General features: G+C 63.1%; 51 protein-coding genes and 1 pseudogene (2 of these 52 only partly in view). 27 read left to right on the forward strand and 25 right to left on the reverse strand.

From position 1 onward, the window contains the following. Positions 1-1,129 carry the 3' portion of a tRNA lysidine(34) synthetase TilS gene (gene tilS, locus INR99_RS04930; protein WP_194115215.1) on the forward strand. The gene continues 254 nt to the left of window position 1, outside the view, so 1,129 of the gene's 1,383 nt are visible here — the last part of the coding sequence; the start codon falls outside the window, past its left edge; the stop codon is at positions 1,127-1,129. Between the two features lie 29 nt (positions 1,130-1,158). Here tilS and INR99_RS04935 read toward each other — a convergent pair whose 3' ends face one another. From INR99_RS04935 to INR99_RS04945, 3 genes are read right to left on the reverse strand one after another with little or no spacing between them, the layout of a single operon-like run. Next, positions 1,159-1,443: a metal-sensitive transcriptional regulator gene (locus tag INR99_RS04935; protein WP_194115216.1), complete on the reverse strand. Its 285-nt coding sequence runs from the start codon at positions 1,441-1,443 to the stop codon at positions 1,159-1,161. Continuing rightward, positions 1,427-1,636: a heavy-metal-associated domain-containing protein gene (locus INR99_RS04940; protein ID WP_194115217.1), complete on the reverse strand. Its 210-nt coding sequence runs from the start codon at positions 1,634-1,636 to the stop codon at positions 1,427-1,429. Before INR99_RS04940 ends, INR99_RS04935 begins: the two co-directional genes overlap by 17 nt. Positions 1,637-1,638: 2 nt before the next feature. Beyond that, on the reverse strand, positions 1,639-3,972 hold the full coding sequence (locus INR99_RS04945) for a heavy metal translocating P-type ATPase (protein ID WP_505661156.1): 2,334 nt from the start codon (positions 3,970-3,972) through the stop codon (positions 1,639-1,641). Between the two features lie 217 nt (positions 3,973-4,189). Between INR99_RS04945 and INR99_RS04950 the strand changes: the two genes are divergently transcribed. From INR99_RS04950 to astE, 7 genes are all read left to right on the forward strand, one after another. Next, on the forward strand, positions 4,190-4,666 hold the full coding sequence (locus tag INR99_RS04950) for a dihydrofolate reductase (protein WP_194115219.1): 477 nt from the start codon (positions 4,190-4,192) through the stop codon (positions 4,664-4,666). A gap of 114 nt (positions 4,667-4,780) precedes the next feature. After that, positions 4,781-6,271 carry an amino acid permease gene (locus INR99_RS04955; RefSeq protein ID WP_194115220.1) on the forward strand — a complete coding sequence of 497 codons (1,491 nt, stop codon included), beginning with the start codon at positions 4,781-4,783 and terminating at the stop codon, positions 6,269-6,271. 383 nt (positions 6,272-6,654) lie between these two features. Next, positions 6,655-7,728: a porin gene (locus tag INR99_RS04960; RefSeq protein WP_194115221.1), complete on the forward strand. Its 1,074-nt coding sequence runs from the start codon at positions 6,655-6,657 to the stop codon at positions 7,726-7,728. A 140-nt stretch (positions 7,729-7,868) separates the two neighbouring features. Beyond that, positions 7,869-8,930 carry an arginine N-succinyltransferase gene (gene astA / locus INR99_RS04965; RefSeq protein WP_194115222.1) on the forward strand — a complete coding sequence of 354 codons (1,062 nt, stop codon included), beginning with the start codon at positions 7,869-7,871 and terminating at the stop codon, positions 8,928-8,930. 2 nt (positions 8,931-8,932) lie between these two features. Then, entirely contained in the window at positions 8,933-10,390 is a 1,458-nt protein-coding gene (gene astD / locus INR99_RS04970; RefSeq protein WP_308431443.1) for a succinylglutamate-semialdehyde dehydrogenase, read from the forward strand. A gap of 10 nt (positions 10,391-10,400) precedes the next feature. Continuing rightward, entirely contained in the window at positions 10,401-11,747 is a 1,347-nt protein-coding gene (gene astB, locus INR99_RS04975; RefSeq protein WP_194115224.1) for an N-succinylarginine dihydrolase, read from the forward strand. A 30-nt stretch (positions 11,748-11,777) separates the two neighbouring features. After that, a complete protein-coding gene (gene astE, locus INR99_RS04980; protein ID WP_194115225.1) occupies positions 11,778-12,800 on the forward strand; it encodes a succinylglutamate desuccinylase in 1,023 nt (340 codons plus the stop codon). A gap of 123 nt (positions 12,801-12,923) precedes the next feature. Here the strand turns inward: astE and INR99_RS04985 are convergent, their stop codons facing one another. Genes INR99_RS04985 through INR99_RS05000 form a run of 4 tightly spaced genes read right to left on the reverse strand, consistent with a single transcriptional unit; the run spans position 12,924 to position 16,545 of the window. Beyond that, entirely contained in the window at positions 12,924-13,649 is a 726-nt protein-coding gene (locus tag INR99_RS04985; RefSeq protein WP_194115226.1) for an ABC transporter ATP-binding protein, read from the reverse strand. An 11-nt stretch (positions 13,650-13,660) separates the two neighbouring features. After that, positions 13,661-14,431, reverse strand: a complete 771-nt coding sequence (locus tag INR99_RS04990) for an ABC transporter ATP-binding protein (protein WP_194115227.1) — start codon at positions 14,429-14,431, stop codon at positions 13,661-13,663. After that, entirely contained in the window at positions 14,424-15,596 is a 1,173-nt protein-coding gene (locus INR99_RS04995; RefSeq protein WP_194115400.1) for an ABC transporter permease subunit, read from the reverse strand. The genes INR99_RS04990 and INR99_RS04995 overlap by 8 nt, the downstream gene beginning before the upstream one ends. A 19-nt stretch (positions 15,597-15,615) precedes the next feature. Beyond that, positions 15,616-16,545, reverse strand: a complete 930-nt coding sequence (locus INR99_RS05000; protein WP_194115228.1) for a branched-chain amino acid ABC transporter permease — start codon at positions 16,543-16,545, stop codon at positions 15,616-15,618. 351 nt (positions 16,546-16,896) lie between these two features. On the opposite strand from INR99_RS05000, the gene INR99_RS05005 reads away from it, so the two are divergent. The 3 genes from INR99_RS05005 to INR99_RS05015 are packed head-to-tail and all read left to right on the forward strand — an operon-like array spanning position 16,897 to position 19,278. Continuing rightward, positions 16,897-18,378 carry a cobyric acid synthase gene (locus INR99_RS05005; RefSeq protein WP_194115229.1) on the forward strand — a complete coding sequence of 494 codons (1,482 nt, stop codon included), beginning with the start codon at positions 16,897-16,899 and terminating at the stop codon, positions 18,376-18,378. A 49-nt stretch (positions 18,379-18,427) separates the two neighbouring features. Further along, positions 18,428-18,865, forward strand: a complete 438-nt coding sequence (locus tag INR99_RS05010; RefSeq protein WP_194115230.1) for a nucleoside deaminase — start codon at positions 18,428-18,430, stop codon at positions 18,863-18,865. Next, positions 18,862-19,278 carry a hypothetical protein gene (locus tag INR99_RS05015; protein WP_194115231.1) on the forward strand — a complete coding sequence of 139 codons (417 nt, stop codon included), beginning with the start codon at positions 18,862-18,864 and terminating at the stop codon, positions 19,276-19,278. Before INR99_RS05010 ends, INR99_RS05015 begins: the two co-directional genes overlap by 4 nt. A gap of 376 nt (positions 19,279-19,654) precedes the next feature. Here the strand turns inward: INR99_RS05015 and fba are convergent. The 4 genes and pseudogenes from fba to INR99_RS05035 form a co-directional block, all read right to left on the reverse strand. Next, positions 19,655-20,701: pseudogene (gene fba, locus INR99_RS05020) on the reverse strand (class II fructose-bisphosphate aldolase); the annotation flags it as partial. A gap of 15 nt (positions 20,702-20,716) precedes the next feature. Further along, positions 20,717-21,694, reverse strand: coding sequence for a class 1 fructose-bisphosphatase (locus INR99_RS05025; protein ID WP_194115233.1), 978 nt, complete (start codon positions 21,692-21,694; stop codon positions 20,717-20,719). Positions 21,695-21,756: 62 nt separating this feature from the next. Then, positions 21,757-22,584: a triose-phosphate isomerase gene (gene tpiA, locus INR99_RS05030; protein ID WP_194115234.1), complete on the reverse strand. Its 828-nt coding sequence runs from the start codon at positions 22,582-22,584 to the stop codon at positions 21,757-21,759. 183 nt (positions 22,585-22,767) lie between these two features. Next, complete coding sequence (locus INR99_RS05035) at positions 22,768-23,553, reverse strand: DeoR/GlpR family DNA-binding transcription regulator (protein WP_194115235.1); 786 nt, start codon at positions 23,551-23,553, stop codon at positions 22,768-22,770. A gap of 168 nt (positions 23,554-23,721) precedes the next feature. Between INR99_RS05035 and mutS the strand changes: the two genes are divergently transcribed. The 8 genes from mutS (at position 23,722) to INR99_RS05075 (ending at position 33,423) form a co-directional block, all read left to right on the forward strand. Beyond that, positions 23,722-26,301 carry a DNA mismatch repair protein MutS gene (mutS, locus tag INR99_RS05040; RefSeq protein WP_228098087.1) on the forward strand — a complete coding sequence of 860 codons (2,580 nt, stop codon included), beginning with the start codon at positions 23,722-23,724 and terminating at the stop codon, positions 26,299-26,301. Between the two features lie 135 nt (positions 26,302-26,436). Further along, positions 26,437-26,895, forward strand: coding sequence for a hypothetical protein (locus tag INR99_RS05045; RefSeq protein WP_194115236.1), 459 nt, complete (start codon positions 26,437-26,439; stop codon positions 26,893-26,895). Positions 26,896-27,033: 138 nt separating this feature from the next. Continuing rightward, complete coding sequence (rluB, locus tag INR99_RS05050) at positions 27,034-28,158, forward strand: 23S rRNA pseudouridine(2605) synthase RluB (RefSeq protein WP_194115237.1); 1,125 nt, start codon at positions 27,034-27,036, stop codon at positions 28,156-28,158. Between the two features lie 37 nt (positions 28,159-28,195). Next, positions 28,196-28,777 (forward strand): transcription elongation factor GreB, encoded by a 582-nt coding sequence (gene greB, locus INR99_RS05055; protein ID WP_194115238.1) that lies wholly within the window; start codon positions 28,196-28,198, stop codon positions 28,775-28,777. Between the two features lie 11 nt (positions 28,778-28,788). Then, positions 28,789-30,879, forward strand: a complete 2,091-nt coding sequence (locus tag INR99_RS05060; RefSeq protein ID WP_194115239.1) for a sensor histidine kinase — start codon at positions 28,789-28,791, stop codon at positions 30,877-30,879. 137 nt (positions 30,880-31,016) lie between these two features. Then, positions 31,017-31,838: a thymidylate synthase gene (locus INR99_RS05065; RefSeq protein WP_194115240.1), complete on the forward strand. Its 822-nt coding sequence runs from the start codon at positions 31,017-31,019 to the stop codon at positions 31,836-31,838. Between the two features lie 2 nt (positions 31,839-31,840). After that, positions 31,841-32,923, forward strand: coding sequence for an ABC transporter ATP-binding protein (locus INR99_RS05070; RefSeq protein WP_194115241.1), 1,083 nt, complete (start codon positions 31,841-31,843; stop codon positions 32,921-32,923). Continuing rightward, the gene (locus INR99_RS05075; RefSeq protein WP_194115242.1) at positions 32,923-33,423 is read left to right on the forward strand and encodes a M48 metallopeptidase family protein; all 501 of its coding nucleotides are present in this window, start codon (positions 32,923-32,925) and stop codon (positions 33,421-33,423) included. Before INR99_RS05070 ends, INR99_RS05075 begins: the two co-directional genes overlap by 1 nt. Positions 33,424-33,448: 25 nt before the next feature. Here the strand turns inward: INR99_RS05075 and INR99_RS05080 are convergent, their stop codons facing one another. Further along, positions 33,449-33,793 carry a hypothetical protein gene (locus tag INR99_RS05080; RefSeq protein WP_194115243.1) on the reverse strand — a complete coding sequence of 115 codons (345 nt, stop codon included), beginning with the start codon at positions 33,791-33,793 and terminating at the stop codon, positions 33,449-33,451. A gap of 282 nt (positions 33,794-34,075) precedes the next feature. Between INR99_RS05080 and INR99_RS05085 the strand changes: the two genes are divergently transcribed. Beyond that, the gene (locus INR99_RS05085) at positions 34,076-34,696 is read left to right on the forward strand and encodes an Ivy family c-type lysozyme inhibitor (RefSeq protein ID WP_194115244.1); all 621 of its coding nucleotides are present in this window, start codon (positions 34,076-34,078) and stop codon (positions 34,694-34,696) included. A gap of 64 nt (positions 34,697-34,760) precedes the next feature. On the opposite strand, the gene INR99_RS05090 is transcribed toward INR99_RS05085, so the two are convergent. The 3 genes from INR99_RS05090 to recD all read right to left on the reverse strand — a co-directional run bounded on the left by INR99_RS05090 (position 34,761) and on the right by recD (position 38,115). After that, entirely contained in the window at positions 34,761-35,354 is a 594-nt protein-coding gene (locus tag INR99_RS05090) for an acetate uptake transporter (protein WP_194115245.1), read from the reverse strand. Between the two features lie 128 nt (positions 35,355-35,482). Beyond that, a complete protein-coding gene (locus INR99_RS05095) occupies positions 35,483-36,124 on the reverse strand; it encodes a hypothetical protein (RefSeq protein ID WP_194115246.1) in 642 nt (213 codons plus the stop codon). After that, positions 36,121-38,115 carry an exodeoxyribonuclease V subunit alpha gene (gene recD, locus INR99_RS05100; protein WP_194115247.1) on the reverse strand — a complete coding sequence of 665 codons (1,995 nt, stop codon included), beginning with the start codon at positions 38,113-38,115 and terminating at the stop codon, positions 36,121-36,123. The genes INR99_RS05095 and recD overlap by 4 nt, the downstream gene beginning before the upstream one ends. 164 nt (positions 38,116-38,279) lie before the next feature. Here recD and INR99_RS05105 point away from each other — a divergent pair, with 164 nt between their 5' ends. After that, positions 38,280-39,485 carry a hypothetical protein gene (locus INR99_RS05105; protein ID WP_194115248.1) on the forward strand — a complete coding sequence of 402 codons (1,206 nt, stop codon included), beginning with the start codon at positions 38,280-38,282 and terminating at the stop codon, positions 39,483-39,485. A gap of 36 nt (positions 39,486-39,521) precedes the next feature. On the opposite strand, the gene INR99_RS05110 is transcribed toward INR99_RS05105, so the two are convergent. The 5 genes from INR99_RS05110 to INR99_RS05130 all read right to left on the reverse strand — a co-directional run bounded on the left by INR99_RS05110 (position 39,522) and on the right by INR99_RS05130 (position 45,940). Continuing rightward, positions 39,522-40,163, reverse strand: coding sequence for a hypothetical protein (locus INR99_RS05110; RefSeq protein ID WP_194115249.1), 642 nt, complete (start codon positions 40,161-40,163; stop codon positions 39,522-39,524). Next, positions 40,157-40,531 (reverse strand): DUF6714 family protein, encoded by a 375-nt coding sequence (locus tag INR99_RS05115; protein ID WP_194115250.1) that lies wholly within the window; start codon positions 40,529-40,531, stop codon positions 40,157-40,159. The genes INR99_RS05110 and INR99_RS05115 overlap by 7 nt, the downstream gene beginning before the upstream one ends. Then, positions 40,524-44,282 carry a UvrD-helicase domain-containing protein gene (locus INR99_RS05120; protein ID WP_228098088.1) on the reverse strand — a complete coding sequence of 1,253 codons (3,759 nt, stop codon included), beginning with the start codon at positions 44,280-44,282 and terminating at the stop codon, positions 40,524-40,526. The genes INR99_RS05115 and INR99_RS05120 overlap by 8 nt, the downstream gene beginning before the upstream one ends. Positions 44,283-44,369: 87 nt before the next feature. Further along, positions 44,370-44,831 (reverse strand): hypothetical protein, encoded by a 462-nt coding sequence (locus INR99_RS05125; protein ID WP_194115252.1) that lies wholly within the window; start codon positions 44,829-44,831, stop codon positions 44,370-44,372. Between the two features lie 167 nt (positions 44,832-44,998). After that, positions 44,999-45,940 carry a LysR family transcriptional regulator gene (locus INR99_RS05130; RefSeq protein WP_194115253.1) on the reverse strand — a complete coding sequence of 314 codons (942 nt, stop codon included), beginning with the start codon at positions 45,938-45,940 and terminating at the stop codon, positions 44,999-45,001. Between the two features lie 98 nt (positions 45,941-46,038). Here INR99_RS05130 and INR99_RS05135 point away from each other — a divergent pair, with 98 nt between their 5' ends. After that, positions 46,039-46,971 (forward strand): DMT family transporter, encoded by a 933-nt coding sequence (locus INR99_RS05135; RefSeq protein WP_194115254.1) that lies wholly within the window; start codon positions 46,039-46,041, stop codon positions 46,969-46,971. Between the two features lie 29 nt (positions 46,972-47,000). Here INR99_RS05135 and INR99_RS05140 read toward each other — a convergent pair whose 3' ends face one another. From INR99_RS05140 to INR99_RS05160, 5 genes are all read right to left on the reverse strand, one after another. Further along, on the reverse strand, positions 47,001-47,318 hold the full coding sequence (locus tag INR99_RS05140; RefSeq protein ID WP_194115255.1) for a hypothetical protein: 318 nt from the start codon (positions 47,316-47,318) through the stop codon (positions 47,001-47,003). A gap of 62 nt (positions 47,319-47,380) precedes the next feature. Further along, on the reverse strand, positions 47,381-50,857 hold the full coding sequence (gene recC / locus INR99_RS05145) for an exodeoxyribonuclease V subunit gamma (protein ID WP_194115256.1): 3,477 nt from the start codon (positions 50,855-50,857) through the stop codon (positions 47,381-47,383). A gap of 137 nt (positions 50,858-50,994) precedes the next feature. Next, positions 50,995-51,768 (reverse strand): alpha/beta fold hydrolase, encoded by a 774-nt coding sequence (locus INR99_RS05150; RefSeq protein WP_194115257.1) that lies wholly within the window; start codon positions 51,766-51,768, stop codon positions 50,995-50,997. A 108-nt stretch (positions 51,769-51,876) separates the two neighbouring features. Continuing rightward, positions 51,877-52,371 (reverse strand): DUF3617 domain-containing protein, encoded by a 495-nt coding sequence (locus INR99_RS05155; RefSeq protein WP_194115258.1) that lies wholly within the window; start codon positions 52,369-52,371, stop codon positions 51,877-51,879. 116 nt (positions 52,372-52,487) lie between these two features. Next, positions 52,488-52,976 (reverse strand): DUF3617 domain-containing protein, encoded by a 489-nt coding sequence (locus tag INR99_RS05160; RefSeq protein ID WP_194115259.1) that lies wholly within the window; start codon positions 52,974-52,976, stop codon positions 52,488-52,490. A gap of 148 nt (positions 52,977-53,124) precedes the next feature. Between INR99_RS05160 and INR99_RS05165 the strand changes: the two genes are divergently transcribed. From INR99_RS05165 to INR99_RS05185, 5 genes are all read left to right on the forward strand, one after another. Continuing rightward, on the forward strand, positions 53,125-53,754 hold the full coding sequence (locus tag INR99_RS05165; RefSeq protein ID WP_194115260.1) for a YceH family protein: 630 nt from the start codon (positions 53,125-53,127) through the stop codon (positions 53,752-53,754). A 146-nt stretch (positions 53,755-53,900) separates the two neighbouring features. Continuing rightward, complete coding sequence (gene moaA / locus INR99_RS05170) at positions 53,901-54,920, forward strand: GTP 3',8-cyclase MoaA (protein ID WP_194115261.1); 1,020 nt, start codon at positions 53,901-53,903, stop codon at positions 54,918-54,920. 8 nt (positions 54,921-54,928) lie between these two features. Then, the gene (gene mobB / locus INR99_RS05175) at positions 54,929-55,492 is read left to right on the forward strand and encodes a molybdopterin-guanine dinucleotide biosynthesis protein B (protein WP_194115262.1); all 564 of its coding nucleotides are present in this window, start codon (positions 54,929-54,931) and stop codon (positions 55,490-55,492) included. A 2-nt stretch (positions 55,493-55,494) separates the two neighbouring features. Continuing rightward, complete coding sequence (locus INR99_RS05180) at positions 55,495-56,685, forward strand: molybdopterin molybdotransferase MoeA (RefSeq protein ID WP_194115263.1); 1,191 nt, start codon at positions 55,495-55,497, stop codon at positions 56,683-56,685. 9 nt (positions 56,686-56,694) lie between these two features. Continuing rightward, positions 56,695-56,724 carry the beginning of a MoaD/ThiS family protein gene (locus tag INR99_RS05185; protein ID WP_228098089.1) on the forward strand. Its footprint extends 228 nt past the window's final position, so 30 of the gene's 258 nt are visible here — the first part of the coding sequence; it begins with the start codon at positions 56,695-56,697; its stop codon lies off the right edge, out of view.

Here is a 56,724-nt window from a genome sequence, read left to right on the forward strand (position 1 = left end):
TGTCCGTGAGGTCTGTGCCGCACGGTCGATTGCGTTGCAGATCGAATACGCAAGGATTGGCGAGGCACCTTCCGGCATCGAAGCCGCGGCGCGGGCTGCGCGTTACGAGGCTTTTTGCCGCCAGCCTGCCGATGTGATCCTGCTGGCTCATCACCGGAACGATCAGGCGGAGACGGTGTTGCACCACGCGCTGCGCGGCAATGGGCTGGCAGGTCTGGCCGCCATGCCGGCCGAGCGTGCGTTGCAACCGGGCTTGCAGTTGTGGCGACCCTTGCTCGACGAATCGCGCAGCACCTTGCTGGCCTGGGCGCAGCAGCGCCGGCTGGCCTGGGTGGAAGACCCCAGCAATACCGATCAGCGTTATACCCGCAACCTCCTGCGTCAGCGTATTTTGCCTGAACTCGAGCATCATTTTCCTGCCACAGGGCGGGCGCTGGCCAGGCTGGCGCAGCATGCTGCCGAAGCCAATGGCTTGCTTGCCGAGCTGGCGCGAGACGATCTGCGGCTGGCAGTCACTGAAGGCTGGTTGGCGCCGCAGGCCCTGATGCACGTGTCGTCAGCCCGCCAGCGCAATGCGCTGCGTTACTGGTTGCGCGAGGAGGGCTGGCAGGCCGACGCCGCGGTGTTTGAAAGCCTGTGGGTATCGGTTCAGAGCCTCGATTACGAAAGTGATCTGGCGGTATCGGTTGCCGGGTATTGCGTGCGGGCGTATCGCGGCCGGCTTTGCGTGACGCCGGCGGAGCTCCGGTCGGGCGCACCTGCGCTGCTCGACATGCCGCAGGCTGATGTGTGCCAGTTTGCCCCCGGCTGGTCACTGGGCGTGCGCTGGGACTGGCGCCCCGGTGGGATAGCCCCCTGCTGGCTGGCGCCTGGCACGAGCTTGCGCGTGCGCCGGCCCGGTGATCAACTTCGGGTGCGGGGAATGCGGCGCGAGTTCAAGCAACTGTGCCAGCAAGCCGGCATTCCGTCCTGGTTGCGGGATTGTCTGCCGGTACTGGAATGTGACGGACAGTTGCTGGCAATTGCCGGGGTGGCCGTTGATGATGCCGTCTCTGCCCGCGAGCTGGCGGGCTGGTGGCCGGAGATCGTGCCTGTGTGGCTCTCAGGCAAAGAAAAACCGCCGGTGTGACGGCGGTTTTTCCCGATCGCGCTGCGGCATTATTTCACCAGCTGGCGAACCACTTTCAGTACTTCCTCGACAGCGGCATCGCCCTTCTTGCTGCCGATGGCGGCGTCGACGCTGACGCGGGCGTGTTCTTCCAGCAGTTGCAGCGACAAGGCATCCAGCGCATTACGGGCAGCAGTGACCTGGTGCAGAATGTCGATCGAATAGCGCTCTTCGTCGATCATGCGGCCGACAGCCGAGACTTGGCCGTTGATGCGGTTGACGCGCTTGATCAGAGCGTCCTTGTTGGGGCGGATGGTTTTAGCGGATGACGTCATAGCCAGCTTCCTCGATGGTGGTGATGATGGTTTCGGCCGCAATCGCGGCCGGGTCGTACGAAATGCTTGCGCCACCTGGCTGCAGTGTCACTTCGACACTGCTGACCCCGGCAAGCGCACTGACTGCGCGACTGACCGATGCGGTGCAGCCGCCACAACTCATTCCCTCGATCGTGAGGTTCAGGATTTCCATCGCTACTCTCCTTTGATGGATGGGGAGGGGCGCCAGCGCCGCAGCAGCAGCGCATTGCTGACGACCGAAACCGAGCTCAGTGCCATTGCGGCCCCCGCCAGTACGGGGCTGAGATAGCCCAGCGCCGCCAGCGGAATGCCCAGCACATTGTAGAAAAAGGCGAAAAACAGGTTCTGCCGGATTTTGCGCAATGTGGCGCGTGAGAGTGCCAGTGCCTGCGGCAGATGCGCGGGATCGCTGTGCATCAGGGTGACATCGGCGGTTTCGAGTGCGGCGTCGGCGCCGCTGCGCATGGCAAAGCTCACGTCGGCGCTCGCCAGCGCCGGGGCGTCGTTGACCCCGTCACCGACCATGCCGACGATCCGGCCTGCGCGTTGCAATTCCTGTACTACGGCGGCTTTGCCTGCGGGCAGGACTCCCGCGCGGACTTCGGCGATGCCGAGCTCGCCGGCAATCGCCAGTGCGGTGGCGGGCAGGTCGCCGGTCAGCATCACTACGTGGATATGGCGTGAATCCAGTTCGGCCACTGCAGCCTTGCTGCTGGCGCGCGGAGTGTCGCGCAGCGCAAACAGCGCGGCGAGCTCGCCATTGCACTGCATGCCGATCACGGTGCAGCCGCGGCTCGCCGCAGCGGCAGTCCAGTCGCTCGCCGCTTGCGGCCAGCTGCCCAGCCATTCCGGTTTGCCGATGCGCAACTCCTGGCCGGCGACACGTGCCAAGATGCCTTGTCCGGGTGTGGCCTGCAGCGCCTCGGTGGGCAGGAGCGGCAGGCCGCGAGCTTGCGCTTCTCCCAGCAGGGCATGTGCAAGCGGATGTTCCGAGCCGGCCTCGGCGCTGGCGGCTAGCTGCAGCAGGCTGTCTGCACTGGCCGTTGTCAGCGGCTGGATGGCTTCGACGGCCGGCTTGCCGGTGGTCAGTGTGCCGGTCTTGTCCATCACCAGCGTGGTGAGGCGGGCCGCGTGCTCGAGAGCCGTTGCGTTGCGGAACAGCAGGCCGTGCCGGGCACCTATCCCCATGCCGACCATTACGGCGGTGGGCGTGGCCAGCCCCAGTGCACAGGGGCAGGCGATGACCAGCACTGCAACGGCATGCAAAGTCGCGGTCAGCCAGTCGCGGGTGATGAGTCCGGTCAGCAGGAATGTAAGCAGGGCGATGCCCAGTACGGCGGGCACAAAAATCGCGGCAATCCGGTCGGCCAGCGCCTGGATCGGCGCTTTGGAATTCTGCGCGCTGCGCACCAGTTGCAGCATTTCCGCCAGTTGTGTCTGGCCTGCAATCCCCTCGGCGCGGATGCGCAACATGCCTTCAATATTGCGGGTGCCGGCAAACACGCGATTGCCGGCGGTTTTGCTCACCGGCAGAGGTTCGCCAGTCAGCAGGGCTTCATCGATTGCGGCACTGCCATCGAGCACCGTGCCGTCGACAGCGACCTGTTCGCCATGGCGGACGATGACGACATCGCCGTGGCGCAGCTGGCTGATCGGTAGTTCGACGAGCTGGCCATCGCGCTCGGTACGTGCGGTGCGGGGTTGCAGCGCCAGCAGCTCGCCCATGGCATCGGCGGTGCGGCGCTTGGCGCGCGCCTCCAGCAGCTTGCCCAGCAGTACCAGCGTGATGATGGTGGCGCTGGCTTCGAAATACATCGGCATGTCATGCCGTCCGGCCAGCGTGATTGCGGCGCTCAGCCCCCAGGCGACGCTGGTGCCCAGCGCTACCAGCACATCCATATTGGCGCCGCCGCTGCGCAGCGCATGCCAGGCGCCGCGGTAAAAGCGCCATCCGGCGATAAATTGCACTACGCTGGCCAGCACCAGCTGCCATTCTCGGGTCAGCAGGTGGCCGTGCCCTGCAAACATCGCGGCCATTTCCAGCATGAAGGGCAGGGTGCAGCCCAGCGCCAGTGCGAATAGTGGCAGCTCGCGATTGTTTGTCGGGGTATGGCCCGTTAGGCCAGCATTTTCAATGGCTTTGGCGGTATACCCGGTTTTCTCGATTACCCGGATGACGTCTGCGGTACTCAGTGTCCCCGCAGGGATGCTCAGGGTGGCGGTGTTGCTGGCCAGATTCACATTGGCGCTGGCACCAGGCAGTCGCGACAGCGCGGCTTCGATGCGGCTGGCGCAGGCCGCGCAGGTCATGCCCTGGATGTCCAGTTCCAGCGTGCTTTGGGGAACGGAAAAACCGGCCTTGCCGATTGCCGCCAGCGCATCGCCAAGGCTGGCGGTGCCCGTGAGGGTCAGCTCGGCGGACTCGCTGGCAAAGCTGACGCTCGCGTCGATGCCGGCTTGCCGCTTGAGTACTTTTTCCAGCCGTGCCGCGCATGCGGCGCAGGTCATCCCGCTGATGGGCAGCGTGTGATGCCGGCTGGTGTCGGAAGGTGATGGTGATATACCCATGCCAAGTATGGTATGACGCGCAGAGCCTCTATACAAGCCAAGTTTGGGCTTATCCCCATGATTTTCGGTATTTTCCGCCGAACGTGATGACTGGCGGACTTTCCCCCTGGGCATGCCCTGCGGGTACACTGTGGCTTTTGCTGTTCGGAGTTGTTTGATGAAGCTGGCCATGATTGCCGCCGTCGCCCGTAACGGGGTCATCGGAGTGGAAAACCGCCTGCCGTTCCGCCTGCCTGCGGATCTGAAGCGCTTCAAGGCGCTGACCATGGGTGCGCCCATGATCATGGGGCGCAAGACCTTTGAATCGCTGCCCGGCCTGCTGCCGGGGCGCCGTCATCTGGTCATCAGCCGCAATACCGGTTGGCAGGTCGAAGGGGCGGAAGTGTTTGCTTCGCTGGATGAGGCGCTCGCAGCCTGTGGCGCAGCAGAGACAGCGTTCATTATTGGTGGCGGTGAAATCTACCGGCTGGCGCTGCCACGCGCCGATCTGCTTTTTATTACCGAGGTAGACGCCGCGCCGGAGGGCGATACGACATTCCCCGAGATCGGTGCCGAGTGGCAGTTGCTTGGTCGCAGCGAAGCGCAAACGGCGCCTGATGGCACAGTCTTTCATTTTTGCGATTACCGGCGCTGATCGCGCCGCCCTTGCGGAAATCCCGCAAGGCGCTGCAGCGGGTCTTCGGGCACTATCTGGGTTTTGCTTTGATAGTATGCGGGCAATGCGTCCATTGCCCGGGGACAGGTGACCATGACGACAACCACCGACGCGGCCGGTCAGCCGCACCTGCGGCGCAGCCTGAAGGCGCGCCACCTCACCATGATCGCGATCGGTGGCTCGATCGGCACCGGGCTCTTTGTGGCGTCCGGCGCGACGGTGGCCAATGCCGGCCCCGGCGGCGCCATCCTCGGCTACATGCTCATCGGCCTGATGGTGTATTTCCTGATGACGAGTTTGGGCGAACTGGCCGCCTACATGCCGGTTTCCGGTTCGTTTGCGACCTATGGCGCCCGCTTTGTCGATCCGGCCTTCGGTTTCGCACTGGGCTGGAACTACTGGTACAACTGGGCGGTGACGATTGCTGTCGAACTGGTGGCCGCGCAGCTGATCATGGCCTACTGGTTTCCCGACGTGCCCGGCATGTACTGGAGTGCGGCGTTCCTCGCGATCATGTTCAGCCTGAACTACATCTCGGTCAAAGGCTTTGGCGAGGCTGAGTACTGGTGTTCGCTGATCAAGGTTGTCACCGTGCTGGTGTTCATTGGTACCGGGCTGGCGATGATCTTCGGCATCCTCAAGGGAGGGGAGCAGGCTGGCTGGCACAATCTGACCATGGGTGAAGCACCTTTTGTCGGTGGCCTGCAGGCCATGATCGGCGTGATGATGGTGGCGGGCTTTTCCTTCCAGGGTACCGAGCTGATCGGGGTTGCGGCCGGTGAGTCGGAAAATCCGCACAAAACCATTCCGCGAGCGATCAAGCAGGTGTTCTGGCGAATCCTGCTGTTCTATGTGATCGCGATCTTCCTGATCGGCCTCCTGATTCCCTATACCGACCCCAAGCTGCTGAAGAACGGCATCGAGGATATTGGCCTGAGCCCGTTCACGCTGGTCTTCGAGCACGCCGGTCTGGCCTTTGCCGCCGCGCTGATGAACGCAGTCATCCTCACTGCCATTCTGTCCGCTGGCAACTCGGGGATGTATGCGTCCACGCGCATGCTCTACACCATGGCAACCGAGGGCCGTGCGCCGAAGATCTTTGCGAAGCTCTCGGCCAACGGCGTGCCGCGCAACGCACTGTATGCGACCACGGTGGTCGGCATGCTGTGTTTCCTGACCGCGCTGGGCAAGGACCAGAGCATCTATCTCTGGTTGCTGAACCTGTCGGGGATGACCGGTTTCATTGCCTGGCTGGGGATTGCGATCAGTCATTACCGCTTCCGCAAGGGCTTTATTGCGCAGGGGCACAGTCTGGACGAGCTGCCGTACCGCTCGCCCTTTTTCCCCTGGGGGCCGCTGTTTGCCTTTGCCCTGTGTGTGCTGGTGATGACGGGGCAAAACTATCAGGCCTTCATGGCTGACCGGATCGACTGGCTGGGGATTGTGGCGACCTATGTCGGCATTCCGCTGTTCGTGCTGATCTGGTGGGGCTATCGCCTGAAGCATCGCACCCGCTTCGTGCGCTACGAGGAGATGAGCTTCGCGGATGCCGACGAGGCACTGCTGCATAGCGAAAAACGTTGATCAGCCTGTAAAACGCCAACGGGTATCTACCTTAAACCGTTATTTGATGATGGTTATAGGTGGATACCCGTTTGTTTTTGCCCGCCTAGTGAAAATTACGCAGAAACTGGCGTAAATTTGCACGTTGCCACAATCGCTGAACTGTGTATGTTGTGTTTGTTTCTAGCGCATTGATTTTCAATGGTTATTTATGGTTTTTCGCTTTCTTTCATGCGGTGAAGGGGATTGCAGCAGACATGGGCTGATGACTGCGGCATTTTTCTGGGCTGGGTGATGCTTTTAGGCCACATTGGGCTGCTATCGTGAGGCGGTAATTTTCCGGCGAAGCCATTCCCAGCCTCGTGGTGCAATGCACTCGCTTTTTGACACGAGGAGTGCATTACATGTTCAAACGTATTCTGCTGGCGAGCGCAATTGCTTCCGCCTTTGCGGTTCCGGCCATGGCCGAAGTGTCCATCAGCGGCTCGGCCGAAATGGACTTTTTCTACCGCACTAACAACACCGTGGATGGTGATGGCAAGTTCCTGCAGGAAATCGCCATCGTGATCAACGTGGATGGCAAGGACAAGCTGGACAACGGCAATACGCTGTCCTGGCGCCTGGCACAAAAGGTCGCTACCCCGGATCGTTTTGATGCCTGGGGTATCCGCGAGGCATGGATCGGTTACAGCGGTGACTGGGGTTCGCTGAAGTTCGGTAACCAGTTCTCCAATACCTATCTGATCCAGGACTGGCCGTATGGCTCCAAGGGCTTCTCCGGCACCATGGGTGAAGTTGCCAACGTCGGCTTTGGCCAGGGCATTTCCTATACCTCGCCGACGTTTGCCGGCATGAACGTATCGGCGGCCTATGACTTCGGCGATAACGTTGGTCAGGATGTCTACGCTTGGGAAACTACCCTGCAAGGCGCCTGGGGCAACTTCAATCTGGATGCCGGTTACTACCGCTCCGAAAACGGCAAGCCGGTTCCGGCGGGGCGTGACTGGTCCGGCGCCACGGCGTCCTCCACTCGTCCGAACGGCCTGACCGAAGCCAACGGCGACAGCTATGCCAACTGGATCGTTGGTGGTCGTGCCCAGTTCGGTGACTTCGGTCTGCGTGCCGCGGTGCGTGGCATGGAAGACACCACAGCCGGTGTTGATACGACGGCCATCGGTTATCTGGTCGGCGGCACCTACAGCATGGGCAAGCATGCGCTGAGCCTGGGCTATATGTATCAGGAAGCCGAAAAGGATGGCATCAGCCACGCCAACAACGATTTCCAGACCATTGGTTTCCAGTGGGATTACGCGCTGTCCAAGAACACCGGCGCCTTCCTGCAGGTTCGTCACAATATGGTTGGTGAGGGCTGGAACACCAATACCGCGGGCACTTCCATCTGGCAGAATGCTGATGGCATGGCAGGCGGCCAGGATAACGCCACCCGTATCCTGATCGGTACCTGGACTGGTTTCTAAGCCACTCCTACCCAGCAAAAAACCCGCGCTTGCGCGGGTTTTTTGCTGTCGCTGCCGCTGGTGATCTGCTCGGGTTTATCCGGATAGGTGCAGTCACAGTGCTTTGCTACAGTGAATCACGACTTTTCGTGTGAGAACCCATGCTGATCCGCACCATTCGTGCCGATGATCTTGGCGAATTGCTGGCGCTGGCTGCCGTGGCCGGCGTTGGTGTGACCACCCTGCAGCCCGATCCCGAGCGGCTGGCCAGCCGGATTGCCGCGAGCGAGCGATCCCTTGCGGGCGAGCCCGAGCGGGGCGAGGCCAGTTATCTGTTTGTCCTTGAGGACGAAACGCATGCCCGCCTGGCGGGCATCTGTGCGATCGAGGCGGCAATCGGGTTACAGGATACCTGGTACAACTACCGCGTGGGCCTGGCGGTGCATGCCTCGCGCGAGCTGGGCATCTACAAGCAATTGCAGACCCTGTTCCTGACTTCCGATCTGACCGGTTCCTCCGAATTGTGCACGCTGTTTCTGCACCCGGATTACCGGCGGGACAGCAATGGGGCGCTGCTGTCAAAAAGCCGTTTTCTCTTCATGGCTGAGTACCCGCAGCGCTTTGCCGAGCGAGTGATTGCCGAAATGCGCGGCGTGTCGGACGACAATGGCCGCTCGCCGTTCTGGGAAAGCCTGGGTCGGCATTTTTTCAAGATGGATTTCGCCCGCGCGGATTTTCTGTCCTATGTCGGCAGCAAATCCTTTATCGCCGAGCTGATGCCCAAATATGCCATCTACACCTGCTTGCTGTCCGAAGAAGCGCGGGCATCGATCGGTGAAGTGCATCCGGCGACACGACCCGCTCGCAGCATGCTGGAGAGCGAAGGTTTCCGCTATCAGGGTTATGTTGACATCTTTGATGCCGGTCCTTCGCTGGAATGCTCGCTGAAAGACATCCGGGCGGTACGCAAGAGTGCCTGTTATCACGCGCTGGCAGTGGCTGCCGAGCCGCGGCAGGGCACACTCTGGCTGGTGAGCAATCGCAAGCTGGGTGCTTTCCGCGCCACGCTGGCGCTGACCCGTCCGCTGGAAGACGCCTTGCCCTTGACCGCCGAGGTGCTGGCGCGTCTCGATATTGCAGATGGCGACGAAGTGCGTGCTGTGCCGCTTTCCGCTCGCCCGCCGGCATCACCTGCCGAATTACCCGTAATCCACAAGGAATGAACATGCTGCTGATCGATGGGAACTGGCTGCCCGGAAGTGGCTCGCTGTTTGCCGCTCGCAACCCGGTAACGCAGGAGGTAGTCTGGGAAGGAGCCGCAGCCAGTGCTACCGAAGTCAACGCCGCAGTTGCGGCAGCACGGCACGCTTTTGCAGCCTGGCGCGATCTGGATTACGCCGCCCGGCTGGCGCTGGTGCGCAATTTTGCCGAGCTGCTGAAAAGCGCGCAAAGCGAACTCGCCGAACTGATCGGTCGTGAAACGGGCAAGCCACGCTGGGAGGCGCTGACCGAAGTCACCACCATGATCAACAAGGTCGACATATCGGCGAAGGCCTTCGAAGAACGGACCGGGAGCAAGGACAGCGCGATGGGCGACGCGCAAGCCGTGCTGCGCCATCGTCCGCATGGGGTGGTGGCCGTATTCGGTCCGTACAACTTCCCGGGCCATCTGCCCAATGGCCATATTGTCCCGGCACTGCTGGCCGGCAATACCGTGGTTTTCAAGCCGTCCGAGCTGGCTCCGGCGACGGCGCAGAAAACCGCCGAGTTGTGGCAGGCCGCCGGTCTGCCGCGCGGCGTCCTCAATCTGGTGCAGGGCGCCCGCGATACTGGCGTGGCGCTGGCCGGGCATGCCGATCTGGATGGCTTGTATTTCACCGGGAGCGCCGCGACCGGTTATGCGTTGCATCGCCAGTTTGCCGGAGCCCCGCAGAAAATCCTGGCGCTGGAAATGGGCGGCAACAACCCGCTGGTGGTCGAGCCGCTGGCCGATGTGCCGGCTGCGCTGCACCATGTGATCCAGTCCGCCTTCATCTCGGCCGGGCAGCGCTGCACCTGTGCGCGCCGCTTGCTGGTGCCGTATGGTGCATGGGGTGACGATTTTCTGGCCAAGCTGGTCCACGCCAGCCAGGCGCTGCGCGTCGCGACCTGGGATGCCGAGCCGCCGCCTTTCATGGGGGCGGTGGTGTCACTGGCCGCCGCGGACATGCTGCTCGCGGCCCAGCAGCGCTTGCTGGGTATGGGCGCACAGACCCTGTTGCCGATGCAGCGGCTGGAAGAGGGCACGGCCTTGCTGTCGCCCGGCATACTTGATGTGACCGGCGTGCGCAATCTGCCGGACGAGGAATACTTTGGCCCGCTGCTGCAGGTGCAGCGTTATCGCAGCTTCGGTGAGGCACTGCAGCTCGCCAATGCCACCCGTTTCGGGCTGGCGGCCGGGCTGCTTTCGGATTCGGCAGAAAGTTACGGGCAGTTCTGGAAAGCGGCGCGCGCCGGCATCGTGAACTGGAACAAGCCGCTGACTGGCGCCTCCAGCGCCGCGCCTTTCGGTGGCATCGGTGCATCCGGCAATCACCGCCCCAGTGCTTACTATGCCGCCGATTACTGTGCGTATCCGGTTGCCTCGCTGGAAGCCCCCACCCCGACCCTGCCGGCGCAGCTGCCGCCCGGGCTGACCCTGTGAGTACCGCCGCATGACACTCGCCTTTGAAGCCAATTTTGACGGGCTGGTCGGCCCGACCCATCACTACGGCGGGCATTCCTTCGGCAATGTCGCCTCCACCAGCAACGCTGCCCATGTTGCCAACCCGCGCGCGGCGGCCTTGCAGGGGCTGGCGAAGATGAAGGCTCTGGCCGATCTCGGTTACCGGCAGGGCGTGTTGCCGCCGCAGGAACGCCCGGCGCTTTGGGTGTTGCGCGATATGGGGTATGCCGGTACGGATAAGGAAGTCATTGATCTGTCGGTTAGTACGGGTGGCGGGTATTTCGCCAGCCTGTGCTCGGCATCCAGCATGTGGACCGCCAATGCTGCGACGGTCAGTCCGTCGGCCGATACGGCTGATGGGCGCGTGCACTTCAGCGTGGCGAATCTGACCAACAAGTTCCACCGCAGTATCGAAGCCCCACAGACACGGCGTACGCTGCAGGCGATCTTTGCCAATCCGGCCTTCTTCGAGGTGCATGCCGCGCTGCCACAGCATGCCGCGCTGGGCGACGAGGGCGCAGCCAACCACACCCGCTTTTGCCGCAGCTATGCCGAGCTGGGCACCGAGTTCTTTGTCTATGGCGCGCAATACTGGGGCGGCAGCCGCCTGCCGCAGCGCTATCCGGCCCGCCAGACGCTGGAGGCCAGCCAGGCGATTGCCCGCCGGCATGGCCTTGATCCGGCACATACGGTGTTCGCCCAGCAGCATCCGGCCGTGATCGATGCTGGCGTGTTTCATAACGATGTGATTGCCGTGGGCAATCTGGACCTGCTGTTCTGCCACCAGCAGGCCTTTCTGGATGCTGATGCGGTATATGCCGCTCTGCGGGCTAGCCAGCCCGGCTTGCAGATCATCGAAGTGCCTGGCAGTGAAGTCTCGGTCGAAGAGGCCGTGCGCTCTTACCTGTTCAACAGCCAGTTGCTCGACAAGGGGCTGGGTCGGCAGCGGCTGGTCGTGCCCGAAGAATGCCGGGCCACGCCGGCAGTCTGGGCCTATCTGCAGGAGTTGCAGGCCAGTGGCGGGCCGATTGATGAAGTGCTGGTGTTCGATCTGAAGCAAAGCATGCAGAACGGCGGCGGGCCGGCCTGCCTGCGCTTGCGCGTGGCGCTGACCGAGGCCGAAGCGGCCGCCGTACGCCCGGCGGTCTGGATGAACGATGCGCTCTACGAGCGGCTGTGCAACTGGGTGTCCCGGCATTACCGCGACCGGCTGTCGGTTGCGGATCTGGCGGACCCGGCTCTGCTTGATGAGGTGCGCACCGCACTGGATGAGCTGACGCAGCTGCTGGAACTCGGTAGCATCTACCCTTTTCAGCGTCATGGCAGTGATGCCTGAGCGCGCCCAGTATTCACGGAGACCATTCTTATGACCGCCCAGACTGCACGCAGCTTTCTTGCCGAGACGCTGGCCGGCAATACGGCCATTTCGCTGCCATTTCCGCTGCCGGGCGGCGCCAGCGGGCAGGTGATGGATGAGGGCATCATCCGTTTCGACCCGCAGGATGGTGCGGGGCGCGAGCTGGATCTGGTGGTCTCCTGCGGGGTGCACGGCAATGAAACCGCGCCGGTCGAACTGGTCGAGCGGCTGATTGCCCGCATCTTCAGCGGCGAGCTGAAGCTGCGCAACCGGGTCATGTTCGTGTTCGGCAATGTCGAAGCACTGCGGCGGGGTACCCGCTTTGTCGAGGAAGACATGAACCGGCTGTTCTGCCGTGCGCCGGAAAACGACGACAATACCGAGCGCCGCCGTGCCACCATGCTGGAAATGCATCTGCTGCGCTTTTTCGGGCGCGCGGTCGCCGACCAGAAGCCGCGCTACCATTACGATCTGCACACCGCGATTCATGGCTCGCTGATCGAGAAATTCGCCATCTACCCACTGCCACGCCAGGGCCGGCAGTTCTCGGTACAGGAAATGGCGCGGCTGCATCATGCCGGCGTCGAGGCCATCCTGCTGCAATCGACGACCTCCACGACGTTCTCGTTTTTCTCCAACCGCTATTGTGATGCCACCTCCTTCACGGTCGAGCTGGGCAGTGCGCGGCCTTTTGGCCAGAACGACAGCGTCGATCTCGGCAAGATGGAGGCCTACCTCACGCAGCTCATTGGCGAGGGCTTGCCGCAACATCCCCTGCATGGCGAAAGTTATGCCGCCCAGGTCGGCTGCCCGGTGTTCCGCGTGTCACGCGAAATCATCAAACACAGCCGCGAATTCCGCCTGCTGATCGACGGCAAGACCGACAACTTTACCCCGCTGCCGCAGGGCATGCTGCTGGCCGAAGATGGCGAACACCAGACCGTCGTGACCGAGGCCAGTGCCCGCATCATTTTCCCGAATCCCGATGTGGTGCCGGGTCAGCGGGCCGGGCTGATTATCGTGCCTGCTTGATGGGGTATGTGCCTGTAGACTAGGAATATAAAATTGTTCAGGTGTACAGGGTGAGGGGTATTTGATTGTCGACCAACAAAAAGGGCTGCCTTGGCAGCCCTTTTTGCCTGATTGCGCCAAAGCTTATTCGCCCAGATACGCGCTCTGGATGGCGGGGTTGGCCAGCAGGGCCTTGGCATCGTCGGCGACAGTGATCACACCCGATTCCATCACGTAGCCACGGTTGGCGGTTTCCAGTGCCAGCTTGGCATTCTGCTCGATCAGCAGCATCGTCACGCCTTCCGCCGCCACCATGCGGATGATCTCGAAGATCTTCTGCACGATGATCGGTGCCAGGCCCATTGAGGGCTCGTCGAGCAGCAGCAGCTTGGGGCGGCTCATCAGCGCGCGGCCGATGGCCACCATCTGCTGCTCGCCGCCGGACAGTGTGCCGGCCAGCTGTTTCATGCGCTCCTTCAGTCGCGGGAACAGGTCGTACACGCGGGCCATGTCGTGCGCGATGTCGGCCTTGTCGTTGCGGTAGTACGCGCCCATCTGCAGGTTTTCCTCAACGGTCAGACGCGGGAAAATCCCCCGGCCTTCCGGTACCAGCACCAGGCCGCGGCTGACAAAGTCATGCGCGGCAAGGCGGCTGGTATCCTGCCCGTCAAAGCTGATGCTGCCGGCTGCCGGCTTGACCATGCCCACCAGCGTTTTCAGCGTGGTGGTCTTGCCGGCTCCGTTGGCGCCGATCAGCGCCACCAGTTCACCCTGCTTGATTTCGAGATTGATGCCCTTGACGGCATGAATGCCGCCATATGCCACTTTCAGGTCTTTTACGGAAAGCAGCGGCGAAGTCGTAGTCGTCATGTCCTGCTTCCTTATTCGTGGGCTACGCCCAGGTAGGCTTCGATCACGCGCGGGTCGCGCTTCACGTCATTGGGCAGGCCTTCGGCAATTTTCTTGCCGTAATCCAGTACCGCGATGCGGTCGCACAGCGTCATCATCAGTTTCACGTCGTGTTCGATCAGCAGAATGGTTACCCCGTCGGCGCGGATTTTTTCCATCAGCGCCTGCAGGTCTTCGGTTTCCTTCGGGTTCATGCCCGCAGCCGGCTCGTCCAGAGCCAGCAGCGTCGGGCGGGTACCCAGTGCGCGGGCGATTTCCAGCCGGCGCTGATCGCCGTAGGACAGGTTGCGTGCCAGTTCGCCGGCACGCTGGCCGATGCCCACGTAATCGAGCAGCTCCTGTGCACGGTCGCGGATGGCCTTCTCCTCGGCGCGCGCCTTGGGGGTGCGCAGCACCGCGCCCAGCACCCCGGTATTCGAGCGCACATGCTGGCCGACCATCACGTTTTCCAGCGCCGTCATGTTGGCGAAAAGGCGAATGTTCTGGAACGTGCGTGCGATGCCGGCTTCGACCACCTTGTTCGGCTTTTCGCGGAACAGATTGCGTCCATCGAAGGTGAATTTGCCTTCGTCCGGCTGATAAAGCCCGGTGAGCACGTTGAACAGCGTGGTCTTGCCGGCGCCGTTGGGGCCGATCAGGCCGTAGATTTCGCCACGGCGGATGGTCAGGCCCACGTCGTTGAGCGCAACCAGCCCGCCAAAGCGTTTGGTAATGCCTTCAATGGCCAGCAGTACTTCACTCATGTTCGCGCTCCGCTTCGGTCAGGGTTGCGTCTTCCTGTTTGGTAATGCGCTTGGTCGCCGGATGCAGTTCATCCTTGCGGCGGCGCGACGGCCACAGGCCTTCGGGGCGCAGCAGCATGATGATGATCATCGCCAGACCGAACATCAGCATGCGCAGGTTTTCCGGATCGACCACGCGCTTGCCCAGCAGGGCATCCTGCAGCGGATTGACCACTTCGCGCAGTGCTTCCGGGGTGATCGAAACGATGATCGCGCCCAGAATCACGCCGGGGATATGCCCCATGCCGCCCAGTACCACCATGCACAGCACCAGCACCGATTCCATCAGGATAAAGGATTCCGGCGAGATGAAGCCCTGGAAGCTGGCAAACAGCGAACCGGAGACACCCCCGAAGCTCGCACCCATGGCGAAGGCCAGCAGTTTCACGTTGCGGGTGTTGATGCCCATGGCTGCGGCGGCGATTTCGTCTTCGCGAATCGCCACCCAGGCCCGGCCGATGCGCGAGCGTTGCAGGCGGATCGATACGAAGATGATCAGCACGCAGAACGCCAGGATCAGGTAGTAGTACTGGTGCACCATCGGGATCTGCACACCGAAGAATTCCAGCGGCTTGCCGAATTCGTGGCCCAGCAGCGACACACGTTCGATGTTGTTGATGCCCTGCGGGCCGTTGGTGATGTTCACCGGACGGTCGAGGTTGTTCATGAAGATGCGGATGATTTCACCGAAGCCCAGCGTGACGATGGCCAGATAATCACCGCGCAGTTTCAGCGTCGGTGCACCCAGCATCACGCCGAAGCAGCCGGCGACCACCGCTGCGATCAGCAGCATGACCAGCAGGGGAGGATTCATCATCCAGACCGGCAGGAAAGCGGCAATCTGCGGCGAATTCAGGAAGGCGTACAGGTAGGCCCCCACTGCGTAGAACGCGATATAGCCCAGATCGAGCAGGCCGGCGTAGCCGACCACGATGTTCAGACCCAGCGCCAGCATGATGTAGAGCAGCGCGAAGTCGATCGTGCGCACCCAGGAATTGCCGCTGGCGAAAGAGCCGGACAGGATGAAGGGCAGCGCCAGCATGAAGACGGACAGCAGGATCAGCTGCAACTTGGCGTGCTGGCCATCCTTGCCCGCGCCGAACCAGCCGGCGATGGTATTTGCCATGGTCATGGTCTTGTTCTCCTTAAGCACGCTCGGCTACGCGTTCGCCCAGCAGGCCGCTCGGACGGAACAGCAGCACCAGGATCAGCACGGCAAAGGCAAAGATGTCCTTGTAGCTGGAAGTCAGCACGCCGCCGGTCAAATCGGACAGGTAGCCCGCCCCCAGACTTTCGACAATGCCCAGTACCAGACCGCCGACCACCGCACCGGCCAGGTTGCCGATGCCACCCAGGACCGCAGCGGTAAAGGCCTTCAGGCCGATCAGGAAGCCCATGTAGGCATGTGCCTGGTCGTAGTTCGCGGCGACCATCACGCCGGCAACGGCACCCAGTGCCGAGCCGATCACGAAGGTCAGCGAGATGATGGTATTGGTGTTCACCCCCATCAGGCGTGCCACGTCGATATTCTGTGCGGTGGCACGCATTGCGCGGCCCAGCTTGGAACGCTCGATCAGGAAGAACAACGCCGCCATGATCAGGATGGCCAGCACGATGATCGCAATTTGCAGGTTGGTGATGACCGCGCCGCCGATTTCGAAGGTCTTGATGTCCAGAATGGCGGGGAAGGGGCGGTAATTGCGGCCCCAGATCAGCGTAGCGAGCTGCTGCAGCACGATGGACAGGCCGATTGCGGTAATCAGCGGTGCCAGCCGCGGCGCATTGCGCAGCGGCCGGTAGGCCACCCGCTCGATGCCGTAGCCCAGCGCCATCGACACCGGAATGGCCATGGCCAGACCGATGGTCAGCAACAGGATGCCCGGCAGAGCCACATTGGCCCCCAGCAGCAGGTTGATACAGGTGATGGTCACCATTGCGCCGATCATCACGATTTCGCCGTGGGCGAAATTGATCAGCTGCATGATGCCGTACACCATCGTGTAGCCCAGCGCGATCAGTGCATACACACTGCCGATCACCAGGCCATTGATCAGGTGTTGGAGGAGGTGGTCCACGTTAAAACCTCAAAGGAGGGAATCAGATTGCCGCAAATTATGCCGTAACAGTTGTCCGGCATCGCAACCTTAGCGGGTTCTGCTGTGCATAACACTTGTGAAAATCCCTAATTTTTACCTTGCCACGGTGTTTGTGCCGTGTTGCGGGGCTGCAATCCGGGCAGGCTAACTGCCTGCTTTGCCGTATTAAATGCCGCCGGGGCGTGGCCCGGGCACCGGCTGCGGCCGGCTGGCGGGCCGACGGCGGCTCCGGGCGGGCCAGGGCAGCAGGCTGTTGCCTTCGTGCAACCGCCGGCCGCGCCCCACGTGCGGGGAGTGCGATAATCGCGCTTTTGCACCAGCGGAAAGCCCATGCCTACCTTGATGATCCAGGGGTGTACCTCGGATGCCGGCAAATCCACACTCACCGCCGCGCTGTGTCGCCTATTGGTCCGCCGCGGCGTCCGTGTGGCGCCGTTCAAGCCGCAGAACATGGCGCTCAATTCGGCGGTAACTGAAGATGGCGGCGAAATCGGCCGTGCGCAGGCCGTGCAGGCTGTCGCCTGCGGCCTTCCCGCGCATTCGGACATGAACCCGGTACTGCTCAAGCCCTCCAGCGATTGCCGGGCGCAGGTCATCATCCAGGGGCGCAGCATCGGCAACCTGGATGCGGTGGATTATCACCACTACAAGCGCACTGCGCGCAGCGCCGTGTTCGACTCGTGGCAGCGGCTGGCCCGGCAATATGACTGGGTACTGGTCGAAGGCGCGGGCAGTCCGGCCGAAGTGAATCTGCGCGAGGGCGATATTGCGAACATGGGATTTGCCGAAGAGGCCGACTGCCCGGTCTGGCTGGTCGCCGACATCGACCGCGGCGGCGTGTTCGCCCACATCGTCGGCACCTTGGCCTGTCTGTCCGCCAGCGAACAGGCCCGCGTGCGCGGCTTCCTCATCAACCGCTTCCGGGGTGATCTTGCGCTGCTGCAACCGGGGCTGGACTGGCTGGAGCAGCAAACCGGCAAGCCGGTGCTGGCGGTGGTGCCCTATCTGCACGGGCTGGAGATCGCGGCCGAGGATGCGCTGCCACAAGCGCAGGCTGCGGGGGGCGCGGCGGCATTCCGCATTGTGATCGCCACGCTGCCACACATCTCCAACCACACCGATTTCGACCCGCTGCGGCGGATTGCCGGGATCGACTGCCGCTATGCCACACCGGGCAAACCGTTGCCGCCGTGCGATCTGCTGATCCTGCCGGGCAGCAAGAACACGATCGGCGATATGCTGGCGCTGCGCGAGTGGGGCTGGGATGCGGAAATTGCCCGCCACCTGCGCTATGGCGGCAAGCTCATCGGCATTTGCGGTGGCTATCAGATGCTGGGCGAGATGATTGCCGATCCGCAGGGTATCGAGTCGCAAGCCAATGAAATAAAAGGGCTTGGGCTAATACCCATGTGTACGGTGCTTGAGTCCGGAAAAATTCTGCGCCAGCGTCACGGCGTGCTGTGTGCCGGCGGCGCAGCGGTGCGCGGCTATGAAATCCATCAGGGGCGCAGTCGCGTGAACGCCGACTGGCCGTCGCTGGCCCGGCTGGCGACAGCTGACGAAGGCGGGCAGAGCTTTGAGCCCGAAGGCGTCGTTTCACCGGACGGCCAGCTCATCGGCAGCTACCTGCATGGCCTCTTCGATGAGCCGGAAGCCCTGCAGGCGCTGCTGTGCTGGGCAGGCTGGCGGGGTGATGCGACGGCGATTCGCGACACCGAGGCGCTGCTGGAAGGCGAAATCGACCGGCTGGCCGACGCGCTGGATGCCGCGCTGGACTGGGACAAGGCAGGCCGGGCCGGGCTGGTTCTGTGATCCGCTGCGGGCTACAGTGCCGGTATGGTTCTGACACGAAGGGCACACCATGGATGAATTCATGCAGGCCGCGATCGCCGAAGCGCGGCAGGGGTTGGCAGAAGGCGGCATTCCGATCGGCAGCGTGCTCGTGCATCAGGGGCGCATCATCGGCCGCGGGCATAACCGCCGCGTGCAGCAGGGCAGCGCCATTTTGCACGGCGAAATGGACGCGCTGGAAAATGCCGGCCGCCTGCCCGCGCAGGTATATCGCGAATCGGTGCTCTACACCACGCTCTCGCCGTGCGCGATGTGCAGTGGCGCCATTCTGCTCTATGGCATTCCGCACGTGGTGATCGGCGAAAACCGCAGCTTTCTGGGCGAGGAGGCCTTGCTGCAAAGCCGTGGCGTGGCGCTGCAGGTGCTGAATGATGCCGACTGCATCGCCCTGATGCAGCAGTTCATGGCCGCGCAGCCGGCCTTGTGGAACGAGGATATCGGCGAGTGAGGCAACAGGCTGATCTGCGACAAGGCAGCCGGCAAGCGCTCGAAGCCGGCTTGCTCGCGCTGTTGGGTGAAGCGATCCGTGCGTATTTTCCTGAGCCGGATGAATCCCATCCGGCGTTGTGGACTAGCCTCGTATTCCAGCACTTGCGCAGTGGCATCCGTGGTGGGGATGCCATCGCCATCGGGCTGGCCTGTCAGCTGCTGGTTGCCGATGCAATGCTGCCTTTTGGCAAGCTGATCAAAAGCAATTTGGCCCGCGCCCTGAAACAGAAAGCCCCCTTATTGTCGCCAGCGCAAGGAGCCATGCTGATCAGCGTAACGCAAAGGCTTACCGCACTGCCGTATGCGCCGCGCGAACTGGAGGATTACCGCAAGCTGGTCAAGACATTGCAGTCATGCGGTATGGCAGGGTGAAGAGCTGGCACTGGCGCTCAGGCTCGAATTCAGCGAGTGCTTGATCAAGTCAATAAAGACGCGAGTGTGCGTTGGTTGCTGGCGCGAGTGATGGCAAACAAGATGCACCGGCCGCGGCGCAGGTTCGATATCTTCCAGTACGGTGCACAGATCACTATGTGTTTTGAAATATGGGTATACGGCCGTAGTCATTTTCATAAAAGACCTACGTCTGTATACCCTGCATTGTATTCTCTGTTGTCTGCTTGTGGGCTCAGTAGCAATCCGGGAACAGCCAGCTTTCATTGCGGATGTGCAGCGCCTGCGGCTGGCCGGCGTGGCTGACGCCGCCGCGCGGGCTCAGTGGCAGGGGGGCGGGTGCGCGGGTCTGGCTGGCCAGCTCGCCACGGGCGTAGCGCGCAGCCATCTGCTCCAGCGACTGAGCGCGGATGTGGCCGGCCTGACCGACGCAGCCGAAGGCGGCAAAGCGCGCGATGCAGATGTCGCGCATGGCAATCACCGATTCCTGCAGGTATTTGCGCGGGTCGAATTCCGCCGGATGCGCAGCCATGTAGCGGCGGATGGCGCCGGTGGCGGCCAGCCGCAGATCGGTGTCGATGTTCACCTTGCGTACGCCAAACTTGATGGCGCGCACGATTTCTTCGACCGGCACGCCCCAGGTGGGGGGGATGGCGCCGCCGTGGTCGTTGATGATGGCCAGCCATTCCTGTGGCACGGACGAGCTGCCGTGCATGACCAGATGCGTGTTGGGCAGGCGCTCGTGAATCTCGCGCACGCGCTCGATGGCCAGGGTTTCGCCGGTGGGCGGGCGCTTGAATTTGTAGGCGCCGTGGCTGGTGCCGATGGCAATCGCCAGTGCGTCGACCTGGGTGGCGGCGACAAAGGCCGCCGCTTCATCCGGGTCGGTCAGTAGCCGAGTGTGATCGAGCTTGCCGGCGGCGCCGATGCCGTCTTCCTCGCCGGCTTCGCCGGTTTCCAGGCTGCCCAGACAGCCGAGTTCGCCTTCGACCGACACGCCGCAGGCATGCGCCATGTCAACGACCTGGCGGGTCACGGCGACGTTGTAGCCGTAGTCGGTGGGGGTTTTGCCGTCGCTGGCGAGCGAGCCGTCCATCATCACCGAGGTGAAGCCGAGCTGGATCGCGCGCTGGCACACGGCCGGGCTGGTGCCATGATCCTGGTGCATGACGATGGGAATGTGCGGGAATTCCTCGGCAGCGGCGAGCATCAGGTGACGCAGGAAGGGGGCGCCGGCGTAGTTGCGCGCGCCGGCCGAGGCCTGCACGATCACCGGGCTGTTGGTGTGGTCCGCCGCTTCCATGATGGCGCGCATCTGTTCCAGATTGTTCACATTGAACGCGGGCAGCGCGTACTGGTATTCGGCGGCGTGGTCGAGCAACTGGCGCATGGCAACGAGGGGCATGGTGTTTCTCCGGTGTCAGGACGTGTGGTAATCGTTCAGGCGTTCGATTTCGTGGCGTGCTCCCAGCAGCACCGGCACGCGCTGGTGCAGGCTGGCGGGGCGGATATCCAGAATGCGTGCGTGCCCGGTGCTGGCGAGCCCGCCGGCGCGCTCGATTAGCAGCGCCATCGGGCTGGCTTCGTACAGCAGGCGCAGCTTGCCGCTGGCGGCGCTGGCACGCCGGTCGGCGGGGTAGAGAAACACCCCGCCACGCGACAGGATGCGATGCACGTCGGCCACCATGGCGGCAACCCAGCGCATGTTGAAATCCTTGCTACGCGGGCCGTCCCGTCCCGCCTGGCATTCGGCGACATAGCGCACGATGGCGTCGCCCCAGTGGCGCAGGTTGGCGGCGTTGATGGCAAATTCGCCGGTTTCGGCGGGCAGCGTCAGTGCGTCCTGGGTGAGGATGAATTCGCCGTGCGTTTCATCCAGCGTAAAAGCGCTGACTGTTGCGTCGACCGTGAGCACCAGCACGGTGGCCGGCCCGTAGAGTGCGTAGCCGGCCGCCAGCTGCTGCTGGCCGGGCTGCAGAAAGTCGGCTTCGCTGACCGTGGCGGCAGCGGGGGCGGGCAGCAGGCTGAAGATGGTGCCGACCGGAGCATTGATGTCCAGGTTGCTGGAGCCATCCAGCGGGTCAAAGGCGACCAGCACGCCGCCGGGGTGAGGCGGATTCGGCGTAAGCGTGATGCTGTCGTTTTCTTCCGAGGCAAATGCACACACCGCGGGCTGACTCCGCAGACGCTCGGCCAGCAGGTCGTTGCTCAGCACATCGAGTTTTTTCTGCGCTTCCCCCTGGATATTGCCGCTGCCCGCCAGCCCGGTCTGGCCGGTGAAGGCTGCGTTGCGCACCGCCTGGCCAATCGCGCGGCAGCCGTCGGCCAGCGCGAGCATGACGGCGGTGACGGCGGGCGTGGTTGCGTGCTGATGCAGATACTGGCTCAGGGTTTGCATGGGGTATGTCGCTGCAGTTAAGTTTGGTTGGATGGTTTGCGTGTATACATTGGCATGTATTGCTAGGCGGCCAGCCGCAGCCGTGCCGGCTGTTCGCTGAGTGCGCAGGCCGTCGCGCTGATCGCCTGCATGGCCTGGATCTGCAATGAGGCGCCGCCGACCAGTACGCCGTCGATGTCCGGCATGGCCAGAATGCCGGCGGCATTGGCGGCATTCACACTGCCACCGTAGAGCAGTGGCAGTTGCTGCGCGGCCGCCGGATCGCAGGACGCCAGATAGGCGCGGATGAAGGCGTGTGTTTCCTGGGCGAGCTCCGGGGTCGCCGGGCGATTGCTGCCGATGGCCCACAGCGGCTCGTAGGCGATGATCGCATTGCGCCAGTGCGGTGTGGTCAGCAGCCAGTCGAGCTGGTTGCACAGTACCTGGCGGGTTTCGCCGCTTTCCCGTTCATGCAGGCTTTCGCCGATGCACACGATGGGGGTGATGCCGGCACTGGCGCAGGCGCGTGCCTTGCCGGCGATCAGCGCATCGTTTTCGTAATGATGCTGGCGGCGTTCGGAATGCCCGACCAGGGCGTAGCGGCAGCCCAGTTCAGCAAGCATGCCGGCCGACCATTCACCGGTGCGGGCACCGCTGGCCAGCTCCGCCACATCCTGTCCGCCGCTGGCCAGTGCCGTGCCGGCCGCCAGGCGTGCCACTTCACCGAGAAACGGGGCGGGCGGGCAGAGGATGATTTCCACCTGGGCATTGCCGGCCGTGGCGAGCGCCGGAACGGCTTCGCGGCACAGTGCCAGCGAGCCGTGCATTTTCCAGTTCCCGACGACCAGTTTGCGTCGTGCTGCCGTCTGACTGGACTGGGTGGGTAGGCTGCCGAGGGAGAAGCGATTCATGGCGCATCCTTGCTGATCAAAACGAACATGGTGTGTTCGAATAATGTTCATATGCGCATTATGTGTTCGTTTGTTTTCGAAAACAATCACAAATCGGACTTGGCGACGAACGGTTGCGGTCGGGGCAAGAAAAAAAGCCAGCGCGTGGGCGCTGGCTTGGCGGGGCAGTTTGAGCTGCGAGCTTCAGTCGCCATCGTTCGGCAGCGCGTCGCTGGCGACGTAGAGCTCGGTGTTGCAGTCGTTCAGTACCGTAGCCATGGCTTCGCCGGGATGGCGGTCGGTGAACAGGGCGGTGATCTGGCGCAGGTGCCCCATTTCAACCAGCGAGGGACGGCCGAATTTGCTGTGATCGGCGACCAGAAACACATGCCGTGCCTGCGCCATGATGGCGGTAGAGGTTTTCACTTCGCGCATTTCGAAATCGCGCAGTGTGCCGTCGGCTTCGATGCAGGCGACGCCCAGCACGGCGTAGTCGACCTTGAACTGACGGATGAATTCGATGGTGGCTTCACCGACGATGCCGTGATCCTTGGGACGCATTACCCCGCCGGCCAGAATCACCTCGCAGTCGCGGTAGTGGCACATGGTCATGGCGATGTGGGTGTTGTTGGTGATGATGCGCAAGCCGGTGTGGTGCGCCAGGGCGCGCGCCACGGCTTCGCTGGTGGTGCCCAGATTCATGAACACCGAGGCGTGGTTGGGAATGTGCTCGGCCACCAGCCGGGCAATGCCTTCCTTTTCATTGCTGCATAGCACCTGGCGGGTGCTGTAGGCGACGTTTTCCACGCTGGAATGGGCACTGGCGCCGCCATGCACGCGCTGCAGCTTGCGCTCGTCGGCCAGCTGGTTGATGTCGCGGCGGATGGTTTGGGGGGTGACGCCAAAATGCTGGGCCAGTTCGTCCACCGTGGCGTGCCCGGCGCGCTGCACCCATTCGAGCAGTTCCTGCTGGCGGGGATTAAGGATCATGCTGTTCACTTTGTTTTCGTTTGTGCTCAAGTATAGGCAATTTGCCGGCTCGCGGCTTGCCGGGCTGGCGGGAGTGTCCACCCCAAGGCGGGGCTTCTCCGGTAGAATTCCGCGCTTCATTTCATTGCTTCACCGCAGGCCGTTGCGCCTGTCATCAAGGTATACCCCATGGCCCGTAAATCTGTAGCCAGCACGGAATCGAGTGTTCCACAGCATACCCCCATGATGCAGCAGTATCTTGCACTCAAGGCCGAGCATCCGGACAAGCTGCTTTTCTACCGCATGGGTGATTTTTACGAGCTGTTTCACGAGGATGCCGTCAAGGCTGCGCGTCTGCTCGACATTACACTGACGACCCGCGGCCAGAGTGCCGGCCAGCCCATCCGCATGGCCGGTGTGCCCTATCACGCGGCCGAGCAATATCTGGCACGGCTGGTGCGCTTGGGCGAATCGGTAGCGATCTGCGAGCAGATCGGCGATCCGGCCACCAGCAAAGGCCCGGTCGAGCGCAAAGTGGTGAAGGTGGTGACGCCGGGGACGCTGACCGATCAGGCTCTGCTGGACGACAAGCAGGAGAACCGCCTGCTGGCGCTGCTGCTGCATCGCGGCCGTCTGGGCCTAGCCTGGCTGTCGCTGGCGTCGGGCGATTGCGCCTTGCTGGACTGCGACGTTGACCGGCTGATGTCGGAAATCGAGCGGCTACGCCCGGCTGAAATCCTGCTGCCCGAAGAATCCGCCCCGCCGGTGCTGGCCAGCCTGGGTATTCCGGTACGACAGATGCCCCCCTGGCAATTCGATGCGGATACGGCGCGGCGCAAGTTGTGCGAGCTCTTCGGCACCCGGGATCTGGATGGTTTCGGTGTGGCGGAGGACATGCTGGCTGTGGGTGCTGCCGGCGCACTGCTGGATTATGTACGGCTCACCCAGGGCGGCTCGCTGCCGCTACTGGCCGGGCTGCGCGTCGAGCGCACCAGCCAGTACATCGAACTGGATGCCGCCACGCGGCGCAATCTGGAAATCACCGAGACCATCCGTGGCGAACGTGCGCCGACGCTGTTTTCGGTGCTGGATCACACCGCGACCAGCATGGGCGCGCGACTGCTGCAGCACTGGCTGCATCATCCGCTGCGCGACCATGCCCGCATTCTTGAACGCCAGCAGGGCGTGACCGAGCTGCTGGCGTGTGGCTGCGAGGACCGTGTGCAGCAGGTCCTGCGCGAAATCGCCGATATCGAGCGCATCGCCGGGCGCATCGCGCTGCGCAGTGCCCGTCCGCGTGATCTGTCCAGCCTGCGTGACAGTCTGGCGCAGCTGCCGCAACTGGCCGCCATCCTTCCCGATGGCCCGTTGTTCGTTGCCCTGCAAAGTGCACTGGCAGTGGATGACGCGTTGACCGGATTGCTGCAGGCGGCAATTCTGCCCGAGCCGTCGGTGGTGCTGCGCGAAGGCGGGGTGATTGCGAGCGGCTACAGCAGCGAGCTTGATGAGCTGCGCGCAATCCAGTCCGATTGCGGAGCTTTTCTCGCCGCGCTGGAGGCTCGCGAGCGCGAAGCAACCGGCATCGCCACGCTGCGTGTCGAATACAACCGGGTTGCCGGTTTCTTTATCGAAATCAGCAATGCCAATACCGCGCTGGTACCGGCGCACTATCGCCGCCGCCAGACGATGAAGAATGCCGAGCGTTACATCACGCCCGAGCTGAAGGAATTCGAAGACAAGGCGCTCTCGGCGCAGGAACGTGCACTGGCGCTGGAAAAGCTGCTGTTCGAAGCACTGCTGGATACCTTGCAGCCACAGATCGCGGCCTTGCGGCTGGCAGCGCAGGCGGTGGCCACTGCCGACGTGCTGGCCTCGCTGGCGCGACATGCGCGCGATTACCGCTATGTAGCGCCCGAATTCGTGGATGAGGTGGTGCTGGATATTCGCGCCGGCCGCCACCCGGTGGTCGAAGCGCAGATCGACGATTTCATTCCCAATAGTGCGCAGCTTGGCACGACCCGCAAATTGCTGCTGATCACCGGGCCAAACATGGGCGGTAAATCGACTTTCATGCGGCAGACGGCGCTGATCGTCCTGCTGGCGCATATCGGCAGCCTGGTGCCGGCGGATCACGCCGTCATTGGCCGGGTTGACCGCATCTTTACCCGCATCGGTGCTTCGGATGATCTGGCGGGCGGGCGTTCGACCTTCATGGTGGAGATGAGCGAAACCGCCAATATCCTGAACAATGCCAGCGCGGAAAGCCTGGTGCTGATGGATGAAGTCGGGCGGGGTACCTCGACCTTTGACGGTCTGGCGCTGGCATGGGCCATTGCCCGGGCGCTGATCGAGAAAAATCGCGCGTACACCTTATTTGCCACGCACTATTTCGAGCTGACCCGGCTGGCGCAGGATTACCCGATGGTGGCCAACGTGCACCTCGATGCGGTCGAGCACAAGGACCGCATCGTCTTTCTGCATGCCGTCGAAGAGGGGCCGGCTTCGCAGAGCTACGGGGTGGCGGTGGCGCAGCTCGCGGGGGTCCCGCGCGAGGTGGTGCGCCAGGCGCGCCGCAAGCTGGTTGAACTGGAGCAGTCCAGCGTGCTGCGTGACGGGCAGTCCGATCTGTTTGCCGCTGCGGCGATCGAGGACGTGCTTGCGGAACCGGAAAGCCATCCGGTGGTCGAACAGCTGCAGGCCATCAATCCCGATGAGCTCACGCCGAAAATGGCGCTGGAACTGATCTATGCGCTGCACCGCGCCCTGTAGCGGGTAACAAAGTGTAAAAAGCTGCTCATTATCAATTTTCACCCAGAAATCATCCTTGGATAATGCTGCTGCTTTGCTAGGATGGTTTGGATAGAACAAATATAAGCATTTGCTACTTTTAGTGAGGGCACCATCGTGAATACCATTTCGGCCGCGGATACCCCGTACGTTGATGACCAGGGCAGTACATTGCTCGATCTGGCGCGCTTCCTGCAGCAAGGCGGTGCAGACGCAAAACTGGAGCTGGATGAATTGCGCAGCAAGGCTGCGGGCGAACTGCAACGCTACGGCCAGGATCTGGGCAGCCATCTGGCCGTGCGCCAGATCAGCATCCCGCCGGCCGTGCAGCTGACGATGTCCGCAGACGGTAGCCGGGTGCTGGTGGACAATGATCACCCCCAGAAAGCCGAAATCGAATCGTTTCTGCAAGCCGAATCGCGGCTGGTCAAGTGGTTCAAGGAAATCGAGGTGCTGCACGAAATCCTGCGCCGGGTTGAATTGCGCCGCACGCAGGGGGCGGACGAGATCCGGCAGGAGCATTTCTGCATCGGTCTGACCAGCATCGGCTGCATTGCCTTTTTCGTTGGCAAATAGACCGCTGGCCTGCAATTTGTTCAGCAGGGCCGCCGCATCAGGCGGCCCTGCGCTTTTCTGGGGTGGCAGCGAGCGAGATCTGTCAACAAAATCCAGCCCTTGCAGGTATAATCAGCTGTTTTTTTCCGGAGTTTGTCCATGAAAGACCAACGTGCCCGCCGCCCGCAGCCGGCTATTCGCGAGCGCAATGCCAAGCAGCAGCAGACTGCTGCCACGGCGGGTCGCCGGACGACCCGGGATGATGGCTGGCAGCCACTGGGCAACAAGGCTCGTGCCGAGCTGGCCCAGAGCAAGACCGCAGCCAAGCCTCGCCCCGCTGCCGCAGGCGACAAACCGGCAGCCGGCGCCGCTGGTGCCGCCACCAATGAGCGCGGTGCGGGCCGCAGCAAGGCAGCCCGCGGTGATGTCGGCCGCGCCAAGCGCATGAAACAGCGCAAGGGCTCGCAAAAAGAAGTCGCCATCCAGAAGCAGCTGCGCGAAAAGCGCCTGCCGACCAAGCATCTTGGCGAAGAGCGCCTGCAGAAAGCACTGGCGTTTACCGGGCTGGGTTCCCGCCGTGAAATGGAAGAAGTCATCGAGGGCGGCCGCGTCAGCATCAACGGCCAGATTGTCGGTCTGGGGGCCAAGGTCAAACCCGGCGACGATGTGCGTGTCGATGGCAAGCGCGTGCAGCTGAAATGGGAAGACCGTCTGCCGCGTATCGTGATGTATCACAAGCAGGAAGGCGAGCTGGTCAGCCGCGACGATCCGGAAGGGCGCGTGACCGTATTTGATCGCCTGCACAAGCTGGGCTCGAGCAAATGGATTGCCATCGGGCGTCTGGACTTCAACACCTCGGGGCTTCTGCTGTTTACAACTTCCGGTGATCTGGCCAACCGCATGATGCATCCGAGTTTCGGTGTCGAGCGCGAATACGCGGTGCGGGTACTGGGCAAGCTGGAAGACGCACAGATGAAGGCGCTGGCCGATGGCATCGAGCTGGAAGATGGTCTGGCGCACTTCGACCATATTGTCGAGCGCGGTGGCGAAGGCAAGAACACCTGGTATCACGTCATTTTGCGCGAAGGGCGCAATCGCGAAGTACGGCGCATGTTCGAGCATTTCGAGCTGCAGGTCTCGCGCCTGATGCGCGTGCGCTTTGGTATGTTCGCGCTGCCCGGACGCCTCAAGCGCGGCCAGTTCTACGAGTTGAACGAAACCGAAGTCCTCAAGGCACTGAAATGGGCCGGCTTGGGCTTTAACGGCACCGAAAAAGACTATTGATCCAACCTGGGCGCAAGCAGCGAACCGAATCCCGCCGATGAGCAAAGCGTTTACCCGCGAATCCGAGCCGCATGATGATGACGAGCTGCCTGCCGAGCTGAAAGTACCGGCTGGCAGCCGTAACTATATGACCCCCGGCGGCTGGCAACGGCTGAAAAACGAACTGTACCAGCTGGTGCACAAGGAGCGTCCCGAGCTGACTCAGATCATCAACTGGGCTGCCAGCAATGGCGATCGCTCGGAAAACGGTGATTATCTCTACGGCAAGAAGCGCCTTCGTGAAATCGACCGGCGAATCCGCTTCCTGCAAAAGCGCCTGGAAAATGCCGAAGTCGTTGATCCCGAGCTGCGGGAAGCGACCGATCAGGTGTTTTTCTCGGCCACGGTGACCTATCTGCGTGAAAGTGGTCAGGAAGAAACCGTGGCCATCGTCGGTCTTGACGAAACTGATGCCCGCAAGAATTATGTCAGCTGGACTTCCCCTGTCGCTCGCGCGCTGATCAAGGCGCGCGAGGGGGATGTGGTGCTTCTGCGAACCCCGCAGGGCATCGAAGAGCTGGAAATTCTTGAAGTGCGTTATGTTGCGCTGGACACCGGCGCCGGCCAGACAACTGACTGAATGATGGCCCGATGAACAGCGACACCCTCCCGGATCTGCCTTGCCCGCCCGTTGCCAGGGAAAGCCTGTTCCGCCGGGTGTTGCGCAATATGGGCATGCGCATTGCGCTGGTCTCGGTGCTGCTGTCCGTGGCCAGCTACTACTACAGCTACAACAAGCTGCAAGACGAAGCGCTGGCCAATCTTTCCAAATACCTCGAAGCCCGCAGCCAGCTGGAAAGTGATCTCTTCTTGCAGGCGGAAACGAATACCCGGCTGATCCGTGACGAGTTCCGCCGGCGCTATGGCCAGCCGGCAAGCTACGAGGTGGCGGCAGAATTCGAGCGCTTGCTGGCGCCGGATCGCGAAGGCGTGCGCCGTGTGCGCGTTGAGCTGGACGATTTCGAGCACCGCGCGACGGTGGCCATTCTCCCGGAAGCCCGTCTCACCCCGGATTTCCAGCGCCAGGTCCTGCTGGGCTATGAGCTGCTGAGTCAGTACGGGCCGGCATTTCGTAACCGCTATTACGATACCTTCATTGATCTGAATGTGTCCGATGCATCCCTGATGTATCTGCCGGATCTGAATTATGCCCGCAATGGCTCGGCGGCCGATTTTCGCGAGGAGCTCGAATCCGAGCGGCTCGGGATGCCGAAGCACAACCCTGCCCGCCGCCCGGCATGGACAGGCATCTATTTTGATCGTCAGGCACAGGAATGGATGATTTCCGTGGTGACCCCGCTCGATTTCTCCGGGCGCTTTATCGGTGCAGTCGGTCAGGATGTCCTGCTTGATCAGCTGATCCGCCGCACCAATACCATCAATATTCCGGGAAGCTGGAATTTCATCACCACGCGCGAAGGCTACCTGATTGCCCATCCGGAGCACATGGAGCACATCAAGGCGGCAGCGGGGCGTTATGCGATTGAATCAGGCGATGATGCCTTCCTGCGCGAAGCCTATCTCACGCTGAAATCTGCGCCTCCCGGTGCGCGCTTCGTCGAGACGCGGGATGGCAAGTTCTGGCTGGGCGTGGTTCCGATCGCCGGCGCCGACTGGCAATTTGTTACGGTCTACCCCAAATACCTGCTGCAGAAGCAGGCTGCGGTCACAGCCAGCCTGGTCTTGCTGCTGGGCTTGTTTGCGCTGATGGTCGAGCTGGGTCTGCTGGCCATGGTGCTGCGGCGCGATGTGGTGCGCCCCTTGCGCGAATTGCAGGCTGCCATGCGTCAGCTGATGCAGGGCAGGGAAGTCCCCGAGCGTCTCGCCGCAGAGCGGGATGACGAGCTTGGCGAGGTTACCGCCAATTTCCGCGCAATGGCGCGCGTGGTCAGCCAGAAACAGCATGAACTGGAAGAGCAGGTCGAGCGGCGAACCCTGGAGCTGGCCGAACGCAATACGGCACTGGAGCATGCCAATACGGAGCTGCAGCAGCTCAATACGGAAAAGAACGAACTGCTGGCGATTGCCGCGCATGACCTGAAAAACCCGGTGGGCAGCATGCTGGGCATGGCGCAGATGCTCGAGCGCAAACTGGATGAATGGCCACCGGAAAAGGTGCGAGACCGTTTGCGTGGCATCGCCACGCTGGGCGGGCGCGTACTGAATATTCTGGGCAACCTGCTGGATCACCATGCACTGGAAACCGGCAATATGCGTTTCAGGTCGGAGCCGGTGCTGCTGGACAGGCTGCTCAGTGAACTTCTGGACAGCTGGCAGGAGCGGCTGGATGCCAAGCGCCAGCAATGCCGATTCAGCCATTCCGGGCTGAAAGTGTTTGCTGACCGGCAAGCCGTGTGGCAGATCATGGAAAACCTGCTCTCCAATGCCGTGAAATATGCGCCGCAGCACAGTCTGATCAGCATTGAAGTACGTGCCACCGGGCCTCAGGTCGAAATCGCTGTGCGTGATCGAGGCCCCGGGATTGCCCCCCATGAAATGCCGTTGCTGTTCCGCAAGTTCAGCCGGCTTTCTGCGGTGCCGACGGGCGGTGAACACACCACCGGTCTGGGTCTGTCCATCGTCAAGCGTCTGGCGGAGGCCATGGGCGGCAGTATCGCGTGCGAGAGCAAGCTCGGTGATGGTGCGGCCTTTATCGTTCGCCTGCCGCTTGCGCAGGACTAGTGGGTATATGGCTACAGAGCTTTTGATATAAATACTCTAGCCAGATACCCGATAGTGTAAATCCTTGCGCCTTTCCCCCCCGCGCTGCGCTCGCTACAATCACCTCCTTCTGAATTCCAGCCTCTGCGGAGCTTTGCATGCAGCAATATCACGACCTCCTGCGCCACGTGCTCGAGCACGGCGTAAAAAAGGAAGACCGTACCGGCACCGGCACCGTGTCGGTATTCGGTCACCAGATGCGCTTCGATCTCTCGCAGGGCTTTCCGCTGGTGACCACCAAGAAAGTTCACCTCAAATCGGTAATCTACGAACTGCTATGGTTCCTGCGCGGTGAAACCAACAACAACTGGCTCAAAGCGCGTGGTGTCTCCATCTGGGACGAGTGGGCCGCCGAAGATGGCGAACTGGGGCCGATCTATGGCTATCAGTGGCGCAACTGGCCGACGCGCGATGGCCGCCACATCGACCAGATCGGCGAGGTCATCCGCACACTGAAAACCAATCCGGATTCGCGGCGCATCATTGTGTCGGCGTGGAATGTCGGCGAAATCGACAACATGGCGCTGCCGCCATGCCATGCCTTCTTCCAGTTCTATGTTGCCCCGGCGCAGCCCGGTGATGCCGATCAGCGCGGGAAACTCTCCTGCCAGCTGTACCAGCGCAGTGCCGACCTGTTCCTGGGGGTGCCGTTCAATATCGCATCGTATTCCCTGCTGGTGCTGATGCTGGCGCAGGTATGTGATCTGCAGCCCGGTGATTTTGTCTGGACTGGCGGGGATTGCCACATTTACGCCAATCATTTCGAACAGGTGCGCGAACAGCTCTCGCGGGATTTCCGGCCGCTGCCGCAGATGAAGCTCAATCCGGCCGTGACGGATCTGTTTGCCTTTGATTACAGCGATTTCACGCTGGAAGGCTACGACCCGCATCCGGCCATCAAGGCGCCGGTGGCAGTGTGAGCATGGCAGGCGCAGGATTGCAGGTTGCCGGGATCCGGCTGGCATTTGGCAAAGCCATGGTCGTGGATGCGCTGGATTTCAGCGTGGCCGAGGGTGAAATCGGCTGCCTGCTCGGGCATTCCGGCTGCGGCAAGACGACCGTCTTGCGCGCGATTGCCGGACTGGAACGCATCCTGGCCGGCGAGATTTCGCTGGACGGTCAGTTGCTGAGCTCGTTATACCGCCATATTCCGGCCGAGGCGCGTGGCATTGGCATGGTGTTCCAGGACTATGCCTTGTTTCCGCACCTCACGGTTGCCGGCAATATCGGTTTCGGCCTGAAAGGGCTGGCTGCTGCTGCCCGCGAAACCCGTGTGGGTGAGCTGCTGGAGCTGGTTGGCCTGGCAGGTTCGGGCGCGAAGTACCCGCACGAACTGTCCGGCGGGCAGCAGCAGCGGGTGGCGCTGGCGCGTGCGCTGGCACCCCGGCCGCGGCTGTTGCTGCTGGACGAGCCGTTTTCCAATCTTGATGTCGAACTGCGCGAGCGGTTGGGGCAGGAAGTCCGCACGATTCTCAAGCAAACCGGTACCACCGCCTTGCTGGTGACGCATGATCAGCACGAGGCTTTTGCCGTGGCTGACAAGGTGGGGGTGATGCATCAGGGCGTGATGAAGCAGTGGGCCACCCCCTACGAGCTCTACCATGAGCCGGCAGACCGTTTCGTGGCCAATTTCATCGGTGAAGGCGTGCTGTTGCCGGGGAAGGTGACCGGCCCGCAGTGTGTGGAATTCGAGCTGGGCGAGATCTGCTCGCTTGTGCCACGCAGCTGCTGCCCGGAATGCCTGGGCGACGGGCTAATCGATGTGCTGGTACGCCCCGATGACATTCTCCATGACGATGCCAGCCCGCTGCGTGCCACCGTGCTGGGCAAGGCGTTCCGCGGCGCGCAGTTCCTGTATACGCTGGGCTTGCCATCCGGCCACAAGCTGCTGTCGCTGGTGCCCAGCCACCATGATCATCAGCTTGGCGAAGCCATCGGCATCCGCATGGAAATCGACCATGTGATTGCCTTTCCGCGCCTTACCCAAACCCAGGCGCATGCCTGATGGGCGCGCCGAATTATCTGGCGGCCTACCCGGCGGAGATCCAGCAGCAGGCGCTGGCGCTGCTGGAGTCGGGCAAGCTGGCCGCGCATCTGGCGCGCAAGTATCCCGAGCGCCACGCCGTGCAAAGCGATGCGGCGCTGTATGACTATGTGAATGCACTCAAGCAGCGCTATTTGCGCAATGCACCGCCGGTGAGCAAGGTGCTGTATGACAGCAAGATCCGGGTGGTGCAGCACGCGCTGGGTACCAACACCCATGTGAGCCGCGTGCAGGGGGGCAAGCTCAAGGCCAAGAACGAAATCCGCATCGCAACGGTGTTTCGCGAAGCGCCCGAAGCCTTCCTGCGCATGATTGCGGTACACGAGCTGGCGCACCTGAAAGAGAAAAACCACGACAAGGCCTTCTACCAGTTGTGCCTGCATATGGAGCCGGCCTACGCGCAGCTGGAATTCGACGTGCGAGCCTGGCTGATGGTGCGCGAAGCTGCCGCGCAGTCATAAGCCCACGCCGCTGGATCGACCAGGCTCAGGCCACGCTGGCCAGAGCCTGATGCTGCATCCAGCCAAAGCGGGTGCGCGCGGCCAGTTGCGGCATTTCCTTGTCCTGCCCGTCGCAGCCCTTGCGGTGCGGCATGCGGTAGATGCCGGTAATGGTTCCCTTGCCATCGCTCACCACATACAGCCCCAGCCAGACGCGAGCCTGCTCGCGTTGCAGCGGCGAGAGCACAGCCAGATCATCCTGATCCAGCAGGCGCGAGGCACCCGTGAGGCGCGGCTGCGCCAGCAACTCGAGGATGGTAAATGGGACATTCAGCGCAAAACGCTGGGCGCGGGCACTATCGCTGAGACGGAAACGCGGGCAGGGTGTCATGGTGAGTTCCGGTTTGTAGAACGATTGTTCTGTATGATAGCGAAGCCCGCGTTAAAGTAAAGTAGAACGAACGTTCTTTTTGTGGCGCTGTGGTATTTGTGTTGCGCTGGTTCCTGCTTTTGTGAGTGTTGCGAAGGGTATGTTTATGCAGCCCTTTTCTGATAATGCATGCATGGGTATGGGGGCTGGTGTATCAGCGCGGTGCTGATCGCCTGCCATACTGGTGGAACTGGCGACGCCGCTGGCAGTCGAAACGCCGGTAACCCTGTGAGGAGCAAACTGATGAATTCCCGACTACCCCGATTGCTGCTGGTCGCTGCGGCCATTGCCGGACTGAGCGCCTGCGAGCAGGCCAGCGAATTGACCAAACAGGCCGCTTCGGCCGTGGCCGGACAGGTGGTCAGCGAGGTCAAGAACCAGACCAATGAGGCGATCAGCCAGTTCACCAGCGAGGCGGATCAGGTGCTGGCGCCACTGGGCATCCAGAGTAGCGCCGTCGCCAGCCAGATGAAGGCCAAGGCCGCCGAGCTGGCCGATCAGGTGCTGAAAGCCCATGGCGACTGGCAGGTGCTGGCTGGCATGGCTGGCCAGACACCCGCCCAGCTGGGCCTTTTCATGCCGGTGAGCCCGCTGATGCCGGAGCTGCAAAAACTGCTGGGCGACCAGCTGCCGGCGTATCTGGCGCTGATGAAGGATGCCGGCGCGATTCAGGCCAGCCCGGACGGCGTGCTGTATTCGCTGGCCACGGCCAAGAATGGTGATCTGGGCTGGTTGCTGATCGACCCGAAAAACCGCAAGCTTGAAGCCGGCATGCAGGAAGGCGGCAAGCAGCAAGTCTTTGCCAGCCAGGGCGAAGCGATTGCGCGCCCGGCTGTGCTGGCGCAGCAACTGACCGGCAAGTAAAGGCTGGAGCAGGCAATAAAAAACGGTGGCGATGCCACCGTTTTTATTGTCCTCAGCATGCGGCTTAGTGCGCGCCCTGACCCAGCGGCAGCACGTCGCGGCCATGAACTTCGTTCATGATCTGGGCAATCGCCGAATAGAACGCTGAACCGCCACAGAAGAGGCCAATCCAGCCGGCAAGCGCTTGCAGTGCTTCGTTGCCGGTGAATTTTTCCACGGCCAGCACCAGGAACAGCAATACCAGCGAGCCGAAAATGACCTGGGTCGCGCGATTCATGCGCAGGGTGCAGATGAACAGGCAAGCGGTAAACAACCCCCACATCAGCATGTAGCTGCCCATGGCGGCCGCGGAATTTGCATCACCCACGCCGTGCTGGCCCATCAGGATCAGCGCCACCAGGCTCAGCCAGAACAGGCCATAGGAAGTAAAGGCAGCGGTGCCGAAGGTATTGCCCTTTTTCCATTCCATCACGCCGGCAATCACCTGCGCGATGCCGCCGTAGAAAATCCCCATCGCCAGAATCATGCTGGACAGACCGAACAGGCCGATATTGTGCAGGTTCAGCAGAATGGTGGTCATGCCAAAGCCCAGCAAGCCCAGCGGGGCGGGGTTGGAGGTCTGGTCGCGTACGATGGTTTCCTGCGAGGTCGGGGCCATACGGTAATTCCTGCCTTGTCGTTTTACTAAAAAGTGGCGGAATTTATACGCAGTTGGCCGGCTTGTCACTTTGCATCGCGTCAAAGAATATTGCCTTCGCGCGAACTGTTACGCGGGGTTGCGCGGGCTTACCGGGGTTGGCGGGCGCATTCGGGCAGGGGCTGCCACTGGCCTGATTGCAGGCTGACGGAGTGGGTTTGCTCCGGGCTGCTGTGGCAGCGCAGCGTCGCCGCGAGCTTGCCTTGCGGATTCCAGTGCGGGTCGCTGAGTTCGGCCAGGCTGCGGCTGCCGGCGGTGATCAGATTCGGCCCCTGCCACAGCGTGCGATTCTTGCGATTGCGCAGCAGCCAGGCTTCGCCATCCAGCCCGTCGGGCTGGCGGATGGCCAGAAAATGCTGGCGCCCCGGCGCCAATAGCACGGTATGCCCAGCAGCAATACGCCGGCCGCTGGTCGGGTCAAACAGTACGCCACTGAACAGTGATCCGTCCTCAAGTCGAATCAGGTGCAGGCCGCTGGCGGCATCCTGCCCGCAATAAAACCAGTGCCGGCCGGACAATGGCTCATCGTGCGGCGGCTGGTCGGTGAATTGCGCTACGCCCCTGCGCCAGCGTATCTGCAGCGTGTGTGGCGCCACGCGGCTGACTTTGGCAGATGCCTGCTGCAGGGCGCTGCTTTCCGCTTCGGGGCAATTAAGCAAGGGGTTGGCAAGCGCGGGCCAGCTGCACAGTGCCAGCAAGGTAGTGACCAGGAGCGGGAGCGTGCGGGTCATGGCGTTTTCCAGAGTCGGTCAAGTTGCGCGCCCAGCCCGCTGCTACGGCGCGTTGCCCGTGCAATCAGCTGCGGCAGCAGGGCCAGTTGCGGGCCGGCCAGGGTGAAGCGCGATTTGGCGCGGGTGATGCCGGTGTAGATCAGCTCGCGGGTCAGCACCGGGCTGTCGCGATCGGGCAGCAGCAGGATCGCATGGCCGAATTCCGAGCCCTGCGACTTGTGCACCGTCATCGCCCAGGCCGTATCGACATTGGCGAGCCGCGCGGGCGACACCAGCCGCACGCCGGTGTCCGAATCCTCCGGAAAGGCCACGCGCAGCACGACGCCATTGCCCTCCGGCGCAGGCAGCGCCACCGTAATGCCGATGTCGCCATTCATCAGGTTCAAGCCGTAATCATTGGCCAGCACCAGCACCGGCCGTCCGGCATACCACTGGTTGTGTGCCTGCGCGGGCAGCGTCAGCAGGCCCGCGTCCTGCAGCCATGCGGCAATGCGGGTGTTCAGCCCGCTCACGCCCCAGGGCCCCTGGCGCAGCGCGCACAGCACGCGACAGTCGTCAAAACGGAGCAGCAGGGCTTTCAGCCATGCGGCCCACTCGGTAGTCAGTTCACCTGCGGCCCAGCAGGCCGTGGCCGGTGGTTGCGCCAGGGTGAGCAAAAAGGCGCGGTAGCTGCCTTGCGACCCCGTCAGCAGCCCGGCGAGCTCGCCGGCGCCGGGCGCCAGCGCCAGCTGCGCGATGTCTTCGCTGCCCGCTTCCAGTAGTCGCAGTGCCGTTTCAGGATCATTGGCATTCACCGCTGTGGCCAGCTGGCCGATGCCGCTGTCGCTGGCAAAGCGCCGTGATTCGCGCAGCATCACCGTCTGCTGCGCTAGCGGCGAGCCCTGGCCGTGGTAGGGCTGCGGGATGTGCTGGCCGGTGGCTTGGGCCAGCCAGGCGAGCGTTGCTGGCGAATACGCACCGGTGCTGGCCTCGCGGCACAGCTCGGCCAGCACGGCGCCGGCTTCGACCGAGGCCAGCTGATCCTTGTCGCCCAGCAGAATCAGCCGGGTGTTCGGTGCCAGCGCCATGAACAGCGAATGCGCGAGGTCGAGGTCGATCATCGAGGCTTCATCGACCACCACCACGTCTGCCGGAAGCGGGTTTTGCGCGTGGTGCCGAAAGCGCCGTGTGCCGGCTTGCGCACCCAGCAGGCGGTGCAGGGTGGATACCCTGTCGGGGATGTGCCTCTTGACCAGATCACTGGTGGGTAACTGGGCAATACCCTTGCGAATTGATTCGGAGAGCCGCGCAGCAGCCTTGCCGGTCGGCGCCGCCAGCCGGATCTGCAGCGCGCGGCCATCGTCAGCGTACAGGGCGTTCTCCTGCAACAGGGCCAACAGCCGCAGCACCGTCGTCGTCTTGCCGGTACCCGGCCCGCCGGTGATCACCTGCAGCGGCGCGCGCGTGGCCAGCGCCACCGCAAGGCGCTGCCAGTCCGGGTCCTGGGTGTTGCCGGCGAACAGGGTGGCCAGCTGCGCGGGCAGTGTCGCGGGGATGTCGGCAGTACCCGCCGCCAGCCGGCCAGCCACGGCCTGTGCCAAGGCTTGCTCCATGCGCCAGTTGCGCAGCAAATAGAGGCGCAAGCCATCGAGCACCAGTGGCGTGGTGGCGTTGCCGTCGCCGACGCATAGTGTTTCCGCCGCCAGCGCGGCGGCTAAACTGGCCGGTGTCTGGCCGGCGAACCAGGGCGCTAGCTGCGCGGAAGGTGGCTGCGGCGCCTTCTCGGGCGAATCGCTCGCGTCATCCGCGCCGGTGAACAGGCTGTCGGGGTCGCTGAACAGGCGCTCGAGTTCCAGACAGACATGCCCGCTGGCGAGCGCGCGGCTGGTCAGTGCGGCGAGCAGCTGCACCCGTGGCCCGGCATTGGCCTCGCTGGCGAGCAGCTGCGCCAGCGCGCGATCGAGCGGGGCGAGAAAGGTGAGGGCAGCCAGCGATTCGGGCAGTCGATCCATGAGGGCGCTAAACAGTCAGTGATGCGTCAGATGGTAATGCCGCCACCGCGAATTACCAAATCGGCATTCCTGCCAGACGGCAGCAATGCTGCAGTGCGAAAGAACTATGCTCAAAGCAGCAATGAATGCCGACCCTCGCCGTACTGACCTGCAGGATGCCCAGCATGAGCTCAGACAACACGCTTGCTTCCCTCACGCCGCAGGAGGCGGATTTTTCACTTGTCCTCGGTGGTCCCCTCTATCAGTTGCTGCTGCGGGCGCATCTGTCCGGCGATACCCTGCAATTGCTGAGTCGGCGCATCCTGGTGCTGACCGGCGTGGCCTGGCTGCCGCTGCTGCTGCTGACCGTGCAGGCCGGTACGGCCTGGGGCGGCCAGGTGGCGCTGCCGTTTCTGTACAGCATCGATATCCATGTCCGCCTGCTGATTGCCTTGCCCCTGCTGGTGGTGGCCGAGCTGATCGTGCATCAGCGCATGCTGCCGGTGATCGGGCAGTTCGTGCTGCGCGGTCTGGTCAGCGAGGCAGACCGGGAACGCTTTGACGATGCCATCGCCTCGGCGCTGCGCTGGCGCAATTCCCTGACGGCCGAAGTGATCCTGCTGGCCTTGGTGTATGTGGTCGGTGTCGGCGTGATCTGGCGTACCCAGACGGCACTCGAGGTCAGCAGCTGGTATGCCGGCATGGCAGAGGGGCATTTTGTCCCGACGCTGGCCGGCTGGTGGCTGGGTTGCGTCAGCCTGCCGCTATTCCAGTTTTTGCTGCTGCGCTGGTATTACCGCATTTTCATCTGGATCCGTTTTCTGTGGCAGGTGTCCCGCATCCGCCTGCAACTTTGTCCTTTACACCCTGATCGCTGTGGCGGGATGGGGTTTCTCGGCTCGATCAGCTATGCCTTTACCCCCTTGCTGGCGGCTCAGGGCGTGGTGATGGCCGGGATGATTGCCGACCGCATCTTCCACACCGGAGCCAAGCTGCTGGAATTCCGGCTCGAGCTGACCGTACTGGTGGCTTTCGCCGTGGCCGTGGTGCTGTTGCCGATGCTGCTGTTCAGCATGCAGCTCAGCCAGGCACGGCGCCAGGGTAGCCGTGAAGTCGGCATGCTGGCCTTGCGTTATGCGCGGGACTTCGACCAGAAATGGCTGCGCGGCGGCGCACCGGCCGATGAACCCTTGCTGGGCTCGGGGGATATCCAGTCCCTGGCCGATCTGGGCAACAGTTTCACTGTCATCACCGAAATGAAACTGGTGCCTTTTTCGAAGCGCACGGTACTGCAGCTGGTCGGCGCAACCTTGCTGCCGGTTGCGCCACTGACGCTGACGATGATCTCGCTGGACGAGTTGCTCAGCCAGCTGTTCAAGATCTTGCTCTAGCAATATCTGAGGAATAGCTACTCTGGCCATCTTGAATTAGCGCCAGTAATCGCAGCTCAATGTTTTGGGCGCGCTGGTAGGGCTGGTGCAGCGTGTCCCTCCCCATACATCAACAAACGCTAGGTTGGGCGGGGCTGCATCATCCATTCTGAGGTAGAACGAACTCGTGCTAATGGTGCAGATACCCTGCTCTTCGCTGGTATCCATCGATGTTGTCCGTTCCGGCTGCAGTTGCTGGAATGCCCCGGCTGCATGCAGGCAGGCGATTGATAACTCGGCTTCTGCCAGAATTGGATCACCATAGGGCTGGTTACTGGCGCTGGCCCTCTCGCAGGTCAAATCAGCAGGAGACATTGTGCGGCTCGAGCAGCGCAGTTCATGTGCATGCAGTTTAGCCGCGGTCTTTGTGATTGCCGGAATGGCCACGTAACAGCGCTGACCGGCTTCAGTAATCCTGATCGTGCTAGTGTCAGTACGCGGATACTGCGCAATAGCGGTTAACGCCGCTTGCAGGCAGGAAGGTGAAAGCTGGTTCTTTCCCGAATGTTCAGCATGTGGAACTGGCGTGGCCGCTTGAGCGCTTCCCATCGAGGTGAGCACAGCAGGTGCGATGAGTACCAGGGCAAACAGCTGCAATTTGATAGTGGCTGAAGCACGGGTTGGTGACCGTTCTACCATATTGAATTTCCTTTCGAAAAGTTGACAAGTACGGATTGTTGTTCAGCGCTTAGTCGATCCCACCATGCTGCGAAAGAGGGCCGGTGCCGGTCACCTTTGGGTGGGGCCAGATACTGGCACAGATTGCCCGCCAGATTGCTGTCGGGATACTCAAGCGCAGCCAGTAATAGCGCCGGCAGGTAATAGGCAAATGCCGCAGGGCTCAGAAATACCAGCGAGGTGTTGCGCAGTTCGGCAGCTTCCAGTTCATCCCAGTTGCGGCGGGCAAAGAGCGCACCAGTGCCTTCGTCGTCATAGGTGTCGGTTATCAGTGCTTGGTTGGCCGGAAAGGGCTGCACGGGAAAGGCCGCGAGGATGGCGTCACGCATGACTCACCTCGCTCGCAAACAGCCCGTCCAGCTCTTCGATCAGCGCGCGCGGCGGTTTGTCGGCGTGCACGCCGTGGCCGGCGCTCGCATCGTCGGGGTTCAGCCCGCGCAGAAACAGGTAGATCGCACCGCCGATGTGCGTGTCGTAGTCGTAATCGGCAATGCGCACCTGCAGCAGCCGATGCAGCGCCAGCAGGTACAGCGTGTACTGCAGCTCGTAGCGATGTTCGGCAATCGCGTGCTGCAGCGCCGCGGGGGCGTAGTCGGCGAGGCTGTCGCCGAGGTGGTTCGATTTGTAGTCGAGCACGTAATAGCGCCCGGCGTGGCACAGCACCAGATCCATGAAGCCCTTGAGCATGCCCTTGAGTAGCCCCGGCTCCAGCGCGGGCCGCTGGATACCAGCTAGTGTATGGGTTGTTACGCTTTTATCCAGTTTGGCTGTGGGGCAATACCCTGCTGGTAGCCAGAATTCCATTTCCGGGCGCAGTTCGCGGCACTCGGCCAGTCGCAGAGGCGGCGCGTCGGGCAGGGCGATGGGGTGCGTGATGAAGCCCAGCAGCCAGTCGCCCAGTTTTTCTCCCCAATCCGCCATCGCGCGGCGCTGGCAGAATTGCTGCACCTGCAGCCGCGTGCGGTCGCTGTTGTCGGCCAGCTCGGCAAAGCCCTCGTTGGCGGCCCATTCCAGCAGCTCGTGCAGGAAGGTGCCAGGTGCCGCGCCACGCGGAAATTCGCGCAGCAGCGAGGGAATCTGGGTGCTGGCCGCGGCTGGCGACTCGGTCAGCAGCTCATCGATCACCGCGTGCCGGGGGATGTCGGTCGGGTTGAACACCTGCGGCATCTGCGTGCGTTCGCTGGTCAGTGCGCTGTAGCTGGCGATCCACCAGTCGCGTTCGATGCGGCCACTGAAACGGCGCACGCTGCCGGGGCTGGCGCTGGTGTTGCCGGCCGCCAGTGGCGCCGCGGGGGCGGGCAGCGGCACGCAGTGCCAGTCGGGGCTGCCCAGCGCGGCAATCGCCTCGCGCACCGCCGTTTCACTGTCGAGCTTGCCGCCCAGCAGGTAGCCGATGGCACTGCTGGGCAGTCCGGCGGCTTTTCTATGCAGGTACGGCGTCAGCCCCAACCAGCAGGCTTCGCGTGCGCGGGTCAGTGCCACATACAGAATGCGCAGCGCTTCCTGTTCTTCGGCGGCCTTGCGCTGTGCCTTGGCAAAGTCGCTGGGCTGAATGTCGACGATGGTCTGGCCGTCGTGGTGGTAGCGCGCCGCGCCCTTGCCGCCCTCGCTGAAGCCGCCCATGCAGGGCAGGAAGACCAGCGGATACTCCAGCCCTTTGGATTTGTGGATGGTGATCACCTGCACCAGCTCGGCATCGCTTTCCAGGCGCAGGATGTGGGCATCGTTGCCCGCGCCTTGCTCGTCGGCGTCGGCGCAGTGTTCCTGCAGCCAGCGCAGCAGCGCGTGTTCGCCGTCCAGCGTTTCGGCGGCGGTCTGCAGCAATTCCGCCAGATGCAGCACGTTGGTCAGCATGCGCTCGCCACCGGACAGCGGCAGCAGCCGCGCCGGCAGCGCGAAATCGGCGATGAGCCGGGTCAGCATCGGCAGCACGCCCTGCGCCTGCCACAGCTGGTGATACAGCCGGAAACGCTCCAGGTCTTCTTCCCACGCCAGCTCGTCGCTCTGGATGCGCACGATCTCGGCATCGCCACGCCTCAGCAGCGGCGTGGCAAGCGCCGCGCGCACCAGGCGCTCATCCTGCGGCGTGCAGGCGGCCTGCAGCCAGATCTGCAATTGCCAGGCTTCGTCGCTGGCAAAGACCGAATCGCGGTCAGACAGAAACACCGAGCCGATGCGCAACGCCGCGAGTTTTTCGCGCACCACCTGCGCCTCCTTGCGGCTGCGCACCAGCACGGCGATGTCGCCGGCGGCCAGCGCCCGGCCCTTGAGGGTCATTCGCCCTTCCGCCGCCAGCGTCAGCAGCCGCGCAATCTCGTTGGCACAGGCCGCGCTCATGGCTTGCCGGTAGTCGTCCTGATTGTCCAGCACCGCGTCGCCGACCCAGCACTGCATGGCGGGCAGCGGCGCACCGTCGAGCAGCAATTCACCCGCGCGGCCGGTATGGCCCACCGGGCTGAAGGGCAGGGCGTTGGCGTCGTCCTTGCCGCAGGCAAAGGCGCCGGCATCCTGTTGCTCTCCAAATGCAAACAGCGCATTCACCGCAGCGATCATCGCTGCGCTTGAGCGGTAATTGGTGCCCAGCATCCACGGCGCGCCGCCGGCCTCGCGCCGGGCGCGCAGGTAGGTGTGGATGTCGCCGCCGCGAAAGGCGTAAATCGCCTGTTTCGGATCGCCAATCATCACAAACGTCGAACCTGCTGTGCAGCCGAATGGCTGCGTTGTGTCCTCGCTCATGCCGGAATGACCCAATTGGTCGATTCCGGCATTCGCTGCGGGCACGCCTTGCCCTTCGCCTGCTCGCGACGGTTCGGCTGTGTTGATACCGTACACCCGCCGGAAAATCGCGTACTGGATCGGGTCGGTATCCTGGAATTCGTCGATGAAGGCCACGGGGAATTGCTGGCGGATCAGTTGCGCCAGCTCATCGCCGCCATCGGCATGCAGCGCGTCGTAAAGTTTCAGCAGCAGGTCGTCAAAGCCCAGCCGGGCGCGCTGTGCCTTGGCGCGTGCGATGTGCGTGCGCACCCAGTCGGCGGCGTGCGCGTACAGCTGCGGCAGCGGGATGGCGGGCTTGGCTTGCAGGTGCGCGGCCAGCGCATCCAGCACGGCAAAGGCCTTGTGTTCGGGCGCCGCCTTGTCCTTGTTCAGCTTGAAGCCGCTGGCGCTGTACTTCTGCACCAGTTTGTCCGGCAGCGCCAGCGTGCCGGCTGCCCACTGTGCCAGTGCCGCCAGATCGGCATCCAGATTCGCCAGCTTGTACGAGGCGCCATTCAGTCGCTTGCCTTCGATGGCGCTGGTCAGTGCATGAACGATGCCCGCTGCGTCGTCCTGCCAGTGCTGCAGCCAGGCGGCGCGCGCGGTGCCTTCCAGTGCCGGCAGGTGGCCTTGCCAGTCCTGCAGCGCGGCCAGCGGCGGGGCGTCGGGCGCCAGTGTGCTACCGTCGGCCTGCCACACCGTCTGCGGGGGCGTGCGCAGCAGATCACCCAGTTTCTTCAGGAAATCATCCGGTGTGCCGATTTTTTCGCCGAGCAGCGTCAGCAGCAGGCCCGCAGGCAGGGGGTAGAAAAACTGCCGCCAGAAGTCGCGCACCGCCGTCGCCTGCAGCTCGCTCTCGTCCTGATCCAGCTCCAGTTCCAGCAAGCTGTTGGCGGCAAAGGCATGCTCGCGCAACATGCGGTAGCACCAGCTGTGAATCGTCGATACCGCCGCCTCGTCCATCCAGTCGGCCGCCAGCTCAAGCCGTGATACGCAATCAGGGTATTGCTCTGCAGGGAATGTATTTAAAAGGCTGCAGAGGAATACATCACGTTCATCGGCGTGGCCAGTACGGAATGCCGCCGCTGCATCGCGCAGCCGCGCGCGAATGCGCTCGGCCAGCTCCTTGGTCGCCGCGTCGGTAAATGTCACCACCAGCACCTCGGGCGGCAACCGCGCCTCACCGCCGTGGCCCAGCACCAGGCGCACATACAGCGCGGCAATCGTGTACGTCTTCCCCGTCCCGGCGCTGGCCTCGATCAGGTTCATGCCGGAAAGCGGGAAGGAAAGCAGATCAAGCGGGCGAGGGGTCATGGGATACATGGTCAGGTATTCGGGAGTGCCAATTGCGTGAGGTTATACGCCCCACAATGCTGTGCTTGGAAATGCTGAATTATTTTCAAGTTTTGATTATTTGCTATGCCGTTTTGAGGTCTTGATTTCCGTGCTGATATACCAGCCAGCATGGATTTTTGATTTTTGCAGTGTATTTTCTTTGATTTTGCTCGACTCTTCGAGTGTTCTGATTGTTTGGCTGAAGTTGCCGCATACTTCTTGATGTGTCTCGGTGTCTGCCAATAGTAGTGCTGTTGTTTCTTCCAAGTTTTTTGGTAGTATTTTGTTTAAAACGTCTTCCATTTTTGTTGGTTTGTCATTGACTGTTATGGAAAACTGCACGTTGTTTTTTTGCCAGGATTTTACTGCGCTAGTTACATTGCTCTGGCTGTTTTTGTCATGCGTTTGGCAAAATTTTACCCCTTGATATATTGATGCGTGTAGCGCAAAAAGTGATGCTAGCTCATCTTCGCTGAAGTCTTTTGTGTCGGTGAAAGTGGTGCTAATGACTATTGCGGCGATTAATGTTATTGGCATCTATGTTCTCATGATTGAATTGAGTTTGTGTAATTGCAACTGCATCCTTTGTAATTGATGCTCTTGAAAATCGAGAGGTGTGCAGATATCTGGTTGCTACATTACCACAACCGTCAGCCCGATGAATCTCCGCCGCTGTTTCACGCGTCTTTTCTCTCGAATCTGCATCACACCACCCCGACCATTCCCTTCGCCGTTCCCAGCCGGTCGGCAAGCGCCAGCAGGAAATCCACCACGGCGCGCACGCGCGGGGCGCGGTAGCGGTCGGCGCTGTAGACCAGCCAGCTGCTGCCCTGATAGCGCCCCAGCAGCTGCCAGCCGGGCAGCACCGGCTGCAGCGTGCCACGGGCGAGCTGCTGGCGGGCAGTGAAGTCGGGCAGGCAGGCGATGCCGTAACCCAGTTCGGCGGCTTCGCGGCGCATTTCGCTGTGGTTGCTGGCGTAGCGGCCGCGCACCTGCACGACATGGCGCTCGGCGCCGCGCACCAGACACCATTCGTCGTCGCCCGGCAGCTCGGCCAGATGCAGGCAGCTGTGGCGGGCCAGCTCGGCCGGCTGCTGCGGCGTGCCGTGCTGCTGCAGGTAGGCGGGGCTGGCGTAGAGCAGGGTGCGCACTTCCATGAAGGGGCGCGCCACATAGCCGGCCGGCGGATCACCCAGCCGCAGCGCGATGTCGACGCCGTCGGCGATCAGATCGGCCGGGGTGTCGCTGACCTGCAGCTCCAGCGCCAGCTGCGGGTAGGCATCCAGCAGCGCCGGCAGGTGCGGGTGGATGATCTGGCGCAGCGCTGCCTTCGGCGCCGCCAGCCGCACCCGGCCTTCCACGCTGCTGGCGTGGCTGGCCGCGCCATCGCAGGCGGCCTGCGCCGCGTCGAGCATGCTGCGCGCATGGCGCAGCACTTCCTGTCCGCCGGCAGTCAGGCGCAGCTTGCGCGTGCTGCGCTCCAGCACCGTGAGCCCCAGCGCCGCTTCCAGCCGGGCAATCTGGCGGCTGACTGCCGAAGGGGTCGTACCCTGGGCGCGGGCGGCGGCGCTGAATGAGCCGGCCTCGGCAACGGCAACCAGCGCGGCCAGATCGGGCAGCAGGGGAATGAGCTGATTTGTTCTCACTACGCACAAATCCTTTGCATTATGGGTGGATTATCAATGCTGGCGACCAGTTTCATACTCTGCCGTCATGAATGCAATGCCCCCGGAGCTTCTGTACCATGCGCAACTTGCCGGCCTTCTCCGCCCTGATTTCCCTGTTTGCCCGCCTGTCACCGGCGCGCTGGCCGGCGGCGGCGCTGCTGCTGCTGACGGCCGCAATCTGGGGCAGCAGCTACAGCGTGGTGAAAACGGCGCTGGGCTGGTATCCGGTGGCCGGCGTGATCGCGATCCGCTTTCTGCTGTGCGCGCTGTTGCTCGCGCCATACTGGCTGCGCCTGCCTGCCGCACAGCGGCGCCAGACGCTGGCCGTGGCGCTGCCGACCAGCATGGGGCTGCTGGCGATTTTCTTTGCCGAAACGGCCGGGGTGGCGGCCACCAGTGCCGGCAACGCGGCCTTTCTGGTCAGCCTGTGCCTGCTGCTGACGCCGCCGGTGGAATGGGCATGGTTTGGCCGGCGCCCGTCGGCCCGATTGTGGCTGGCGGCAATCGTGTCGCTGGCCGGCACCTGGCTGTTGACCGGGCTGGCGGCAGGCCGATTTAACGGGGGCGATGCGCTGATGCTGCTGGCCGCGCTGATCCGCGCCTTCCAGAGCTGCCTGACTACCTGGCTGCTGCGGGGCAAGGCGGTGGACAGCCTGGGCCTGACCGCCGCGCAGGGCTTGCTGGTCGGCGGTGGTGCGCTGCTGGTGGCTGCCTTGGGCAAGGGCTTGCCGCCGCTGCCGGGGGCTGCGGGCTTCTGGCTGGCGCTGGTTTATCTGACGCTGTTTTGCACGCTGTTTGCCTTCTGGGCGATGAACCGGGCGCTGGCGCACTGCAGCCCGACGCGGGTGACGCTGCTGCTGGGCAGCGAGCCGCTGTGGGGCGCGCTGTTTGCCGTGGGCTGGCTGGGTGAATCGCTGGGTGCTGCCGGCTGGCTCGGCGGCCTGCTGATCGCCGGTGCGGCGGTGTGGGTGTCGCTGCCGGGCAAGCGGGTGACGGCGGGGGCGGTGTGAACTGGGTACCTATGCAAGTAATGGCATCTTCATCGCTGCTTTGCCGCGGTTAAAGCCATCCCCTGCAGTGATTCCCCACAGTTTGAAACCAGCTCCAAAGTATTGATCGTACCATCCCTGATATGCAAAAAACCTGATGCACTGCAGCTCAGATTTTCGGAGTAAAACTGTACCCCGTGTATCGAAAAATTCAGTCCAGCTTGTTTTGGTATCTCTATCTCAAAATCGACAAATACCCCTGTATCTGTAAATTCGATGCTTTTGATGCTGGCGAGGCGAGCCTGCGTTTGGACGTCAATGTCCTTACTGCAAAAACTGCTTATAAGTTCAATCCAGTTCTGTGTCATGTCTAGCTCTGGCGCTGTTTTCGGCTCGGAATTGCCTGGTAATGCCCAACAGGCATAAGCGATCATTCATTGCTGTCGACGTTCTCGTTGTCGCCATACACGGCGCTGGCCAGCGGTGCGTACAGCGCTTCGCGCCAGGTTTCATTGCCGTCGGTGGCTTGCAGCGCGGCGTAGTCGGCGAAGCGTTGGCCAAAGTAGAGGTCATAGTCGCGCAGGCCCTTGCGTTCATGACCGCCTTCCAGCTTTTCCTGCACGGCCTTATGGGCAGTGTCTTTGTTTTTGCCGAGGGCGAAATACCATTCGCTGGCGAGTTCCAGATGCGCGGGCAAGGTGTCGTTCATTCCGGCTAGCCAGGCTGCGCGGAGGGTGTCGAGCCGTTCACTGGCTTCGGCGGCGTCGAGCGGGGCCAGCGTGAGGACATGGTCGTAGGCAATCAGCAGCGTGTGATGCTCATCCTGCGTGTTGAGGGCCAGATGCCTGATCCACGCGTCTGCCAGCCGGTGCAGTTTGATTTGGCCTTTTTCCTTTTGCACTCCGCCATTGAGCAGCACCAGCCGGGCACGCTGGCCGGCTTCGTCCTGATACAGCTCGCCGATCAGGTCGCTGATTGCCGGCTGGCCGTCCCACGCGGCCAGGGCGAATGGCTGGGCTGGAAGCTCGATCTGCCAGGTATCGCGCGCAATACGCCAGTTTCTTTGAGCTAGCCGTGCATACCCCTCAAGCCTGTTCATTGCGGCATCGGCGAAGCCGGCAACTGGCAGGCTGCCTGCACGGCGCAGGGCGTCGATTTTCGCCTGGATGGCGTCGTTGCCGGCGCTGCCATCCACGGCAAGCGCGGCGGCGACCAGTTCGCTTTCGAACAGGGTTTCCTGCAGCCGGTCGACGGTGAAGGGTTCGTCATCGTCGGCCAGTGCCTCGCCCTGCTGCCAGTTCACACGCAGGCGGTCGCGGTAGTAGCTGCCGACCGGGTCCTTGTAAAAGCGCGCAAGCTCGGTGAGCGTGAGCGGGGTGTCGCGCTGCAGTATCGGCATGCGGTCTGTTTCCGCAGTGCTGGTGCTGGCATGCCAGTGCGCGGCGTAGGTATACAAGCGCGGATTGCCCGCCAGATAGGCGGCACTGAAGGGTTGCAGCGGGTGGCTGGTGGTCAGCCATTCGGCAAGGGGATGATCCGGCGCGGCGGCGGGGCAGGCGCTGCGGTCGAGGTAATCGCGCAGCTGCTCGATCAACACCGAGGCCGGGCGTTCGCTGTTGTCGCGGGCGCTGTGGCCCACCCAGGATATGTGCAGTGCATCGCGCGCCGAAAGCAGCGCTTCCAGCAGCAGGTAGCGGTCGTCGTCGCGGCGCGCGCGGTCGCCCGGGCGGGTGATGCGGCTGCCGTCGCTGCGCTTGTGGCTGGCCATCAGGTCGAAATCGGTGGTCTGCTGGCGGCGCGGGTAGGCGCCGTCGTGCAGCCCCAGCAGGCACACCACGCGGTAGGGAATCGCGCGCATCGGCATCAGCGTGGCGAAGGTGACGCTGGCCGCCGGATAGCGCTGGCTGCGGCTGTGCGCATCGACGTCATTGAGCCAGCTTTCGCGCACGATGGCTAAAGTGAGCGTGCCGTTGAAACCCGCTCCCTCGCAGGCTTCCTGCCAGCGGGCCAGCGCGCGCTGCAGGTCGTTCAGCAGCGCCAGATCGTCTTCGTCGCTGGCGCTGAAGAAGGCATCGAGCAACGCGCTGAGGCGCTGCTGCCAGATCGCCGGGGTGGCCGGGGTCTGCAGCGCCTGCCAGCTGGTTTCCAGTGTGCTGATCAGCATGGCGAGCTTGCCCGCGCTGGCGGCCGCCATGCCGGCGACTTCGAAGTAAGGCTCGATGTCGCACCACGTGCCGGCGTCGCCCACTGCGTAGCCCAGCAGCATGCGTTTCAGCCCGGCCACCCAGGTGTTCTGGGCGACGGGCGGCACGCCAAAGGCCTGCCGGTGTTCCGGCGACAGGCCCCAGCGCACCTGCGCGCCGCGTACCCAGTCGTGCAGCTGCGGCAGTTCGTCCTCGGTCAGCTCGAAACGCTGGCGCAGCGCCGGCACATCCAGCAGATCGAAGACCGTGCTGGCAGTCAGGCGTTCGGTATCCAGCGCCAGCAGCGTATCGAGCGCGACCAGCAGCGGATGCCGGCGGCGCACGCCCTGATCGGTAATGACATGGGGTATGTGCGTGGACGCCTTGCTGTCCCTGCCGAATACGGCGGAGATATGGGGGGTATATTCGGCGATGTCCGGCACCATCACGATGATGTCGCGCGGGGTGAGGGTCTTGTCCGCCTCGAACATCGCCAGCAGCTGATCGTGCAGGATTTCCACCTCGCGCTGCGGGCTGTGTGCACGGTGAAACGCCAGCGAACGGTCGTTTGCGACGACTTTGTAGCGCTGGGCCGGATCGGCGGGGGGCGGCTCCAGATCGAGCATGCTGCGCTGGATATGGGCGAGCAGCGTGTCGGCCGGCGGCGGCGTGAAGCATTCGACTTTCAGGCTGGCCGGCTGGCCGGATTCCGCCTGTGCGCCCAGCCACTGGCCGGTTTGGTCACGCTCGTCCAGCAGGCGAATGTAATCGCGCCCCTGCCGGCCCCATTGCGCGAGCAGCGGGTGGCTGTTGAGGTGTAGTGCGGCGGCATCGAGCTTGATTTCCCGGCCGATGCCGGCCTTCTTGCCTTTCACGCGCTGGTGCGTGCGGCGCAGCAGCCATTTGCTCTCGACCACATCCCCCCAGTAGAACTGGCTGGGGTTGAGCACGGCGATGATGACCTGAGTATGCTTCGCCAGCGCGGCGAGCGCATCCAGCCACTGCTGCGGCAGCGCGGAGATGCCGAATACCACTACGCGTGGCGGCAGGGCGGCCAGGATTGAGCCGGGCAGTGTGTCCTGCCGCAGCGCGGCCAGATAGCGCTCGTGAATGTCGGCGCGGCTCAAGCCGGCCTCGCGGCCCAGATCGGCACGAATGGCTCGCCACAGTGCCGGCTGCCAGCGCTGCTCGTCCGGCACCGGGTCGGTGAAATCGTCGAGCACATCCTGTCCGCTGGCCCAGTGGCTCAGCCAGTCGGCGCGGTAGACCTGGTACTGGTCGAACAGATCGGCGAGCTTTTGCGCCAGCTGGAAGGGTTTGCGCCCGTCGGCGTCATCCTGCAGAAAGCGCGCCAGCGGCGCGTAGACGGCCTGCTGCGCCGGATCGGCCAACAGCGCGGGCAACAGCCGCAGCAGCCGCCACTGCAGCTGGTCCTTGTCGAAGGGGCTCTCGCGCGGCACGGCCTGTTTGCCCAGTACCGTGCGGTACATGCGCCACAGAAAGCGCGAGGGCAGCTCGGTGTCGAGACCGGCGGCGACCTGCATCGCCGGATGGCTGGCGATGGCGATTTTCAGCCACTGCGCGATGCCGGTGCTCTGGATCAGCAAGGTTTCGGTGGCCAGCGGCGCCAGCGGGTGTGTGGCCAGCCAATCCAGCGTCAGATCGCGCAGGTCTTCGAGGCGGTTGCCGTGCAGGACAATCAGGCCACAGGCAGGTGAACTCATCGGATGCAAATTCAGGGGCAAAACGCCATGCTAGCCGGATGCCGGTGTTTTTGTAAGCCCGACTACAGCTTGCGTGGTGTTGGTCCGGATTTTGCAGGGTATATGGCTATGAAATTGATCATTTATGGACTTTCTGCCTATACCCTGTGGCGTAAGTGTCCGGCGAGAAAGCCGAGCACGGCATGCCCGGTCTGGACCGGGTTTTCGCTGGCGGGAAAGCTGCCGCAGCCGGGGATTTCCGCCAGCGTCGCGGCTGGCAGCAGGCTGGCCAGAAACTGCCCGGCATGGCGGATTTCCGGCATTTCGTGCTGGCCGTGGTAGATCAGCACCGGCTGGTGCAGCAGTTGCAGACGCTGGCCGGGCGGGGTAATGCGTGCCGGCGGCAGCGGTGACAGCCACGGGGTGCCGGCAAATTCCTGCAGCAGTGTGTGCAGGCGCTGGCTGTGACGCTCGTCGGGCTGGCTGCGCGGGTGCGCAAACCAGTCCGCGTGTTCCCACATGTCATCCAGCGCCGCGCGGATGCCGTGGCTGTGCGCCAGCTGGCGGGCGCGGATGTTCAGCTCGCGCACGCGGGGCATGGCGCTGCCCGGCAGAAAGCCGCTTTCGAGCACTAATGCACTGAAATAGCGGGGATCACGGCACGCCAGCAGCAGCCCGGCGGCGGCCCCGGCATGGCTGCCCCAGAAAATCGCGGAACGGATCTGGCGCCGGTCCAGTTCGGCGGCCAGATCGTCGGTGTAGGCTGCCAGACCGTAGGGGCCGGGTTCGCGGCTGCGCTGGCCATGGCCGCGCAGCTCCAGCGGCAGTAGCTGGTAGTCACTGGCAAAGGCGGACAGATGCGGCTGGAAATAGCCGGCGTTCAGGCCAAAGCCGTGCAGCAGAATCAGCCAGGGGCGGGAATCGCTGGTCATGGGCGCTCCTTGCGGCAAGGTCAGCGGCACGCTGTTGCGTGCCTGCTGCTTACTATAATCCGCAGCGCCCGATTGTCAGCCCTTGTCGCTGCCGCCGGCTGACCGGTGTCAGCAGTCGCCGCTGCGGCGGGCTTTGCCCTGGATGCGGGTGGGTTCGCCGTTGCCGCTGAGCTCGTGCACAAAGGTATAGCTGTCGCGCGCAGCGCTGAATTCGTAGCGGCTGTTGAGCTGCAAGCCGGCCGGTTGCGTGCACTGGTAGCTCACGCTCAGCACATTGCCCTTGCTGCTGATTTTGGGGGCTGCGCATTCGGCGCTGGAGGGCAGCTCCTTCTCGCCGGGATTCCAGCCGGCCAGATTGCTCTTGTTCAGGCAGCGCTGCGCGGTCATGGTGCCGGCGTTGAGGTCGTAGCTGAGCTGATGCTGGGACAGGGCATTCAGCGTTTCGGCATCCAGGCTCTTGAGGATGGCGAGCTGCTCGGCGCCCAGTTGCGTGGTGATGGCCCAGTCGCCGGCCTGCGGGACCAGCGTGGAGTCTTGGGCGGCGCAGGCCAGTGCGGGCAGGGTGGCGAACAGGGCGGAAAGGAGGCAGGTGGCAAGACGCATGGCAAATCCCTTGAGCGGGTAAACAGGCAGAAAACTGGCGCGTACTTTAGCAGGATGCACGGTGAAATGCGCGCCCTCGCCGCAGTGTACTGCGGCGATGCTGCCGGGTTTTTTGCTCAGCAATCGCCGCTGCGCCGCGCTTTGCCTTTCATGGTCATGCTGCGCCCTTCGCTTTGCATCTGTTGCTCGAAGGTGTAGGCATCGCGGGCGGGGCTGAACTGGTAGACCGCGTGCATGCTCATGGCACGCGGCTTGCTGCAGCGCATGTCCATGGTCAGCGTGTTGCCGCTGGTGCTGTAGGCGGGCGGATCGCAGCGCGTCTGCGCCGCATGCTCCTTGCCCATGCGGTTCCAGTCATGGATGGTCTGCTGGTTCAGGCACAGGGTCATCGTCATTGTGCCGGCCTTGGGGTCGATGCTCATGCCGCGTTGCTGCATGGCCTTGCGGGCTTGCTCGTCCATCTGCTGCATCGCGGCTTTCTGGTCGGGCGGCATGTCGGTCGTGACCTGCCACTGACCCAGTGCCGGCATGATGGGGGGAAGCTCGGCGGCGGTGGCGAGGGAGGCAAGCAGGGGGAGCGCGAGCGCAGGCAGCAGGCGGTTCATGGTGGCGATCCTGGATATTGGTGGGGATTGTGGTATAGCCCAGCCCCCGAGCCAGCGAGCGGCGGGGGCGGGAAATCCGGGATGGATGGCAGCGCAGCCGGTGTTCTGCGGCATAATGCAGGCATTGTGCCCAACCGGTTCCTGCCCCATGACTGATACTGCCATCCCCGTTCTTGGCCTCAATGAAACCCGCGTGCTGGGCGTGCTGATCGAAAAGCAGCACACCGTGCCGGACAGCTACCCGCTCACGCTCAATAGTCTGGTGACAGGCTGCAACCAGAAAAGCAGCCGTGATCCGGTGCTGGAGCTGGGCGAAGCCGAGGTGCTGGCGGCGCTGGAAATCCTGCGCGAGCATGCTCTGGTGGGCGAAGTTTTCGGCAACCGCGCGATGCGCTACGAGCATTTCACCGGCAAGTCCCTGCAGATTCCCGCGCAGGCGGTGGCGCTGCTGGCGACGCTGATGCTGCGTGGCCCGCAGACGGCCGGCGAGTTGCGCACCAACTGCGAGCGGCTGCATCGATTTTCCGATATTTCCGCTGTCGAGGGCTTTCTGGAGGAGCTGGCCGAGCGTCACCGCATGGTGCTGAAGCTGCCGCGCCAGCCGGGGGCCCGCGAAGCGCGCTGGGCGCATCTGCTATCGGGCGAGGTCAATGTCGAGGCGCTGGCGAGTGCCCCGCAGGCAGCCAGTGGCGGAATTGCCGAACTGCGCGAGGAGGTTGCCGCGCTGCGTGCCGAGGTGGCCGAGCTGCGCGCGCTGGTGGCAGCGCTGACGGCATAATTCTCACCGGGAGGGTGGCGGTAGACCGTGCTGTACATGCGGTTACGGCATCGCCACTAGTCACTTTGTACTAAATCCTTAACTCGTCCGACTAACTGTCACGCTGGCAGGAAACGCTTAGACTGGGCCAGTGAGGAAAAAAGCCGATGACGACCGTATCCCTTCCACTGCCGACAACCCCGCAGATCGATCCCCTGATCGATCGTTTTGGCCGCCAGGTGCGCTATTTGCGCGTCTCGGTCACCGACCGTTGCGACCTGCGCTGCAGCTACTGCCTGCCCAAGGGGTTTGATGGCTATGCGGAGCCGGCCGACTGGCTTACGTTTGCCGAGCTGGAGCGCGTCGTGGCCGCCTTTGCCCGCATGGGCGTGGCGCGCGTGCGCCTGACCGGCGGCGAGCCACTGCTGCGGCGCAATCTGGTCGATCTGGTTGGCAAGCTCTCCGCAATTGAGGGTGTGCGCGATCTGTCCTTGTCCACCAATGCTACCCAACTGGGCAAGCATGCGCAGGCGCTGAAAGCGGCCGGCCTGGCGCGCATCAATGTCAGCCTCGATTCGCTGGACAAGGCCTGTCTGAACCACGTCACCGGTCGCGACAGCTTCGATGCCATCATGGCCGGCATCATGGCCGGCAAAAAGGCCGGCTTTACGCCGATCAAGCTGAATATGGTCGCGATGCGCGGCGTGAATGATCACGAGATCGAGCGCATGGCGCAGTTCTGCCTCAACGAAGGCTTCATCCTGCGCCTGATTGAAACCATGCCGGTGGGCGACACCGGCCGCAATGCGCATTACCTGCCGATTGACGAAGTCCGCCCGCGCTTGATCGAGCGCTTCGGTCTGGAACCCTGTGCGCAGGAACTGGGCGGTGGCCCGGCGCGCTATTGGCAGACTGCAGACGGGCGCGGGCAGATCGGTTTCATCACGCCGATTTCGCAGCATTTCTGCGCCACCTGCAACCGTGTGCGCTTATCTGTCGATGGCACGCTGTATCTGTGTCTGGGGCAGGAAGAGAAATTCGAACTGCGCCCGCTGTTGCGCGACGGCTGTAGCGATGCCGAGCTGGAGGCCGCCATCCGCGCCGCCATCGAACTGAAACCCGAGCGCCACGAATTCATCGAGCAGCCGGCCAAGATCATCCGCTTCATGTCGCAGACCGGAGGCTGAGTGCAGTCATGACGAAGGCCGTGCTGGGCATTTGTGGTTGGTCGGGCTCGGGCAAGACGACGCTGATCGAGCAGTTGTTGCCTGTGCTCAGGGGTATGGGGCTGCAGGTTAATGTAATCAAGCATTCCCATCATATACCCGCGATGGAGCCACCAAGCAAGGACAGCGCACGCTTTCGTGACGCCGGCGCGCAGGAAGTGCTGCTCGCCACCCCCTGGGGCTATGTGCTGAGCCACCCGCTGCGTGAAGCGCCGGAACCCGCGCTGGCTGAATTGCTGGCGCGCCTTGCTCCTGCTGACCTGACGCTGGTCGAAGGTTTCAAGCGCGAAGCCATCCCGCGCCTGGAAGTCTGGCGCGCGGCCACCGGCAAACCGCTGCTGGCCACCGATGATCACGGCATTGTGGCCGTGGCCAGCGATAGCAGACCTGCTGACTCTGATGTCCATCGCCGGAGTTCCGACGGCGATTCCTGCGACAGCCAGCCAGCACCTGCCTTACCATGGCTTAACCTGAATGACATTCCTGCGGTGGCGGCGTTTATCGTTCGCCACCTCCAACTCGATACCCACTGACCATGCTTGATTTCGATACCGCACTGGCCCGGCTGCTGGCCGCCGCCCGTTCTCCTTCCCGCAGCGAAAGCGTAGTACTGGCCGCCGCCGATGGCCGTGTGCTGGCCGCCGACGTGATCGCGCCGCTGGCCGTGCCCGGCTTTGACAACAGCGCGATGGACGGCTACGCCTTCAATGTCGCCGACTTTGCCGCAGCACCGGCCACTTACCCGGTGGTCGCGCGCATTGCCGCCGGCGACGCTCCGCAGCCGCTGCCGCCTGGCTGTGCCGCGCGCATCTTTACCGGGGCACCAATACCCTCTGGGTGTAATGCCGTGGAAATGCAGGAAAATTGTGATCTGCAGGGTGATACCCTGCAGATCAGCAAGCCCTTGCGAGCCGGCCAGCATATCCGCCGTGCCGGTGAGGACATTGCGCACGGCGCCGTCGTGCTGGCGCGTGGCGAGCGGCTCAACCCCGCGGCACTGGCGCTGCTGGCCTCCATCGGTGTGGCCGAAGTCAGTGTCTATGCGCCGCTGAAAGTCGCGCTCATCAATACCGGTGACGAGCTGGTCGAGCCGGGCCAGCCGCTGGCGGCCGGCCAGATCTACAACAGCAACCGTTACGCACTCACCGGGCTGTTGCAGCGGCTGGGCTGCGAGCTGACCGTCGCCGGGCTGGTCGCCGACGATTTCGGCCGCACCCGCAGCGAACTGGCCCGGCTGGCAGCCAGCCACGACGTGGTGATCAGCACCGGCGGCGTGTCGGTGGGCGAGGAAGACCATGTGAAGGCGGCCGTGCAGGCGCTGGGCGAGCTGAATGTATGGAAAATCGCCATCAAGCCCGGCAAGCCTTTTGCATTCGGACGCATTGCCGACGCCGACTTCATCGGCCTGCCCGGCAATCCGGTGTCGGCCTTTGTGACTTTTCTGCTGCTGGTGCGGCCATTCCTGCTGGCGCGCAGTGGCGCGGGCAAGATCACTCCGCAGGCCTGGCAGCTGCCGGCCGGCTTTGCCTGGACGAAGGCGGGCGATCGCCGCGAATTCCTGCGCGTGAAGCTGGGCGACGATGGCCGGCTGCAGCTCTACCCCAATCAGGGCTCGGGCGTGATGACCTCGCTGGCGTGGGCGGATGGCCTGGTGGATCTGCCGGCCGGGCAGACGATTGCCGAGAACGCGTCCGTGCGCTTTCTGCCGCTGTCCGGCCTGCTGTAGGAGTTGGCAATGATGACCATCCGCATTCTGTATTTCGCC

Source organism: Chitinilyticum piscinae (genome assembly GCF_015223195.1).
GTDB classification, from domain to species: domain Bacteria; phylum Pseudomonadota; class Gammaproteobacteria; order Burkholderiales; family Chitinibacteraceae; genus Chitinilyticum; species Chitinilyticum piscinae.

Coding starts and splice junctions, on each gene's coding strand:
- INR99_RS04985 (WP_194115226.1), bottom strand. CDS start 13,649: ATGACGACTACGACTTCGCCGCTGCTTTCCGTAAAAGACCTGAAAGTG.
- INR99_RS05165 (WP_194115260.1), top strand. CDS start 53,125: ATGACTGATACTGCCATCCCCGTTCTTGGCCTCAATGAAACCCGCGTG.
- INR99_RS05150 (WP_194115257.1), bottom strand. CDS start 51,768: ATGACCAGCGATTCCCGCCCCTGGCTGATTCTGCTGCACGGCTTTGGC.
- INR99_RS05115 (WP_194115250.1), bottom strand. CDS start 40,531: ATGCGTGACGCCATCCTCGCGGCCTTTCCCGTGCAGCCCTTTCCGGCC.
- recD (WP_194115247.1), bottom strand. CDS start 38,115: ATGGATCGACTGCCCGAATCGCTGGCTGCCCTCACCTTTCTCGCCCCG.
- INR99_RS05180 (WP_194115263.1), top strand. CDS start 55,495: ATGCTTGATTTCGATACCGCACTGGCCCGGCTGCTGGCCGCCGCCCGT.
- INR99_RS04960 (WP_194115221.1), top strand. CDS start 6,655: ATGTTCAAACGTATTCTGCTGGCGAGCGCAATTGCTTCCGCCTTTGCG.
- INR99_RS05090 (WP_194115245.1), bottom strand. CDS start 35,354: ATGGCCCCGACCTCGCAGGAAACCATCGTACGCGACCAGACCTCCAAC.
- INR99_RS05110 (WP_194115249.1), bottom strand. CDS start 40,163: ATGGTAGAACGGTCACCAACCCGTGCTTCAGCCACTATCAAATTGCAG.
- astB (WP_194115224.1), top strand. CDS start 10,401: ATGACACTCGCCTTTGAAGCCAATTTTGACGGGCTGGTCGGCCCGACC.
- INR99_RS05160 (WP_194115259.1), bottom strand. CDS start 52,976: ATGAACCGCCTGCTGCCTGCGCTCGCGCTCCCCCTGCTTGCCTCCCTC.
- INR99_RS05070 (WP_194115241.1), top strand. CDS start 31,841: ATGGCAGGCGCAGGATTGCAGGTTGCCGGGATCCGGCTGGCATTTGGC.
- astE (WP_194115225.1), top strand. CDS start 11,778: ATGACCGCCCAGACTGCACGCAGCTTTCTTGCCGAGACGCTGGCCGGC.
- tpiA (WP_194115234.1), bottom strand. CDS start 22,584: ATGAATCGCTTCTCCCTCGGCAGCCTACCCACCCAGTCCAGTCAGACG.
- INR99_RS05075 (WP_194115242.1), top strand. CDS start 32,923: ATGGGCGCGCCGAATTATCTGGCGGCCTACCCGGCGGAGATCCAGCAG.
- moaA (WP_194115261.1), top strand. CDS start 53,901: ATGACGACCGTATCCCTTCCACTGCCGACAACCCCGCAGATCGATCCC.
- mutS (WP_228098087.1), top strand. CDS start 23,722: ATGGCCCGTAAATCTGTAGCCAGCACGGAATCGAGTGTTCCACAGCAT.
- INR99_RS05025 (WP_194115233.1), bottom strand. CDS start 21,694: ATGCAAACCCTGAGCCAGTATCTGCATCAGCACGCAACCACGCCCGCC.
- INR99_RS05120 (WP_228098088.1), bottom strand. CDS start 44,282: ATGTATCCCATGACCCCTCGCCCGCTTGATCTGCTTTCCTTCCCGCTT.
- INR99_RS04990 (WP_194115227.1), bottom strand. CDS start 14,431: ATGAGTGAAGTACTGCTGGCCATTGAAGGCATTACCAAACGCTTTGGC.
- INR99_RS05135 (WP_194115254.1), top strand. CDS start 46,039: ATGCGCAACTTGCCGGCCTTCTCCGCCCTGATTTCCCTGTTTGCCCGC.
- INR99_RS05065 (WP_194115240.1), top strand. CDS start 31,017: ATGCAGCAATATCACGACCTCCTGCGCCACGTGCTCGAGCACGGCGTA.
- INR99_RS05060 (WP_194115239.1), top strand. CDS start 28,789: ATGAACAGCGACACCCTCCCGGATCTGCCTTGCCCGCCCGTTGCCAGG.
- INR99_RS05125 (WP_194115252.1), bottom strand. CDS start 44,831: ATGCCAATAACATTAATCGCCGCAATAGTCATTAGCACCACTTTCACC.
- mobB (WP_194115262.1), top strand. CDS start 54,929: ATGACGAAGGCCGTGCTGGGCATTTGTGGTTGGTCGGGCTCGGGCAAG.
- INR99_RS04950 (WP_194115219.1), top strand. CDS start 4,190: ATGAAGCTGGCCATGATTGCCGCCGTCGCCCGTAACGGGGTCATCGGA.
- INR99_RS05085 (WP_194115244.1), top strand. CDS start 34,076: ATGAATTCCCGACTACCCCGATTGCTGCTGGTCGCTGCGGCCATTGCC.
- INR99_RS04935 (WP_194115216.1), bottom strand. CDS start 1,443: ATGACGTCATCCGCTAAAACCATCCGCCCCAACAAGGACGCTCTGATC.
- greB (WP_194115238.1), top strand. CDS start 28,196: ATGAGCAAAGCGTTTACCCGCGAATCCGAGCCGCATGATGATGACGAG.
- rluB (WP_194115237.1), top strand. CDS start 27,034: ATGAAAGACCAACGTGCCCGCCGCCCGCAGCCGGCTATTCGCGAGCGC.
- INR99_RS05155 (WP_194115258.1), bottom strand. CDS start 52,371: ATGCGTCTTGCCACCTGCCTCCTTTCCGCCCTGTTCGCCACCCTGCCC.
- INR99_RS05010 (WP_194115230.1), top strand. CDS start 18,428: ATGGATGAATTCATGCAGGCCGCGATCGCCGAAGCGCGGCAGGGGTTG.
- INR99_RS04955 (WP_194115220.1), top strand. CDS start 4,781: ATGACGACAACCACCGACGCGGCCGGTCAGCCGCACCTGCGGCGCAGC.
- INR99_RS04940 (WP_194115217.1), bottom strand. CDS start 1,636: ATGGAAATCCTGAACCTCACGATCGAGGGAATGAGTTGTGGCGGCTGC.
- INR99_RS05105 (WP_194115248.1), top strand. CDS start 38,280: ATGAGCTCAGACAACACGCTTGCTTCCCTCACGCCGCAGGAGGCGGAT.
- recC (WP_194115256.1), bottom strand. CDS start 50,857: ATGAGTTCACCTGCCTGTGGCCTGATTGTCCTGCACGGCAACCGCCTC.
- INR99_RS05005 (WP_194115229.1), top strand. CDS start 16,897: ATGCCTACCTTGATGATCCAGGGGTGTACCTCGGATGCCGGCAAATCC.
- astD (WP_308431443.1), top strand. CDS start 8,933: ATGCTGCTGATCGATGGGAACTGGCTGCCCGGAAGTGGCTCGCTGTTT.
- INR99_RS05095 (WP_194115246.1), bottom strand. CDS start 36,124: ATGACCCGCACGCTCCCGCTCCTGGTCACTACCTTGCTGGCACTGTGC.
- INR99_RS04945 (WP_505661156.1), bottom strand. CDS start 3,972: ATGACCTGCGCCGCATGCGCGGCACGGCTGGAAAAAGTACTCAAGCGG.
- INR99_RS05140 (WP_194115255.1), bottom strand. CDS start 47,318: ATGACACAGAACTGGATTGAACTTATAAGCAGTTTTTGCAGTAAGGAC.
- INR99_RS05035 (WP_194115235.1), bottom strand. CDS start 23,553: ATGATCCTTAATCCCCGCCAGCAGGAACTGCTCGAATGGGTGCAGCGC.
- INR99_RS04995 (WP_194115400.1), bottom strand. CDS start 15,596: ATGGCAAATACCATCGCCGGCTGGTTCGGCGCGGGCAAGGATGGCCAG.
- astA (WP_194115222.1), top strand. CDS start 7,869: ATGCTGATCCGCACCATTCGTGCCGATGATCTTGGCGAATTGCTGGCG.
- INR99_RS05080 (WP_194115243.1), bottom strand. CDS start 33,793: ATGACACCCTGCCCGCGTTTCCGTCTCAGCGATAGTGCCCGCGCCCAG.